A 57,671-nucleotide genomic window follows, 5' to 3' on the forward strand; every position below is an offset into this window, starting at 1 on the left:
GCACCGACCGCCGTGCTGCCATCGGCATTGACGCGCGCATTGCTGCCGATCGCGGTGTCGTTGGGGCCGTGCGCGTAGGCGCTGCCGCCGATCGCGGTACCGGTCACGTGGTTGGCCACTGCCGCGGTGCCGACTGCCGTCGAGGTTGCCGCCGGCGTGATGCTGCCGACTACCGCGGCCGTCGGGGTGCCTTGCACGCCATCGGTTGAGCCAAGGCGGTGTGTCGCCGTGTCGCCAGCTGCAGCGACACCAGGCGTCTGCGCGGCCGCGGTGGATGTCGATTGCACAGCGTCCACCGCATCGCCTGCAGCGCCCGCACCCACAGACCTCGCAGCTGCCGATGTCGTGCGCGCTGCCGACGCGCGCGATGCGGTTGCAGTCCCCGCACGCGCATCCAGCTCGGTGACCTTGCTGTCCAACGCCGTCAATGCAGCCCCCACGTTGCTGTAACTGCTACCTTGAATCACATAGGTCGGTGCAACGAACACACCTTGTGCGCCGATCGCCGCACCGCCACCGAGAAAGCTCGCCGCATTGCTGAGCGACTGGAACAGCTGGCCACCGTTGATCGCCTCCAGGCTGCCTGCGGCGATCGCACCGGCACCGACGTTGACGAGACGACGCGTTGCCGGACCGCCACGGCCGTTGCCGTTACCCACCGACACAACATTCGCCTCGCTGCTGCGTGCGCCCGCGCCCAACGCCACCGAATCGGCACCGCTGGCACCGGCGTTGGCTCCCAGCGCAACCGCGTTGCGACCGCTCTCGCGGGTGAAGGCGTTGTAGCCCATCGCCAGGCTGTTGTTGCCCAGTGCGCGCGCCTGTACCCCCAAGGCCACTGCGGCACTGCCCATTTCGCCGACGAACACGCCAACGCTGGCATCGCGCCCGATTGCAATCGCATCCGGCGCATCGGCCTTGGCATTGGTACCCAAGGCGATGTTGTCGCCGTAGATGATCGAGGTATCGGCGCCGCTGCCGATGGCAATGCTTCTGGTCGATGCGGCACGTGCGTCGTAGCCGATGGCAACCGCTTGTTCGGCCTGCGCGGACGCTGACGCGCCCAGCGACACCGTGCGTGGCCCGAATGCGCCAGCGCTATGGCCGATGGCCACCGCATCGACGTTGTCGTCGTTGCCGAAGACATTGGCGTTGTAGCCGAGCGCAATGGCGTAATCGGCCTGGCTTCGCGCACCGGCACCGATGGCGACACCGCCCACCCCTGAGCTGCCCGCATTGCGCAACGTATTGCTGATGAGCGCATAACCGCCGATGGTGACGCTGCGCTCCCCGAAGGACGCCGCACTACTGCCCACGGCCACACTGCTTTCGCCGTTACCCGACGCATCGAAACCGACCGCTGTGGCCAGCCTGCCTGCGGCGATCGCATTGAAGCCCAATGCCGACGATGCGGCGCCACGTGCCGCCGAAAAGCTGCCAAGCGCCATCGTGGTGTCTTCCAGTGCCTGGGCGCCGAAGCCGACCGCGGTGGATTGCGCGCCAACCGCCGATGCACCGGTACCGACTGCCGTGGCGAACGTCTGCATCGCAAGCGCACCGCCCCCCAGTGCCACCGCACCGCGCGCCTGTGCGGTGGTCGCACGCTCCTGTTGACCGACGATGAAGCCGTCGGCATCGAACAGCGGCACGCTGGCCACCCCGCCCAGCGCAACGGCGGATGCATCCGACGCACTGGCATTGCGGCCAACCGCCACCGCATCGCGACCGATCGCCGCGCTTCCGGAGCCGAGTGCATTCGCGCCCTCGCCCAGCGCATTGCTGGCGCTGCCCAGCGCGATGGCGCTGCTGCCTTCTGCAAATGCGGCCGGCTCGTCCGCATCGGACTTGGCCAGCGCCAGATGGCTGTCCAGACGCAGGGCAACGGCACGCACGTCATCGAGCTGCGCCACGTTCACTGCGTCGGTTGCCTCGGTGCCAGCGGCGACACTTGTGATCTGTCGGGTCAACCCCGCCTGCACATCACCCACCGACACCGTGTTGCTGCGGTTCGCATACGAATGCGCGCCCAAGGCCACCGCGCTGGCGGCCGAGCGGTTCCAGGCGTCGTCGACCAGGTTGCCCACCCGCGCGCCGTAGCCGATCGCCAGCGCATCCACGCCATACGTCTGCGCGTCCGCACCGATGGCGGTGTTGTTGCCATTGAACCAGGAGGTGGCCGCACGCGCGCCCAAGGCGATGCTGTTGTCGGTCACGCTGGCTGCGTCATAGCCGATCGCCAGCGCACCGTCGCCGGACGTCAGCGCCCCGCCACCCAGCGACACCGCACGCGGCGAAAACGAGCCGGCAGAATGCCCGATGGCGATCGCATCGGTATTACCCGGTCGATTGGGGAAGATGTTGGCGTTATAGCCGATCGCAATCGCGTAATCGGACTGACTCTGCGCCCCTGCACCGAGCGCGATGCCGCCAAGCCCGGTCGCCGCATTGATTGCGTTCTGCGTGCTTCGGCTGGCGCCGCCGATGGCGACGCTGTCGGCGCCGCTGGCAAGCGAATTGTTGCCCACTGCCACCGTGCTGATGCCGGTACCGCGTGCGCCGAAGCCCACTGCAGTGGCGAAATCGGCGCCTGCATTGGCGCTGTAGCCCAGCGCCGCACCACCAAACCCGGAGACCTGCGACAGGCCGCCGACCGCAGTGGCGCCATCCTGCGACGTGCGTGCGTGATAGCCCAGGGCCGTGCTCTGCACACCGGCGGCAATGCTGCCGGTGCCTACCGCCGTGGTGAGCGGGTCGACCGCCTTGGCACCGCCACCGATTGCGGTCGAGGCGACGCCGGTGGCCTCGGTGGTTTGCTCGCCGCTACCGACGACAAAGCCGAATTCGTCGTAGTCGTACACCGTTGCAACGCCGCCAACCGCCACCGCAGAGCTGCCGATCGCCACCGCATTGCGCCCCACTGCTGTGGCATCGCGCTCCAATGCCAGGCTGCCCGCTCCCAGCGCGCTGGCGCCATCGGCAAGCGCATTGCTTGCCGCCCCCAGCGCGATGGCATCGCGCCCGTCGACGAAGGGAGGCACGTCGGCATCGTCTTCGATCGGCATCGACGCAGTGGCCGTGGAGGTCGGCGCCACGGCACCGGCAACCAGTCCCGTCGACGCACCAGCGGTAGCCAATGACTGCGCACACAGACGTTGGCCATCGACCATGCCGCACTGCGTGGTCTGATTGGGCGTCTGCGCCATTACGTTGACCGTGATGGAACCGCCCGCCAGCACCATGCAGATGGCAGCGGCAAGGCCACCGCTTGCCTGCAGATGGCACCGCGCCCGCATGTTCGAGATAATCGGATAATGCTTCGCCTTGCCGGAGGGCGACCGCCCCTCGGCATTTTCGATATTCTTCATCAAACACTTACTCCCCATTATGGTCTGGCGTGTGAGAACCGACCACCGCACGCCCGATCGGCGTGCAGTCCCCCTGAGGTTTTATCGAGCGCAGCAGCTCTCCTTCACCGGAATTCACCCGGAAAAGAAGCGACAGTTGAGTGCGTAGCAGACGAGCGAGGTGTACTGGATACGTAACGCCAGATGAATTTATTGAAAACCCGAATAACTAAATGCGAATCGCATCACGTACACAGAAAAAATTAGCTCCGATCCCAATAACTGGTATTTTTTATAGTTACTTGAAAAAAACCTTATGATTTTTACGGAACCTTGTTACGGTTGCGCAGCTGCCCGGTATGGGCCGCGCTGCCGACCAGGCAAACGCACCGACCGCGATGCAGGGACAGGCTGACCAGAACGCGCCGGCAGTCGTCCAGAACATGTGGATTGCACGCGTCTTCGGGCGACAGCACCGATGCAGTGCGCTGTGCAATAGAGCCCGTCACACCAAGACGGCCATGCAGGCAGGTTGCGATGACGTGACCGCTCACACCACGGCACCACCGAAAAAAACGGCCGCGTGCAGCGCTGCACACGGCCGTCGGGGAGGCACGCGACGCGCACTCAGCGCACGCGGCTTCGGATCATCGACTCAACCGCACCACACCCGCGCGTTACGGAACATCCGCAGCCACGGCGAGTCCTCGCCCCAGTCGGCCGGATGCCAACTCAGGTTCGCCGTGCGCGGCGTGCGCTCGGGATGCGGCATCAGGATAGTGGCGCGACCATCGGTGCTGGTCAGCCCGGTGATACCGTCAGGCGACCCGTTCGGGTTGAGCGGGTACTGCGATGCCACGGCGCCGTTACCGTCGACGAAACGCAGCGCCACGCGTGCGGCGGCCTGGTCCACGGCAGTGTCGAACTCCGCACGGCCTTCGCCATGCGCCACTGCCACCGGAATCCGCGAGCCGGCCATGCCGCGCAGCAAGATCGACGGCGACTCCACCACCTCCAGCAAGGCGGTGCGCGCTTCGAACTGCTCGCTGCGATTGCGCAGGAAACGCGGCCAGTGCCCGGCACCGGGAATGATGTCCTTGAGCTGGCTGAGCATCTGGCAGCCGTTGCACACGCCCAGCGCGAACGTATCGCTGCGCGCGAAGAACGCGGCAAACGCATCGCGCAATGCCGCGCGCTCCAGGATCGAAGTGGCCCAGCCGCGGCCGGCTCCCAGCACATCGCCATAGCTGAAACCGCCACAGGCGGCGAAGCCGGAAAATTGCGCCAGATCCACGCGCCCTTCGATCAGGTCGCTCATGTGCACGTCGAACGCGCTGAACCCGGCACGTTCGAAGTTGTAGGCCATTTCGATCTGCCCGTTGACGCCCTGTTCGCGCAGGATCGCCACCTTGGGCCGCGCGCCGGTCGCCACGAACGGCGCGGCCACATCCTCGGACGGGTCGAACACCAACTTGGGACGCAGACCGGGCGCCTGGAAATCGCGCGCCAGCGCGCGCTCCTCGTCGGCGCTGTCGGGGTTGTCGCGCAGCGCCTGCATGGCGTGGGTCACCGACCACCAGGCATCGAACAATTCTTCCCAACGCCATTCCGCCAGTACGCGTCCCTGCCCGCTCACCCGCACGCGCGGCGCGCCGGTAGGACGCGCGATGCGCTGCGCGCATTCGGTCAGTGCGTGTCGCTCGACCAGATCGGCAAACGCGGCGCGATCTTCGCTGGCGATCTGCACCACCGCACCGAGTTCTTCATTGAACAGGCTGCGGAACGCGTCTTCGCCCCATGCATCCAGGGTGATATCCAGGCCCTGGCGCGAGGCAAAGGCCATCTCGCACAGCGCCGCAAACGCGCCGCCATCGCTGCGATCGTGATAGGCCAGCAACAGCCCGCTCTGGCGCGCATCGCGGATCAATTCGAAGAAACTGCGCAGCCGCTGCGCGTCTTCCAGGTCCGGCACTTCACCCCCGAACGCCGGCAAGGCCGCAGCGTCGGCGTACACCTGCGCCAGCACCGAGCCACCCAGACGCTGCTTGCCGCCACCCAGCCCGATCAACCACAACTCGCTCTCTTCGTCGTTGCGCAACAACGGCGTCAACTGCGTGCGCACATCGCCGACCGGCGCGAACGCACTGATGATCAACGAGACGGGTGACACGCTCTTGTGAGCGATGGGATTGGGCATTGGAGATTGGGGATTCGCAACAGCAGAGCTCTCCGCTGTTTCGCCAATCCCGAATGCCGAATCACCAATCCCAGCGTCAACCCACTGCGCCTGCATCGACAGCGAGTCCTTGCCCACCGGCACGCTCAGTTCGAGCGCCGGGCACAACTCCATGCCGATCGCGCGCACGGCGTCGTACAGCAGGGCGTCTTCGCCCGCGTGGCCGGCGGCGGCCATCCAGTTGGCCGACAGCTTGATGCTGTCCAGCGACTGCACCGGCGCGGCACACAGATTAGTGATTGCCTCGCCCACCGCCATGCGCGCGGACGCGGCGGCGTTCAACAGCGCCAGCGGGGTGCGCTCGCCGATCGACATCGCCTCGCCGGAGAATGTCTCGAACCCGGCCAGGGTGATCGCACAGTCCGCCAGCGGCAGCTGCCACGGCCCGATCATCTGCTCGCGCGCGGTCAACCCACCCACGCTGCGGTCGCCGATGGTGACCAGAAAGCTCTTGGACGCCACCGTGGGATGCGCCAGCACGCGCAATCCGGCCTCGTGCAAATCCAGCCCGGCCGTCTGCAGCACCGGCCACTGCGGCGCCGGCGGATGCACCGCATCGCGATGCATCTTCGGCGCCTTGCCGAACAGCACGTCCATCGGCAGATCGATCGGGAGCTGGGATTGGGGATTGGGGATTGGGGATTGGTTGGAAGCAGGAGCGACTCCAGCACCCGAGGAAGCGCCGTTGCGAATCCCGAATCCCAAATCTCCAATCCCGGAGTCGAAGACGCCATAGCCAACCACCAGCCGCTCCTCGGCCGTGGCCACGCCCACTGCCGCAAACGGGCAGCGTTCGCGGGCGCAGATGGCGGCGAATTCGTCCAGGCGCGCCTGCGGCACGCCCAGCACGTAGCGTTCCTGCGATTCGTTGCACCACAGTTCCAGCGGCGACAACGACGGGTCGTCGCTGAGCACGCGGCCCAGGTCGATGATGCCGCCTACGCCGGAGTCGTGCAGCAGTTCGGGGATGGCGTTGGACAGCCCGCCCGCACCCACGTCGTGGAACCAGCGGATCGGGTTGTCGATCCCCAGCGCCACGCAGCGGTCGATGACCTCCTGGCAGCGGCGCTCCATCTCCGGGTTCTCGCGCTGCACGCTGGCGAAATCCAGCGCCTCGGCGCTGTCGCCGGCCGCCACCGAACTGGCCGCACCGCCGCCCAGGCCGATCAGCATCGCCGGCCCGCCCAGCACGATCACCGCATCGCCTGGCTGTAGGCGCAGTTTTTCGACCTGGTTGCGATCGATCGCGCCCAGGCCGCCGGCCAGCATGATCGGCTTGTCGTAGGCGCGGGTCAGGCCCGGGCCTTCGGCCAGCTCGAAGCTGCGGAAATACCCCAGCAGGTTCGGCCGGCCGAATTCGTTGTTGAATGCGGCACCGCCCAGCGGGCCGTCGAGCATGATGTCCAGCGCCGGGGCCATGCGCGGGTTCAGCGCGCGCGGCGCTTCCCACGGCTGCGGCAAGGTCGGGATGCGCAGATGCGAGACGGTGAAACCGGTCAGGCCGGCCTTGGGCTTGCCGCCGCGGCCGGTGGCGCCTTCGTCGCGGATCTCGCCACCGGCACCGGTGGCCGCACCGGGAAACGGCGCGATCGCGGTCGGGTGATTATGCGTTTCCACCTTGATCGCGAATGCCGACGGCAGCACCGCTTCGCTGCGGTACTGGCCGGTGGCCGGATCCGGGCGATAGCGCGCGGCCGGCACGCCTTCCACCACCGCCGCATTGTCGCTGTAGGCCGACAAGGTGTGCTGCGGGGTCTGCTGGTGGGTGTGCTTGATCATGCGGAACAGCGAGCGTTCCTGCGGCTTGCCGTCGATGGTCCAGCTGGCGTTGAAGATCTTGTGCCGGCAGTGCTCGGAGTTGGCCTGGGCGAACATCATCAGCTCGACGTCGGCCGGGTCGCGCCCCAGCGCGGCGAAGCGCTCGCGCAGGTAGTCGATCTCGTCCTGCGCCAAGGCCAGGCCCAGGTCGCGGTTGGCCTGCTCCAGCCCATCCAGCGCCACGCGCTGCAGATGACCCGGCTCGGGCACGTTGAACAGCGCTTCGGCGGCCGCGGCCGAGCCGAGCAGCGATTGCGTCATCGGATCGTGCAGCAGCTTGGCCACGGCGGCCTGCATCGCTTCGTCGGCCGGCCAGCCGGCCAGATCGATGCGGGTGCCGCGCTCCACGCGCTGGATCGGCTGCCCGGCCCCGCGCACCAGCTCGGTGGCCTTGCTCGACCACGGCGACAGCGTACCCAGACGCGGCACCACGTAGTGCGAGCGCGCCTGTGCGTCGCGCGGCGCCGGATCGGCTTGCGCCTGCAGGATCCGCTGCAAGGTGGCCTGATCGGGCGACTGCCCGGCGTCGGCGCGGATGAAGTACACGTGCCAGGCGCCGGTGATGCGCAGCGCGGGGACGAGGGTTTGCAGGCGGGTTTCGAGCCGAGCGCGGCGGAACGGCGAAAGGGCGGAAGCGCCCTCGAGGACCATCATGTCCGGGGAACCGTGTCAGAAACGGGGCTGCAGATTGTAACGGAGCTGATGGGTCGGCGCCGGACCCGGCGTGGGTGGGCCGGCGATCTGCCAGCGGATGCGTCGCACGGACTGCCCCGATTCGGCGCATTCCGGCCCGATGCGGCAACGCGAAGGCCGATGGCGATGCCATCGGCAATGGCTGCGCACAGCTGTCGCCGGCCTGGGGAACAGCGCGCTTGCGAGGTCCGCAGCGTTGGCCAACGCCGGTCCGTCGCCGCCCCAACCCCACAGACCCGGCAGCCAGCCCGAGCGCGACTGACAAAACGACAATGCTCGCCGCCAGGCGGGCGCGGCCGGTGCTCGGTGCAGCAGTGACCACGCGTACACGCCGGCTCCTCTGCGCCCTCCATGCCCAGCTGACGACTGCCCGCGACGTTTGCCAGCCGCTCCACTCCTGAAACGCAAGAGGCCGGAATGCCTGCGCATTCCGGCCTCTTGATCGATCACGCCAACCGTCGCAGCGGCCAGCCTCCAGGCAGCATCACAACGCCGCCAGCAGATCCCTCAGCGGCTGCCGCCGGCCGTGGTGACCGCGCGCTTTTCCAGCGCTTCGCGCAGCTGCGCCGGCGGCAGGTAGCCACCGAGCTGGGTGCCGTCCGGCGCAAAGATCGCCGGGGTGCCGTTGACGCCCAGACGCTGGCCCAGCGTGTATTCCATCGACACCGGGTTCTTGCAGTCCTTGGAGTTCACCGGCTGGCCCGACTTGGCTGCGGTCAGTGCCTGCTTGCGGTCGGCCGCGCACCACACGGCGATCATTTCCTTGTGGTCCTGGCTGCCCAGGCCCATGCGCGGGAAGGCCAGGTATTCCACCGCGATGCCCTGCTTGTTGAGCTCGCCGATCTCGCTGTGCAGCTTGCGGCAGTAGCCGCATTCCACGTCGGTGAACACCGTCACGGTGTACTTGGGGTTGGCCGGTGCGAACACGATGCGGTCGGCCTTGGGCACGGTCTCCAGCTGCTTGCGCCGATACGCCAGCAGGCCCGGGCTGGCGGCGAACTGCTTGTTCTGGATGTCGAACGGCTGTGCCTGGATCAGGTAACGGCCGTCATCGCTGACGTACAGCACCTGCCCGCCGACCACCACCTCACGGAAGCCGGGGAACGGCGCGGCGCCGATGTAATCCGGCTTGAAGTCCGGATCCAGAGCCTTGAGAGCGGCGCCTACGCGCTGATCCACATTGCCGGTCGCGGCGGCGGGAGCGGCAGCGGCGGCTGGCTTGGCGCCGGCGTTGCTTGCCGCAGGCTGCGACGATTGTGCGCAGGCGGTAAGGCTGAGCGCGCCCAGCAGCGCGGCGATGGCAAGACGATACATTCACGCATCCAGTGGAATCGGGGTGGCTGGATTCTCGCACAGGGTGGATGAAGCCAGGCAGCGGCCGCGACAGTTTGTGCGTTCTCCCAGCGCGGAGGTGGGTGGCGCCACCGGTTCAGAGGCGCGGAGTGTTGCGCCTAGTGCCGCTGACTCAGCGCTTGGAGACATTGAAGCGGGATTGGCCGCGACGGGAATTCCGGTGACGGCCATCGCGCCCGGGTGCGCTCCTACGTGTGTGTGCCCTGGCGAGGGAGCCGGTCGTGACGCTGTTGCGCAGCATCAGGCATGGCATGCGACTGCCTTGGGGGGCGCCCACCTCGGGCGCGATGCGGCGAGGCAAGCGCTGGCACTACCTGGCTGATCACCAACGTGGCACAGCGCATTGCACGCGGCACGCTCTATGCTGTGGCGATGTCAGCCAGCAGTCCCGCCGAACGTCGCCAACTCACCCAACAGCTGCCGCCGGTGCAGGCGGCCGATGCCGCCGCCATCGAGCGCTTTCTGGATCGCTTGTGGGCCGAGCAGGGCGTTGCGCGGCAGACGCTGGACAGTTACCGGCGCGACCTGGAAGGGGTGGCGCGGTGGCGCGACGGTGCCGGCGGTGGATTGCTCGGCATCGATCGGTCGGTGTTGTTCGATTACCTGCGCTGGCGGACCGAGGCCAGGTATTCGCCGCGCAGCAATGCCCGGCTGTTGTCGACGTTGCGGGCCTTCTACGGCCTGTGCCTGCGCGATGGCGTGCGCAGCGATGATCCCACTGCCCTGCTTGAGGCACCCCGATTGCCGCGCTCGCTGCCCAAGGCGCTCACCGAGACCCAGATCGAGGCCTTGCTGGCGGCGCCGGATGTCCAGGCACCGCTTGGCCTGCGCGACCGCGCCATGCTCGAGTTGATGTACGCCGCCGGCCTGCGGGTCAGCGAGCTGGTGAATCTGCCGGCAGTGGGCGTCAACCTGCGCCAGGGCGTGCTGCGCGTGACCGGCAAGGGCAGCAAGGAACGCCTGGTGCCGCTGGGCGAGGAGTCGCAGCATTGGCTGGAGCGCTATCTGCATGAGGCGCGCCCGCTACTGGCCGATCACAAGGCCGTGGCCGCCGTCGACGGGCAGGTGCCGCTGTTCATCGATGCGGCACGCCAGCCGCCCAGCCGTCAGCACTTCTGGTCCTTGGTCAAGCGCTATGCGGCGGTGGCCGGCATCGACCCGGCCACGGTCAGCCCACACGGCCTGCGCCACAGTTTCGCGACCCACCTGCTCAACCACGGCGCAGACCTGCGCGCGCTGCAGATGCTGCTGGGCCACAGCTCGCTGTCGACCACCCAGATCTACACGCTGGTAGCGAGGCAGCACCTGCAGAAGCTGCACGCCAAGCATCATCCTCGCGGTTAGCGAACGTCGCGCAAGACCCATCGCGCGCGCCGCATTCACTTGCGCGCATCACACACGTAGGAGCGCGCCTGGGCGCGACGCCGTCATCGGCAAGCCCTCAGGTCAAAGGTGCCCCGAACCCGAAGCAGGACTCGGTCACACGAGACGGTGCAAGCCCGCGTTGTTTACAAAGCGCCTCGACCGCAGCGGCAACACCCCCTGCACGGCCAGCAGGGTTCCGCCCGCAGCCGCTTGGCGGACCGCGCTGCCAGCGTCGGCTGTTGCGCGTTCGAAACTGCGTTAGTGCAGCGCGGCGTTGCCGGATCGCCGGCGCCGGCTATGCTCGCGCCATGACCTCGATCGCTGCATCCGATTCCCCACGGCCGGCCGCCCTGCTGCACTGGCGGCTACTGTCGATGTGCTACGACGCCTGGCCGGTGCTGGCGCTGTGGATGCTGCTTTCGGCCGGTTTCACCCTGGGGTTCACCCTGGCCGGGCACCCGGCGCGCGAGAACATCGCACCGTTCAGTGCCTGGCAGTGGCTGCTCTGGCTATGCTGCTGGGTCGCCGCCGGGGTGTACGCCACGCTGAGTTGGCGCCGCGGCGGCCAGACCCTGGGCATGCGTCCATGGCGACTGCAGCTGGCCGGCCCGCAAGCCTCCTGGCGCGCGCTGTGGATCCGCTATGCGGTAGGCACGCTGTCGCTGGCCTTGGGCGGACTCGGATTCTGGTGGGCCTGGATCGATCGCGATCGTTTGACATGGCACGACCGCGCCAGCGGAACCAGAGTGCAGCGGATGGTCAGACCCAAGGCCTAAGCCCGGTTGACACGCCTAAGGCGCTCACCGCTGCGCCAGTGCAGCCGATGCTCGATGCGGCAAGGGCCGCTCGTATTCTTCGGTTCCGAGCGCGCCGCCCGCACCCACCTGAGGATTGCTCGCTACGTTTTCCTGGTGGCTCACACTGTCAGCCGGCGCAACGCGGCACGCGCACGGCGTGACCGACGCACAACCGGGACCCGCCCACAGCGACGCTTCAAGCCACCGGCCTGACGGTTGGAGGTGGAGCAGGCAGCGACGGACCGGACCCTGCGAGTCCAGCGAATCGAGGTCGCGTTAAAGACGCAAGGACGGCGACAGGAGAGTGAAACTCACTGTCCGCGCTCATCCGTGTTGGATGGGTCTTTCCAAGCCGGGCCATGATCTCTGAAGGTGTTCTCCAGCACGCTGCCCAACAGATACAGCGCCAGGAACATGGGCGCCACCATCAGCGTATAAGCCGTCGCCCAGGATAGCTGGACCGGCAGGCGCGTCAGGCCCAGGCCATCTGCAACCATCATCTGCACCATCACCGGCAGTTGCTTCCAGACCAGTTGGCTTTTGTCGTCGACCTGCGGGTCGTGCGCAAAGCGCTGACAGAACGCAATCAGTGCCGCATACGGCACGCACATCGCCAATCCGGTCAGGCTCAGCCGGCGCACGTCAACTACTGCGCCGCCGGAACAACCAGGCCGACACGCCCAGCATGACCATCGGCGGCAGTGCGTAGGCGATGCGGTAATCGAGCTTGAGCGCGCCTGCCATGCGGCCGAAGAACAGCTGCAGCAGCCAGAAGCCGAGGGCGAACAGGATGCCCAGGAACAGCCGCTTGCCCAGGCCGCCGCTGCGCAGCGATCCAAACGAGAACGGGATCGCCGCCATGCAGAGCGCCAACACATTGAGCGGGTAGAACCAACGGCTCCAGTACTGATCTTCGTAATCGCGCGCGTCCAGTCCGTTGCGACGACGGTACTCGATGCTCTGCTCCAGCTCGTGTGCGGAGAGGTTGCGCGGCTTGGCGAGGCCGGCCGCCAGCGCCGCCGGGCTCAGCTGCGATTGCCACGGCAGCTCGGGGAAGGTTTCGCGCTGTACCGAGCGTTCCTGGAAGGTATCGCGACGCACCTGGCGCAAGGTCCAGCGGCCGTCGCGATGCTCGGCCACCGATGCGTAGGTCAGCTGTTGCAGCCTGCCGTTGGCATCCAGGTGATACAGCCGCACATCGTGCAGGTCGAGCGCGGTGCCGCCGCCGTCGAGCAGCTTTTCTTCGCCGCTGAGCGCATTGAGGAAGGTGTCGCCTTCGCGTGCCCACAGGCCCGAATAGCGCGAGGACGCCATGCTGTTGTTGTAGCGGGCGCTGGCCTTGAGCGTATCGGCCTGGTTCTGCGCCCAGGGGCCCACGGTCTCGCCGCTGATCACCATGGAGGCGGTCAACAAGGCCATCGCCGCGACCACCGAGGCCGACATGCGCTTGCGCGAGACGCCCAGCGCGCGCAAGGCGGTCAGCTCGGAGGTGGCCGCCAGTTGGCCCAGGCCCATCAAGGCACCGATCACTGCGGCGGTCGGAAACAAGGTATAGGCGCGACGCGGCACGGTGTAGGCCACAAAGGCCACCGCGTGGCCGAAGCTGTAGCTGCCCTGGCCGATGTTCTTGGCCTCGCCGGCGAACGCATTGACCAGGTCCAGACCCAGCAGCACCGCCCAGGTCAGCAGCACGGTGAACAACACCACGCGACCGACGTACCAATCATGGACCCGCGGAGTCAGCCTCATGCGCCCGCCCTCGGCCGACGCACGCGGCCATCGCGCGCATACGCCCAGACCGCCACCGCCAGCAGCGGCAGCGTCAGCCACCACAAGCCCAGCGCAGCCGGGGTCTTGCCGTTGGCAATCCACTGGGTGCCGACGATCATCAGATTGGTGCCCACCATGTAGGCCAGGAAGGCGAGCATGATCCGGCCATAACGCTGTTGCCGCGGCGCGCTGCGCGACAGCGGCAGGGTCAGCAGGGCGAATGCCAGCGCCAGTAGCGGCGGCGCCAGGCGCTCATGCAGCTGCGCGCGCGCCGCCGGGCGCTCATCGGACAGCAGCTGGGTGGTCCACATCACTTCCGGGTCGTTGGCGTCGTGGGTGCGGGTGCGGTCGGGCAAGGCCACGTCGTTGCTGGCGAACTTCATCAAACGGTAGTCCAGGGTGTCGCCGGCGGCCGGGCCCTCGATGCGGTAGCCGTCCTCCAGGCGCAGGTAACGGTCGGTCTTGCCTTCGAAGAACATCGCGCCGCGTTCGGCAGTGACCACGTCCAGGCGGTCGTCCTTCTGCCGTTGCATGAAGACCTTGCCCAGGTTCTTGCCATCGGCCGAGATGGTGGTCAGGTACACCACCCCGCCCCCGGACAGCGGGGTGAACTTGCCCGACTCCAGGCCGGCCATCAGCACGCTGCGGTTGGCGTCTTCCAGCATGGTTTCGGCAGTGCGGCTGGCCCACGGCCCCAGCCACAGCGAGCACAGCCCGATAATCACCACCACCGGCACCACCAGCATCAGCATCGGCCGCAACATGCGTCTGGGGCCGACGCCAATGGCGGTGATGACGGCCATTTCTGAATCGCGGTACAGCCTGGCCAGGGCCAATAACAGGCCCAGCATCAGCGCCAGCGGCAGGATGATGGGCAGGTAGGCGATGAACTGCAGGCCCACCTGCGACAGCAGCAAGCGAGCGGGGATGCGGCCGTCGGCGATATTGCCGAGGATATCCACCAGCACGCCGCCGACGCTGACGACCAGCAGCACGATCAAGGTGGCCAGGAAGCTCTGGGTGAAATCGCTGAGCAGATATCGATCGAGCTTCGGCATAGGGTGGGCTTGTTTTAAACTCTCGGATTCGTTCGCGGCGTCGCCAGCCTAGTCAGGTTGGCGTAAACAGCCCGCGATTGTACGGATTTGCCTACGGAATCTGATCAATGGCCCTGCAATTCACCCTGAACCAAGACGCGCCGGCAAGCGCCGCCGTCGACTGCATCGTGGTTGGCGTGTTCGCCGACAAGACCCTGTCGCCCGCTGCGCAGGCGCTGGACAGCGCCAGCCAGGGCCGCCTGACGGCCCTGGTGGCACGCGGCGATGTGGGTGCCAAGACCGGCAACACCACCCTGGTCCACGACCTGCCCGGCGTCACCGCTCCCCGCGTGCTGGTGGTGGGGCTGGGCGAGACCGGCAAGTTCGGCGTGGCGCCCTACCTCAAGGCGATCGGCGATGCGACCCGCGCGCTGAAGACCGGCGCGGTCGGCACTGCCCTGCTGACCTTGACTGAATTGCCGGTCAAGGCGCGCGACAGCGCCTGGAACATCCGTCAGGCCATCATCGTCAGCGATCATGCGGCCTACCGCTACACCGCCACGCTGGGCAAGAAGAAGGTCGACGAGAGCGGCCTGACCACGCTGGCGATCGCCGGCGACGACGCCCGCGCGCTGGCCGTGGGCGTGGCCACCGCCGAGGGCGTGGAGTTCGCCCGCGAGCTGGGCAACCTGCCGCCGAACTACTGCACCCCGGCCTACCTGGCCGACACCGCGGCCGCCTTCGCCGGCAAGTTCCCCGGCGCCGAGGCCGAGATCCTGGACGAGACGCAGATGGAGTCGCTCGGCATGGGCTCGCTGCTGTCGGTGGCGCGTGGCTCGGCCAACCGCCCGCGGCTGATCGTGCTGAAATGGAACGGCGGCGGCGACGCGCGCCCCTACGTGCTGGTCGGCAAGGGCATCACCTTCGACACCGGCGGCGTCAACCTCAAGACGCAGGGCGGCATCGAGGAAATGAAGTACGACATGTGCGGTGGCGCCAACGTCATCGGCACCTTCGTGGCCACGGTCAAGGCCGAGCTGCCGATCAACCTGGTGGTGGTGGTGCCGGCGGTGGAAAACGCCATCGACGGCAATGCGTATCGCCCATCGGACGTGATCACCAGCATGTCCGGCAAGACCATCGAAGTGGGCAATACCGACGCCGAAGGCCGCCTGATCCTGTGCGATGCGCTGACCTACGCCGAGCGCTTCAACCCCGAGGCGCTGGTGGACGTGGCCACGCTGACCGGCGCCTGCATGGTGGCGCTCGGCCACCAGACCGCCGGCCTGATGAGCAAGCACGACGACCTGGCCAACGAGTTGCTGGCCGCCGGCGAGCACGTGTTCGACCGCGCCTGGCGCCTGCCGCTGTGGGACGAATACCAGGGCCTGCTGGATTCCACCTTCGCCGACGTCTACAACATCGGCGGCCGCTGGGGCGGCGCGATCACCGCAGGCTGCTTCCTGTCGCGCTTCACCGAGAACCAGCGCTGGGCGCATCTGGACATCGCCGGCGTGGCCAGCGACGAAGGCAAGCGCGGCATGGCCACCGGTCGCCCGGTGGGCCTGTTGACGCAGTGGTTGCTGGACCGCGCCGCAAGCGGCGCGGCGTGATTGGGGAATGGAGATTCGGGATGCGTGCAAAGTGCATGCATCCCGCCGTCCTTAGCAGTGTGCGGACGGCCATGACCTGCCGTTGCCAATCCCGAATCCCCTTCAACGAATCCCTGCCCTGATGCCCCGTGCCGACTTCTACCTGATCGCCAAACCGCGCTTCCTCGACGAACCGCTGCGGCTGGTCTGCGAGCTGGCGCGCAAGGCCAACGACGCCAACCTGCCCACCCTGATCCTGGCGCGCGACGCCGCGCAGGCCGAGGCGCTGGACGACCTGCTGTGGGCGTTCGACGACGAAGCCTACGTACCGCACCAGATCGCCGGCACCGACGAGGAAGACGAACTGGCGCCGGTGCTGATCGCTTCGCCCGAGTTCGCCGCACCCTCGCGCCCGCTGGTGATCAACCTGCGCGACGACCCGTACCTGGGCGCCTGCGACCGCGTGCTGGAAGTGGTGCCTGCCGACCCCGCCGCCCGCGAACCGCTGCGCGAACGCTGGAAGCAGTACAAGGCCCTGGGCCTGGAACTGACCAAGTACGACATGTGAGAGGGCGGGGATTGGGGATTCGTCACAGCGCGTTTGCGCGCATCCACAGGCTGCAGCCAACGACGAATCCAAAATCGCCACCCTCCGTTCCGTAGCACCATCGCTGTCATTGATGCGTGGGTTGCCAGTGCTTCTCGCCGGCCCATGACGCAACCAATCCCGAATCCCGAACAACGAATCGCCGCCCCTCTATGACCACCCTCGCCTCCAGCTACGAACCCTCTTCCTTCGAATCGCGTCTTTACGCGCAGTGGGAGGCGGCCGGTTACTTCGCGCCGTCCGGCAAGGGCGAGCCCTACACCGTGCTGCTGCCGCCCCCCAATGTCACCGGGACGCTGCATATGGGCCATGCGTTCCAGCAGACGCTGATGGATGCGCTGGTGCGCTATCACCGCATGCGCGGTTTCGACACGCTGTGGCAGGTGGGCACCGACCATGCCGGCATCGCCACCGAGATGGTGGTGTCGCGCAATCTGGCGCTGGAAGGCAACGGCGACACACGCGACTCGCTGGGGCGCGAGGGCTTCATCGCCAAGGTGTGGGAATGGAAGGCCGAATCCGGCGACACCATCGAGCGCCAGATGCGCCGGCTGGGCACGTCCAGCGACTGGTCGCGCAGCACCTTCACTATGGATCCGCAGCCGTCGGCCGCGGTCAACGAAGCCTTCGTGCGCTGGTACGAGCAGGGCCTGATCTATCGCGGCCAGCGCCTGGTCAACTGGGACCCGGTGCTGAAGACCGCGATCTCCGACCTGGAAGTGGAAAACGTCGAAGAAGACGGCTTCCTGTGGTCGATCCGCTACCCGCTGGCCGATGGCGCGACCTACGAGCACGTCGAGCACGATGCCGACGGCGTCGAGACGCTGCGCGAGATCCGCGATTATCTGGTGGTGGCCACCACGCGCCCGGAAACCATGCTGGGCGACACCGCGGTGATGGTGCATCCGGAAGACCCGCGCTACGCCACGCTGCACAAGGCCAGCATCGTGCTGCCGCTGACCGGCCGGCACGTGCCGGTCATCACCGACGATTACGTCGACCGCGCCTTCGGCACCGGCGTGGTCAAGGTCACGCCTGCGCATGACTTCAACGATTATCAGGTGGGCGTGCGGCATGACTTGCCGCTGATCAATCTGTTCACCGTCACTGCCACCATCAACGACAACGCACCGGAACGCTACCGCGGCCTGGATCGCTACGACGCCCGCAAGCTGGTGCTGTCGGAGCTGGAGGAGTTGGGCGTGTTGGTGGAAACCAAGCCGCACAAACTGCAGGTGCCGCGCGGCGACCGTACCGGTCAGGTGATCGAGCCCTACCTCACCGACCAGTGGTTCGTGAAGATGGACGCGCTGGCCAAGCGTGGTCTCGAGCTGGCGGAGAGCGGCCAGATCAAGTTCGTGCCGCCGAACTGGATCAACACCTATCGCCACTGGATGGAGAACATCCAGGACTGGTGCATCAGCCGTCAGCTGTGGTGGGGGCATCGCATTCCGGCGTGGTTCGACGAGGCAGGCAAGTGCTATGTCGGCCATGACGAAGCCGAGGTGCGCGCCAAACACGGCCTGGGTGCCGAGGTTGCGCTGCATCAGGACAGCGACGTGCTGGAAACCTGGTTCTCCTCGCAACTGTGGCCGTTCTCCACGCTGGGCTGGCCGGATGCCGATGCGATGGCCGAGCGCGGTTTCGAGCGCTATCTGCCGTCGTCGGTGCTGGTCACCGGCTTCGACATCATCTTCTTCTGGGTGGCGCGCATGATCATGGCCACCGACAGCTTCACCGGCCAGGTGCCGTTCCGCGATGTCTACATCACCGGTCTGATCCGCGATGCGCAGGGCCAGAAGATGTCCAAGTCCAAGGGCAACGTGCTCGATCCGCTGGACATCATCGACGGCATCAGCATCGAGGACCTGGTGGCCAAGCGCACCCACGGACTGATGCAACCGCGCATGGCCGAGAAGATCGAAAAGGCCACGCGCCGCGAATTTCCGGACGGCATCATCGCCCACGGCGCCGACGCGCTGCGCTTCACCATCGCCGCGCTCGCCACGCATGGCCGCGACATCAAGTTCGACCTGGGCCGCGCCGAGGGCTACAAGAATTTCTGCAACAAGCTGTGGAATGCCACGCGCTTCGTGCTGATGAATACCGAGGGCGCGCGCTTTGCCGGCGTGCCGCAACCGCGCACCGAAGCGGAGAAGTGGATTCTGGCGCGACTGGACAAGGTCACCGCGGAAACGCGTGCGCATTACGCCAATTACCGCTTCGACCTGCTGACGCAGTCGTTGTACGAATTTGCCTGGAACGCGTTCTGCGATTGGTTCGTGGAGCTGGCAAAGCCGGCGCTCAACGGTGCCGTGCAGGACAGCGACGCCGCGGTCAGCACGCGTCACACCCTGCTGTACGTGCTCGAATCCCTGCTTCGCCTGCTGCACCCGCTCACCCCGTTCGTCACCGAAGAGCTGTGGCAACAGGTCGCGCCGCGCCTGGGCATCACTGCCGCAACGATCTCCCTGCAGACATTCCCGCAGGTTGGCGACGTGGACGCCAGCAGCTATGCCAGCGCAGAGACCGATGTCGAATGGTTGAAGTCGATGGTGTCGGCATTGCGTCGCGTGCGCAGCGAGTTGAACGTGCCGCCGTCCAAGCAGGTGCAGCTACTGCTGCAGGCCGGCACCGCCGACGACCGCACGCGCGTAGCGCGCTTCGCATCGCAGCTGGCGTTCCTGCTCAAGCTCGAAACCATCGACTGGCTGGACGCCGGCCAGGACACTCCGCCGGCGGCTACCGCCATCGTGGGCGAGCTCACGCTGCTGGTGCCACTGGAAGGCCTGGTCGATATGCAGGCCGAGCGCACCCGCCTGGACAAGGAGATCAAGCGGGTGGAAAGCGAAATCGGCAAGTGCAACGGCAAACTCGGCAATGCCACCTTCGTGCAGAACGCACCGGCGGCGGTCGTCGAACAGGAGCGCGCGCGCTTGAACGACTGGACCGTGCAATTGACCGGCCTGCGGGAACAACGCGCCAAGATCTGACGCAGCGGATCGTCTCGATGCGCCGCCGCTGCACGGTCACGGACCGTACAGCGGCCACCGACTCGACGGCAGCACCTGGCCGGGCACTGGGCGTATCGCCCAGCTCGATGAAGCACGGGCTGTTTTAACGGTGCACACCGACGTCGTGACGGTCCCGTGCCCGCCCACCGTCGCGGGACCTTACGCCGCATGGATGCCGCGTAAGAGCTTGCAAGGACGGACTTGCCGCGTGTCCCGCGCTGGTGGGCGGGCAAGGACCCGGCAGCGAAGTCGCAGACCTGACGGCTGGCGCATCATCCATCCGCAGCAATCGCTTGCAGACGCCGGGATCTACGCGATGACACCCCCGCCAGGCACCACACCCAAGCAGAACGCGACAGCGCTCGCCGCGCGTTGTTTCGACGCAAGCACCGCATCGGGCATCATGCAGCGATGAAGATCTATCTCGTTGGCGGCGCAGTCCGCGATGCCTTGCTTGGCCAACCGGCCGGCGACCGCGACTGGGTGGTGGTGGGCGCCGATCAGGCGCAGATGCAGGCGCAGGGTTTCAAAGCGGTGGGCAAGGACTTTCCGGTGTTTCTGCATCCACGCAGCGGCGAGGAATATGCGTTGGCCCGCACCGAGCGCAAGTCCGGGCGCGGCTACCGCGGCTTCGTGGTGGATGCCGATCCGTCGGTGACGCTGGAAGAAGACCTGCTGCGCCGCGACTTCACCATCAACGCCATGGCGCGCGACGAAGACAGCGGCACCCTGGTGGACCCGTACGGCGGCGCCCGCGACCTGCAGGCGCGCGTGCTGCGGCATGTCGGCCCGGCCTTTGTCGAAGACCCGGTACGCGTCCTGCGTGCGGCGCGCTTCATGGCGCGGTTGGCACCGCTGGGTTTCAGCATCGCACCGGACACGGCCGCACTGATGCGCGAAATGGCGGCCAGCGGCGAACTGGACAGCCTGGTGCCCGAACGCGTGTGGCAGGAACTGCGCCGCGCGCTGACCTGCGCACAGCCGGCCGCGTTCTTGCGCACCTTGCACGATACCGGTGCGCTGCGCGTCATCCTGCCCGAGCTCGATGCGCTGTACGGCGTTCCCCAGCGCGCCGAATTTCATCCGGAAGTGGATACCGGCATCCATCAGGAGATGGTCAGCGACATGGCCGCGCGGCTGGCACCGGGCGATGCGCTGATCGGCTTTGCCGCGTTGACCCACGACCTGGGCAAGGCGCTGACTCCGCAGGAGCAATGGCCGCGCCACCTGATGCACGAACAGCGCGGCGTCGCCCCGCTGCAGGCGCTGTGCGAACGGCTCAAGGTGCCGCAGGACTATCGCCAGCTCGCCGTCACCGCCTGTCGCGAGCACCTCAACATTCACCGTCTGGCGGAACTGCGCAACCGCACGGTGCACGAGCTGCTGGTGCGCTGCGATGCATTCCGTCGACCGGAACGCATCGCGCAACTGGCACTGGTCTGCGAGGCCGACAAGCGCGGCAGGTTGGGCAGCGAAGAGGCCGCCTATCCACAAGGCGAAGAACTGAAGCGGCTACATGCCGCCGCCCTGGCGATCAACGCACGCGACCTGGCAGCCGAAGGTCTGCAAGGCCCGCAAATCGGCGAGGCATTGACCAGGGCGCGCATCGCGGCGATTGCCGACGCACGTCACCGCAACACGCACAACGATGGCGGCAGCAGCGAAGATGCTTCTGCACTTTGCTGATCGGCATTTTTAGCGCGCAACGCGCTATCGATGCGTCTCAGGGACACGTATGCGCAGCTGATGTACAGCCGTGCGGCATTGCAGTTGCACACCTGCCCGGGCCGCCGTCTCGATCAAGCAAGCATCCACGCGCTGTCGTGCCGTGCTGCCATACCCGGACAACGCGGCCTTGATGGACACCCCAGGGTGCCGACTCCAGGCGTTCTCGCCCGCCGCCCACTCCTTGGCAACGAGCGACTGCATCGCGCAGCCGCCCGGCATCCCTCACATCTTGAAATTCAGGCTCAGCATGAAGGAGCGACCGTTCTTGTAGATGTAGTACGGCTGGTTCTTGTTGCCGATGTAGCTGAAGTAGGTTTCGTCGAGCAGGTTGGTGGCTTCCAGCGCCACCCGTAGCCGCTCGGTGGCCTGATAGCCGAACGAGGCATCGACCTGGGTGAAGGCATCGGTCATCTGCTGGCCGTTGAGCCGACCGATCTGGGTGAAGTACTCCGAGCGCCAGCCCAGATTGACGCGCGCGCTCCACTTGCCCTGCTCGTAGTACGGGCTGATGTTGTAGGCGTTGCGCGAGTTGTACGGCAGGCTGTAGTCGCCGTCGGTGTTGGAATCGGAATACGTGTAATTGGCGACCACACCGAAGCCGTTGCCGAAGTTGTGCTGCAGATTGAGCGCCACGCCCTGCACCTTGGCGTCGCCGGCATTGGTCGGCACCGAGGTCTGGTATGTGCTCGACCCACCGGTGGCGTTGTTGAAGAACACGCGGTCCTGCACCGTGGTCAGGATGTAGTTGGAGATATCGCGCGAGAAGAACTCGCCGCTGAGCAGGCTGCTGTCGGAGAAGTACCACTCCACCGACGCACCGAGGTTGGTCGACTCGTAGGGGCTCAGACCGGGGTTGCCGGTGGATGCGGTCAACGTGGTGTCGTCGGTGGCCACGTACGGCGTCATGTTGGTGTAACGCGGTCGCGCGATGACCTTGGAGGCGGCAAAGCGCAACATCAGATCCTCGCGCAGGTCGTAGGCGATATTGAAGGCCGGCAACCACTTGCCGTAGCTGCTGAGAAAATTCACCGGCGTGTAGCTGCCACCTGGTGCATAGCTGAAGCCATCGGTGGAGTCGCGCGTGTGCACGTAGCGCACGCCGATGTTGCCGCGATAGCGCTCGCCGGAGAAGTTGCCCTGCAGGAACCATGCACGGTTCTGCTCCTCGATGCTGTAGTTGCCGGCGTAGCTGATCGGCAGGCCGTCATCGCCTTCCAGCCCACCGATATAGCGGCCGATGGCGCCGCGATTGATGGTGGACCAACGTTGCATGTCGGCGCTGGTGGAGAGTCCGTCCAGATAACCGGAGGGTGTGGTGCCCGGCGAAAAATCCGCCAGCGTACTGCCATCGTTTGGGGCCCAGGTGCGGCTGTACGACGACTGCCCGGTGGCATGATTGGTGAGCTTGATGCCGGTGAGGATCTGCGTGAACGGGCCCCACTCCACCGCATGATCGAAGTCCAGCTGCAGATAGCGCTCCTTGTCGTACTGCGGGCTGTGGCTGGCCGAGGCGTTGTTGAGTTGCATCGCTGCCGCATTGGTGGGGTCGGTGCTGTAGTCCATCGCGGTGCGACGCCCGTCGATGTTGTAGCTGTACCCGGCAAGATTGCGGAACTGGATGCCGTAGATGCGCTCGGCACCGCCTTGCGAGCTGGTGTAGCCCACCTGGCTCGAGGCATTCCAGCCATCGCCATGCCAGTCGGCACGCAAATGGATGCTGCCGGTGGTGACATCGCTGTTGCGCAGGTAGCCGTCCAGATAGGTGTTGGACTGGTCGCCGAAGGTACCCGACGTGGCCACGCCGTTTTCGAAGCCCAGTTCCTGCGCGTCGCCGGGATTGGAGCCCCAATAGCCGTAACGGCTCTGGTTGTAATTGTCGAAGCTCTCCTTGACGTACAGGCCGGTCAGGTTGAGCTCGAAATCGCTATCGGGCTTCCATTGCAGCGCTGCGCTGACGCCATCGCGCTTGCGCGTCTGCTGAAACAATGCGGTGTTGATCGAGGTGGGAAACACACCGGTGTTGTTGCCCACCACTGCAGGCGGAAACGCCGCGCCCGCGACGTTGTCGTAGCCAAAGATTTCCACACCGTCGCGGCGCAGCACGCGCTGGGAATGCATCACCGAGGTGAGCACGCCCAGGGTTTCGTCCTGGTTCTTCCAGCTATACAGCGCCGATGCGTTGGGCTTGCCTTCTTCAGACCGGTCGTTATAGCCGTAGCTCACCGTACCGGTCAGCGTATTGCGCTCCAGCTCCAGCGGCTTGCGCGTATGCACGATCACCGTGCCGCCGATGGACCCTTCGTCGATGCGCGCTTCCGGCGTCTTGTAGACCTCCATCAGCCCCACCACTTCCGGCGCCAGCGTGCTGTAGTTGAACGAACGGCTGTCCGGGTCGTTGGGGTCGCCGCCCCAACTGGTGGAGGCAATGGTCTGGCCATTGAGCAGCACGCGGTTGAGCGCCGGGTCGGTGCCGAGAATGCTGACCTTCTCGCCTTCGCCGAACTGGCGATCGACGGTGATGCCCGAGAGACGCGACAGCGACTCGGCGACATTGGTGTCGGGGAATTTTCCGATGTCTTCGGCGCTGATCGCATCGACGATCGCATCGGCATTGCGCTTGACGTTGAGCGCCTTGCCCAGGCTGGCCTGATAGCCCACCACCTTGATTTCGTCCAGCGTGGACACCGAAGGATTGGCTGGTGCCTGTTGCTGCGCGGGTGCCGGCTGTTCCTGCGCGAATGCCGGAAGCACCGCAGTGCTGGCAAAAGCCGCGCCCCCCAACAGCAAGCCACGTACCGCTGCGCTCAGTGACGAGCGACGCGGTGCACGCGCGTGACAAAGGACATGGCCGGACAACTCGAACACACGGGGATACGCCATTGCATGGACCTCTCAAACTGATACGTCGCAACCGGCTGGTTGCGCAAGAACGCGCGACGCGCGTGCCATACCCGTCATCCGTCCCCTGTGCCGGATGCGAGCAGCGTCCCGCATCGCCATTGCCTGGGCTTGCCGTTGCAATCGCAGCGATGCGGATCAAAGCGCCGGATCAATGCATGATCGGCGGCACCATTTGCATGATTCGGAGTGGGCTCCTGTTCGCTGACAACGTTATCAGTGAAGTTGCCCGCAGCAAGCCGCGCTGTCAACTCGACGACACAAACAGCCTGATGTATGTGGAATTCGTCGAATTCAACGCAGATAACGGGATGACGACGTGATCGCCATCGCATTCTTTTTTGATGCGCATGCAGACCACTGCGCATCAACACCTAGTGCTGGCAGGCTGCGCATGCAGATGTTGCGATGCAAAGTGTTTTGCGTGCGTGCGCAGATGGAGTGCGCATGCGCAGATAACGCGCTTGTGAGGCAGGCAGGTGCGCGTATGCAATCGCGCCTCGCCGCCTCAAGGACGTCGGCGCACGCCATTGCAACACGACGACGGTAGCGTTCCAACCACCAACAGCGACTCGCCGCGCGGCGAAGATCCACGCGGCGACAATCACGCTTACTCGCGCTGTCCGGCCACCCAGGTGCCCAGCACCTGCACATCCGCATCCACCAGCACCAGGTCGGCCTGGTAGCCGGGTGCGATACGGCCCAGGCGTTCGCCCAGGCCGATGCATTGCGCGGGGTAGGTCGAGGCCATGCGTGCGGCTTCGGCCAGATCCACGCCCAGCCATTGCACGCTGTTGCGGACTGCGGTGGCCATGTCCAGGGCCGAGCCGGCGAGTGCGCCGTCGGCATTGCGCACCACGCCGTCCACGGCGGTGATGGTTTCGCCATACAGATCGAAGCTGGGGCTGTCGGCGCCGACCATCGGCATGGCGTCGGTGACCAGCAGCACCTTGCCGCGCGGTTTGGCCGCCAACGCCACGCGCAGGCTGGCCGGGTGCACGTGCACGCCATCGACGATGACACCGCACCACACCTGCGGGTCTTCCAGCGCGGCGCCCACGGCGTTGGGCTCGCGCCCTGCCAGCTGCGACATCGCGTTGTAGACGTGGGTAAATCCGCTCACGCCGGCAGCGATGCCGTCGCGTGCCTGCTCGTAGGTCGCGGCGGTGTGGCCGGCGAACACGATCGCACCACCGGCCACGAACGCGCGGATGTCATCCAGCGGCACGCGCTCGGGCGCAAGCGTGATCAAGGTGACGCCGTTGTCCAGCGAGGTGTCGACGGCAATCTCGTGCGCGTCCGGCAGACGGAACTTGCGCGCGTCGTGGGTGCCCTTGCGTGCGGGGCTCAAGTACGGGCCTTCCAGATGGATGCCGAGCACGCCGGGGACGCCTTGCGCGATGGCCGCACGGGTGGCATCGATGGCTTCGGCCATCACCTGCGCGGTGTCGCTGATCAGCGTCGGCAGCATGCCGGTCGTGCCGAAGCGGCGATGCGCCGCGGCAATCGTGGCCAGCGCCTGCGGGTCGCGCGCATTGTTGAACAGCACCCCGCCGCCGCCATTGACCTGGATGTCGATGAAGCCGGGCAGCAAGGTCGCACCGCCCAGATCCAAGCGCGTGGCGGCCTGCGCAACGCGTACGTCGTCGGCCGGCACGATCGCCTGGATCTGCGCACCGTCCAGCAGCACGGCCAGGCCATCCTGCAGGCCGTCATCGGTGAGTACGCGCGCATTGCACAATGCCTGAGTGCAGGAAGCATCCATGTTCAAACGGTTTCCGTGACCTTGTTCAAGTGCGGCGGTAAATCGGGATTGTTGCCACGCTGCAGCGCCAGCGCATTGATCGCGCGGTAGAAGCTCTGCACGGTCAGCAGCGGCGCACACGCCGGATGCGCGGCATCGGCAAGCGGCAGATCGCCATCGGGTGCGGCCAGCCACACCTGCGCGCCGCGCGCGCGGAATTCTTCGGCCAGTGCGCGGGTGCCGGCACCGGTTTCGTCGGGCTGCGCAAAGACCAGCACCGGAAAGCCCGGGCCGACCAATGCCATCGGCCCGTGTTTGACCTCGGCCGAGCTGTAGGCCTCGGCATGCAGGCCGCAGGTTTCCTTGAATTTCAAGGCCGCTTCCTGCGCCGCACCCAGGCCCAGCCCGCGGCCAAGCACGAACAGGTTGTGCGCGGGCGTCAAACCGGTGGTCAGCGCGGACCAGTCGGCCTGCCAGGCGCTGCGCAACTGTTGCGGCAACGCGTCCACTGCAGCGAGCAGTGCGGGGTCGTTCTTCCACACCGCACCCAGGTGCAGCACCGCGGCGAGCGAGGCGAGGTAACTCTTGGTGGCGGCAACGCTTTTTTCCGGGCCGGCGCCGAGCGGAATCACCACCTCGGCCAGCTGCGCCAGCGGCGAATCTTCCACATTGACCAGAGCCACCACGCGCGCACCGGCGAGTTTGGCGGCCTCGGCATTACGCAGCAGATCCGGACTCTTGCCCGATTGCGAAATTACGATGTACAGCGCGCCACGCAGTTGCAGCGGCGCTGCGTACACCGAGCCCACCGATGGCGATGCTGAGGCGGTGACGATGCCCAGCTGGGTCTCGAACAGGTACTTGGCATAGGTCGCTGCGTGATCGGAGCTGCCGCGCGCGCAGGTCACCACGAACGGCGGCGGGTTGTCGCGCAACGATTGCGCAAGCGCAGCGATGGTGTCGGCATTGCGCGCGAATTGCGCGGCGACCACATCGGCGGTCTGCGCGGCTTCGCGGAACATCAAGGTCTGCGTTTCGGTGGGGAGGCTCATCGGGGCTCAGGCGGATTCGGGAGGGAGGGGTTTGCCGGTGGACGCGGGCGCCGGCGCAGTGGAGCCGCGTACCACCAGTTGCGGTACGAAGCCGCGGTTCTGCAATTGCGCGGGCTGGTCGTCGTAGGCATCGCTGCGCAGCTGGCTGATCAACAAGCGTGCGGCGTGCCGCGCGATGTCGTCGGTGGCCTGCTTGGCGGTGGTCAATGCCGGCCACGACTGCCGCGAAAACGGGCTGTCTTCGAAGCCGGCGATCGACAACTGATACGGCACGTTCATGCCGGTGGACTTGGCCGCAGCCAGCACGCCGGCGGCGATTTCATCGTTGCTGCCGAAGATGGCCGTGGGCGGCTCGCGCAGCGACAGCAACCGACGCGCGCCACGGAAGCCATCGTCGAAGGTGTAGTCGCCGGGAATCACCAGGTGCTTGTCCAGCGCAATGCCATAGTCCTTCAACGCCGCTTCGTAGCCGGCATAGCGCTCGCCGCTGGAGCGATGCTGCGGGCCGCCCCACAGGAAGCCGATGCGTTGATGGCCGAGCTGGATCAGATGCTCGGTGATTTCATACGCGGCATCGCGGTCGTCGATATACACGCATGGGCCGTCGCCGGGATCGTCGGTGGACGCGATGATGCGCACGCTCTTGATCCCGCGCGCGGCCAGGCCGGCGAGCAGTTCGGGGCGTTCGGACATCGGCGCGGTCAATACCACCCCGGCCAGCCGCGAGCGCTGCACCCATTCGGCGAGTTCTTCGGCCAGCAATGGCGAGGTGGAATCGCAGGGATGGATCTGCAGGCCGAAGCCGGTTTCGCGGCAGGCGGCCAATACGCCGTTCTGGATGCCGATGATGTGATACGGATTGGGGTTGTCGTAGACCAGGCCGATCACGAACGGCGTGCCGCTACGCAGATTGCGTGCGGACGGATCGGGTTCGTAGTCGAGATCGGCGATGGCGCGCAGCACGCGCGCACGCGTGGCCTGCATCACCGAGGGCTCGTTGTTGATCACACGCGACACGGTCTTCAACGAGACCTTGGCGCGCTCGGCGACGTCTTTGATGGTGGGCCTGCGCATGGAAGTGCCTTGGTCGTCGGAACGCATCATGCCGCGTCGCTCACTTGGCCTGGGCCGGCAGGCCCAGGCGATGACCGCGCAGCGAATAGAACAGGATGTACAGATAGCACGGCACCATCAGCGCAGCGAACACGACCTGGAAGTCGTAGTGCTGTTTGAGAATGGCAAACAGCTGCGGAATGATCGCGCCGCCGGCAATCCCCATCACCAGCAAGGCCGAACCGATCTCGGTGAAGCGGCCGAGGCCGCGAATGGCCAGCGGAAAGATCGCCGGCCACATCATCGCGTTGGCGAAGCCCAGCGCGGCGACGAAGCCCACCGACACGTAGCCGTGGGTCAGCAACGCACCCAGCGAGAACAGCACGCCCAGCACTGCCGACACGCTCAGGTAACGCGCCTGCGAAATGACGGTCGGGATCAACGCCAGGCCCGCGAGGTAGCCCAGCAGCATCGCGCCCAACGTGTAGGAGGTGAACAGCTTGGTGCTGTCCAGCGGCAGGTTGAAGCCATGCCCGTAGGTGCCGATGGCATCGCCGGCCATCACCTCCACGCCCACATACACGAACAGGCACAACACGCCCAGCCACAGATGCGGGAACTGGAAGATGCTGGATTTCTGCACGCCGGCAGCGCCGGGGGTTGCGTTGGCCTCGGAGGCCTTGAGTTCGGGCAATGGCGAGAACAGGACGCCGATGGCCAGCAACAGCAGCACGCCGGACATCACCAGATACGGTGCATGGATCTTGGCGGCAAAGGCAGTGAGCAGGGTTTCCTTGGTCGCCGCATCGGCACTGGCGACCTGCGCGGACAGGTCGCCAATGCCGTGCAGCACCAGCGAGCCGATCAGGATCGGCGCCAGGATGCCGGCGATCTTGTTGCAGATGCCCATCAGGGCGATGCGGCGTGCGGCGCTTTCGATCGGCCCCAGGATGCTGATGTACGGGTTGATCGCGGTCTGCAGCAGCGCCAGGCCACTGCCGATCACGAACAGCCCGCCCAATGCGCCCGGATACCAGCGCTGGGTGGCGAACTGGCCGAATCCGGCCGCGCCCACGGCCATCACCACCAGACTCAACGCCAGGCCCTTCTTCATGCCGGTGCGCTTGAGAATCCACGACGCCGGCAGCGCCAGAAAGAAGTACGACAGGTAGAACACCATCAGCACCAGAAACGCGTTGACCTCGTTGAGGTCGAACGCCAGCCGCACGAAGGTGATCAGCGGCCCGTTGATCCAGGTGAAAAAGCCGATGATGAAAAACAGCACGCCGACGATGGCGATCGAGACAACGGGATTTGCGGGCCTGGCGGTAGTCATGGATCGGCTGGCTCTGAGGTTGTCGTAGGGAATGCCGTTGGGGTCAGCGGCGCAGTTCGGCGACGAAGTCGTAGAAGTCGTTATGGCAATAGGTGTCGGTCAATTCGATCGCGCTGCCGTCGCGGGTGTAGCCCACGCGCACCACATGCAGGATCGCCTCGCCGGTCTTCATGCGTAGATGTTCGGCCAGACGCGCCGGCAGGTTGATCGCGCGGAAGTACTGCAATGCGCGCACCACCGGCGTGCCCTGCGCATCCAGATAGCTGTACAGCGAATCGCCCACCTGCTGCGGGTCGGCCACGATGCGTTGCGGCAGCACCGCATGCTCGTAGGCCATCACACGGTCGTCGGCGCTGCGCAGGCGGGTCAGCGAAGCCACCGCCGCATCCGGCGACAGGCCCAGCCGCAGGATTTCTTCGCCATGCGCCGGGCGCAGGCGCCGCTCCAGCCAGCGCGTACCCGGCTCGTAGCCCTTGATGCGCAGCGTTTCGCTGAAACTGGTCAGACCACTGAGCTGGTGCTGGATCTGCGTGGTGACGAAGGTGCCGGCACCCTGCCGACGCGAGACCAGGCCTTGTTCGACCAGCACATCGACCGCCTGGCGCAGCGTGACCCGCGAGATCTGCAGGCGCTCGCACAGCTGGCGCTCGGCCGGCAGCGCTTCGCCGGCCTTCCACTGACCGCCACGAATGGCGTCGGTGAGCTTGCCGGCCAGCTGCAGGTACAGCGGGGTTGGCGCGGACGCGTCCAGGTGCAGGTCGTCCAGTCGCTTGTCGGCGTCCGCCTTGGCCTTGGCCATTCGTTAGTCCCGCCTGCCCGAATTCGATAGGTCCAATATAGTACCAATCCACGGCAACGTACCAGCCCTGCGCTGCGCCGGCCCGCCTGGACCGGTCGGGCCGGCGCTGGCGAGGCCTGCCGGCGCGCCCGGCGATTGGCCGGTGAATATCGGCGCGGCGGGCAATGGTCTGCGTTGCACGGGGTGCCGTATCGGCAGCAGCCTCGGCAAGGCGTGGTGGCGACCGGCCGATGGGTGGCCAGGTAGATCAGACCAATTTGCCGGCACTGGAGGTCTGGGCCAGGCCGCCAGCGGGCAGCTGAAACCGCTGCGCCATGCAACCTGCCCGCTCTCTGCGCCAGCAGTGATCTGCGCTACAGCTGCCCGTGATCGACGCGCACCAGCCAACGCTCCGGCGTCTGGACGAAGCCGAGCAGTTGCAGGCCCAACTGCAGCGCGGTGTCGTTGCCGGGCTCGACCTGGGTGCGCCACTGCCAGCGGCCATCGCGCTGCAGCCGCAGCTCGGCGCCGAGGTCGACGCCGTCGGGCAGGCCGCCATCGGGCGCGAGCGCCAGCACCACGGCATCGTCCACGCAGCGCGGGCTGCCGCGCAGACGCAACGGCAGCAGTCCGGCGGCTTCGCCACCTGCGTTGGGCAGCACCTGCAGGGCGACATCGCCGCCGGCCTGGGAACATCGTGTGGCGTCGAACACTGCATGCACATCGCGCAGATCGATCGACAGGTCCAGCAAGGCTACCCCGCCCGGTTTGCGCAGCAACAGGCGACCGTTGGCCTGCTGCACACCGTCTCGGGCGCCTTGCAATGCCACCAGCTGCGCGGTAGCCGAGCGCAGCTGCACCTGGCGCTGCCCGCGCAACAAGGGCAGCGGGCGCAGACGCACGCCGACATCGCCCACGTCCATGGTGGTCCAGGTCACGCCACGCAAGGTGCCGTTCCAGATCGAGCCCTGTGCTTCCAGCGCGGTGAACGGCAGCGTGTCCATCGGCAGCACCAGTCGCAGCGGCAAGGTGGCGAGCACGCCGACGACCAGCAGCGCGCTGCCCAGCACCAACCAACGCACTGCCCTCATGGCGCGATGCCCGAAAACGTGCAGCGCACCTGCAGCTGCCCGTCGTGGCGGGGGATCTCAAGCGCCGAGGGCGTCAGGCCGTGACGCTGGCGCAGCTGTTCCAGCCAGGCGAACAGGACGGGGCTGGTCACGGTGTCGATCTGCACTGCAAGCGTTCCGGTCGGACTGCGCTGTTGGCGGGTGATGGTGATCGTGGCATCGCGTGCGCTTTGCGCGATGCGCGCCAGCGGGATGGCGGCCACTGTACCGGCGTGTGACGTGCGCGCGACGAGCAGCGCCTCTGCGGCCTGGTCATACCGTGCCTGTGCGCTGCTGCGCCAGTGCCGCAGCGGCACCAGCAGCGCGTACCAGCCGATGAAGGCAGCGATGGCGACAACCATGACCGACACCATGATGCGTTCGCGCGGTGCGCGACCCTGCCACCACACCGGCATCCCTTGCAACATGTTCATCGCGGCGGCTCCAGTTCCAGCGAAGTGGCGAGTCTGTCATCGCGGGGCTGGCCCGCGCCTGCGCGCAGCTGCCAGCCGGCGCGGCCGAGCTGGGCCGTGAAGTGCTCCAGTTGCGCGGCGTCGCTGTGCAGCAAGGTGACGCGCAGCGGACCTTGTGGCTGGTAAGCGAGCGCATCCAGTTCCGCACCCGGTACCGCTTGGACTGCGGCGAACACGGCGGCCAGTTGCGTTGCGAATGCGTTCTGCGCGGCACCGGCCTGACGTGTCTTGTCAGCGCCGGGGGCGATGCCATGCGTACCCATCAGTTGCGCGCTGCGCCGCTGCAGGAGCTGCGCGCCGATGTCGTAACGCAGGCTCTGCGCCACCATCACAAGCGCAGGCGAGAGCACCAGCAGCGCAAGCAACCACGCAAGCGTGCGTGGCCGCAGGCCCGCCCGCTGCGGCGTTGACGCGGCAAAGCCTTGCTGACGCAGATTGATCGGCGCGGTGGCGGCATGCCGCGCAAACTGCGCGATGGCGTGCAGTGGATCCGGCTCCGGCGGCAGCGCCGTTGCAATCGGAAGCGATGCGACCAGCACCTGCGCAAGCTGCGGCTCCAGGCTGCAGGCGATGCGCGTGCCACGCAACAACCAGCGTCCATCCCAGTGCAGCAGCGTCGGCGGCTGATCCGGCGGCGCGTCGGCCAGCAGCAGACAGTCGGGCACGACCGCATCGGGGACGACACCCAGGGCTGCCGCACGGTCGAGCCACTGCCGCATCACCGAGCCATCCACTGCGGCCACCAGCCGCATGCCATCGCTCTCTGCCTGGTCGGCGATCACCACATGCAGCGCCTGTGCATCGCCTGCCAGATGCTCGGCCAGCTGCAGCCGCGCCGCAGCCAGCGATTGCGCAATACTGCGCCCGGGCAAGGCCATCCAGCGCAGATGCACATCCACGCCGGGCACCACCAGCACCGTCTGCGTTGTTGGCGCGAGTCGCGCGTTCAACGCATCCTGCGCCAACACGTGGCCGTGTGCATCCACGCGCACGGTGGTGGGCTGCGTTGTGGCATCGGCCGGCAACAACAGCAGGATGCTACTCATTCGTCGGGGCTCCATTGACGTGCCACCAACCGCACGCGGCCGGCAGGGTCCTGTTGCAGCAATGCCTCCAGCAGAACCTGCGCACCGGCATGGTCGACCTGGCTGTAGAGGGAAAAATAGGACGTGCGCAATTCGATCTGCTGAAACACCGCGTCGGGTAACTGCGCCTGCAGGAATGCGGGGTGCTTCCAGAACACCGCTGCATCGCGCCAACCGCCGACCGGCCGCGCGGCGATGATGCGACGTGCGGCCGGCAACTCCACGGCGCCTTCGGTCACGGCCACCAGCACCGGTGCATCGTCGGGGCGCAGCGTGTTGACGTTGATCGGCGACAGCCGCCCTTCGGGCAGTGCACAGACATATGGCTGGAGCTGCTCCACAAGCGCTGGCGTGTAACCGACGATGGCGCGCAGCTCGCTGACGCCAGCCAACAAGGTCGCGCCGGTGCGTAGCGGCACCGCCGCTTGCAGATAGCGGTCGTCTTCGGCCCCCTGCGCGCCAGGCTGTGCGTCGCTATCGAGCCAGTCCACCAGTGCATCGGTGAGCGCCTGCGCCTGTTGCGGGGCGATACCCAGCACGTCCAGCAAGGCCAGGTATTGGTTGACGCCATCGTCGCTGCGTTGCCATTGCTCGGGTGCGCCCATCACCACGCTATTGAGGTTGAAGCAGCCGCCGCGATCGCGCAGCCGCACGCTCACCAGTCCATCGTCCAGCGGGAAGCTGATCGGTTGGTCGTTCCAGCTGCCCTCCAGCGTGGTGCGCATCGGGTCGCGCCTGGCCAAGGCCTGCAAGCGTTGCCGCGCCACCGTTTCGCTGCCCAGCGCATACCACTGCGCCTGCGTCATCGCCTCTGCGTTGCCGCTGCGGCGTAAGCCAAAGCGCAGGTCGTTCAAGACCGCAACCATCAGCAGCGTCATCACCGCCACCAGCAACAACACGGTCAGCAATGCGACGCCGCGTTGTTGCGCAGGGGCACGCAGCGCGCTCATGCGCGCCCCTCCGGCAGCAGGAACAACTGACGGACGTGGCCCCATTGCTCCAGATCCAGCTCCAGCGACAGCGCATCCGGCAGCGCCTCCAGCCCGCCGCTCCAGCCATCGCTCCACTGCGCGCGATAGTGAAACGCCACCTCGGCCGAACGCACACCGCGCAGCAGCACCTGCGGCGCCCCGGCCACCGCGCCATCCAGCGCCGGCCGCGCACTGCGCTCCAGACGTCCGTCGACGATGCGGTACTCGACGTATTGCAGCGACGCACGCGGCGCCCGATCCGGATTGCTCCAGCCACGCCGCACAAAGCCGAACAACGGCCCTCGGGTTCCGGGCGCACCTGCAACGAACGCGGTGCGCGCAGCGCTGCCATCGCTGTTGCGTGTGCGCCGTACCGCGGCCTGTTGCAGATCGCTGCGCAGCAGGCCATGGACCAGTTGCAGTTCGCGCACCTGCTGCAGGCGCACACGCACCGCATCGCGCTGATCGATACTTTGCCGCATCACCACCACCGCGGCGCTGGCCACCAGCGCAAAGACCGCCAGCGCCACCAGCAGTTCGATCAGGGTAAAGCCCTGCATGCGCTGCGGGCGGCTCATTGCACACTCCGCAATGTGCTCAGGCTGGCAATCTGCTGTGCCTGTCCTGCGGCGCGCACACGCACCTCGATCCGCACCATGCCAGCGCTTGCCGGCACCGCCTGGCGTTTCCAGTCCCAACGACGGCCACCCAGCGTGTCCTGGCCTTGTGCAGGCGCCACTGCGGCGTTGGCCGGCGCCAGCATCGCCTCGATCGCCTGATTTTCCGCAACCAATGCGGCAAGCGTGCGTTCTTCCAGCACCACTGCCGTGCGCGTGCTCTCGCCCGACAGATTCAACAACCCGACCACCGCCATGCCGAAGATGGCCAATGCGACCATCAGCTCAAGCAGCGAAAATCCGGCGCAGGCGCGCTGGTTACCGAGCCGGCGCATCGACCCGCACCACACCGGCCGCATCCACCATCACCTGCAGCTGTTGCTGCCCGTCACCCAGCGCGATGCGTTGCGGCGTGGCCGCACCGGTCGGGTCGAAGCGGACGCTCAGCTGTGTACCGCCGCCCGGCACCTGCGCCTGCACGCCCGCAGGCCAGCGCGTGGCGGCGAACGGCGTCTGATCCAGCGCAACCCAGCGTTGCTGCGCCTGGCGACGAAACGCATAGCCGCCCGCATCGATGGTGACTTCAACCATGCGCAGGCTCAGGATCGCCTCGTCGCGCGCATTGGCCAGCGCACTGGCCAGCATGTCGGCCTGATCGTGCAGATCCTGCCGCGTGTCCGGCAAGGTCATCACCACCAGGGTGCTGGCAAGTGCGGTGATCACCAGCACCGCCAGCAGCTCGAGCAAGGTGAAGCCGCGCATGCGTACGCGATAGCTGCATATCGCCATCCGCTGCGCGCTGGCTGATGCAGTCAGCACGGCGGCACCTCAGCGCCAGTTGCCGATGTCGGCATTGTCGGCATCGCCGCCTTCGGCGCCGTCGGCACCGAAGGAATAGACGTCGAAGCCACCGGTTCGGCCCGGGCGGCGGTAGTGATACGCGTGGCCCCATGGATCTTCAGTCAACCGGCGGATATAGCCGCCCTGCCGATAGCGCTCGGGCCGGGCCAGGCCGCCCGGCGGGCTGAGCAAGGCCTGCAAGCCCTGCTCGGTGGTCGGATAGGTGAGGTTGTCCAGGCGATAGGTTTCCAGCGCCTGTTCCAGCACCGCAACATCCGCGCGCGCCTTTTCGACCATGGCGCGGTCCTGGCTGGGCATCACGTTGATCATCACCACGGTGGCCAGCAGGCCGATGATGACGATCACCACCATCAACTCGACCAGGGTGAAACCGCGCACGCCACTGCGCGAGACAGGCGAGCCGGCAAGTGCACGAAACTGGGTGGACTGCATGGGGATCTCCGGAGAAAGCGGCCGCGCTCAGCCAAGCGCGAGGGTGTTGAATTGCAGGATGGGCAACAGGATCGACAGCACGATCACCGCCACCACGCCGCCGAGCAGCACGATGATGGCCGGCTCCAGCAGGCTCATCGCCGCGGTGGTGAAGGACTCGAACTCGCGCTCCAGGTAATCGGCGGCGCGTTCCAGCATCGGCGCCAGGCGCCCGCTGTTTTCGCCGCTGGAGGCCATATACAGCAGCGTCGGCGGAAACACGCCGGCGCGCTTCATCGCCGCAGCCAGGCTCCCGCCCTCGCGGATCGCGGTGACCATGCTGTCGGTGGCCAGGCGCAAGGCGCGGTTGTCGACGGTGCGCGCGGCGATCATCAGGCCTTCCATCAGCGGCAGGCCGCTGTTGACCATGATCGCCAGCGTGCGCGCCATGCGTGCGGCGTGCAGGTCGCGGATCAACCGGCCGAGCAAGGGCGCACGCAGGATGGCGCGATCCGCAGCCAGCCGCAGTGGCGGGCGTTTGAGCAGACGCACCGCTGCGATGACCGCAATCACCAGCGCAACCAGTAGCGGGATGCCGGCATGCAGCAGGACGTTGGACACGCCGATCACCGCGCGCGTCAGCCATGGCAAGGCGCGGCCCATCGAATCGAACTGGTCCACCACCTTGGGGACGACGAAGGTCATCAACACGATCACCACCGCACCGGCCGTCAGCGCCAACGCGGCCGGGTAGACCAAGGTGGACTGCAGCTTGCTGCGCACCTGCGCCTGCAGCTCGAGCAGATCGGCCAGCCGCTCCAGCACCTGCGGCAAGGCACCGGCGCTTTCGCCTGCGGCGACCATGGCGCGATACAGCGACGGAAATGCATTGCCCTGGCGTGCCATCGCATCGGACAGGCGGAAGCCCTCGACCACCAGCCCATGTGTCTGGCTGGTGACGCGGCGCACGCCACGACGCTCCGATTGCGTGGCGATGGTGCGCAAGGCTTCTTCCAATGGCGCGGTTTCCACCAGCGTGGAAAGCTGACGCGTGAACAACACCAGATCCTTGCCGCTGAAGCGTGCCGCACGCACCGCGGTGGCAGCAGCGGCAGCGGCATCGACCCGCACCGGCACCCACTGACGCTGTTCCAGCTGCGCACGCGCGCTGTGCAGGTTGTCGGCGCTGATCACGCCCTGGCGGCTGCGTCCGTGCAGATCGAGCACGGTGTAATCAAACCGCGGCATGCGCATCGTCCTGCTGGCGGGTGACGCGCAAGGCTTCTTCCAGCGTGGTGCGCCCTTGCAGCACGGCGGCGCGTGCCGCATCGCTCAACCGCGGCGCGCGTGCGAAGGCCACTGCCGCAAGCGCATCCTCGTCGGCGTTGTCGCCGATCAGGCGGCGCATCGCATCGTCCACCGCAATGGCTTCGTAAATGCCCACGCGCCCGGCATAACCGCTGTGATGGCACACCGCACAGCCGACCGCGGCGTACACCGTCGTGCCGCCATCGTCACCGACCGCAAGCAGCTGCCGTGCGGCTGCGTCCGGTGGCCGCGGCGCGCGGCACTGCGGGCACAGCCGCCGCACCAGCCGCTGCGCCAGAATCAGCCGCAGGCTCGACGCCAGCAGAAAGGGTTCGATCCCCATATCGCGCAGGCGCGTGACCGCGCCCACCGCATCGTTGGTGTGCACGGTGGACAGCACCAGATGGCCGGTGAGACTGGCCTGCACCGCAATCTGCGCGGTCTCGGCATCGCGGATCTCACCGATCATCACCACGTCCGGGTCCTGGCGGAGGATGGCGCGCAGACCGGCGGCAAAGGTCATGCCCACGCGCGCGTTGACCTGGGTCTGGCCGACGCCGTCGATGGCGTATTCCACCGGGTCTTCGACGGTGAGGATATTGCGCGAGCCATCGTTGAGCAGGCTCAACGCAGCGTACAAGGTGGTGGTCTTGCCCGAGCCGGTGGGGCCGGTCACCAGCACGATTCCATTGGGTACCTGCAATGCGCGCTGCACGGTGTGCATCACTGCCGCGGGCATGCCCAGCTGCGTCAACGACAAGGTGCCCTGCTCCTTGTCCAGGATACGCAGCACCACCCGCTCGCTGTTGCGCGTGGGCAAGGTGGCCACGCGCACGTCCAACGCTTTGGCCCCCATCACCAGCGACACGCGGCCGTCCTGCGGGACGCGTTTTTCGGCGATGTCCAGCCGTGCCATCACCTTGACCCGCGACACCAGCAGCGGCGCGATGCGCCCGGGCAAGGTGGCCGCTTCGCGCATCACCCCATCCACGCGCAGGCGCACGCGCAAGCGCGATTCGTAGGATTCCAGATGCACATCGGAGGCGCCCAGGCGCGCGGCTTCGGCGATGATGCCGTTGATCAGGCGGATGATCGGCGCATCGTCCTGGCTGTCGAGCAGATCGGCGGCAGGAATATCGTCGATCAACGAATCCAGGCTGCCGTGCAGGTCCAGCGCTTCGACCTGCACGCCCTGCTCCAGCCCGGCATCGGCGTAGATCTCCGACACATGCCGGTCGAACACCGACGGCGCCAGCGTGCGCACCTGCAACGGCATGCCCAGCGCCCGACGCAACTCGATCAAGGCCTGCACAGCGGCGCCCTCGCGCAGGCCGATCTGGGCGACCTCGTCGGCGCCAAGCAACACCACGCCATGGCGTTTGGCGAATGCATAGGAAATACTGGCGCGCGCAGTGCTCATGGCATCAGCGCTGCACGGGACGTGCGCCGGGCGCAGGCGTTGTTGCCGGTGCAGGCACGGCCGACGACGGTCCGGCCGGCAACTGCGGCGGCTGCGCGCGCAGGTAATCGCGCACCAGGGCATCGAGCGCGGCTTCCGGGTCGCCGTCGGCCAGCTGGCGGTCGCGCAGATAGGTGTAGCGCGGCGCGGTCATGCGCTGCGCGTCGGCCGCGTCGCGGATGATGGTCGGGCGGATGAACACCATCAGGTTGGTCTTGTCGCGGTTGCGCGACTTGTGCCGGAACAGTGCGCCCAGGCCCGGCACATCGCCCAGCAACGGCACCTTTTCCACGGTCTGGCGGTCGTTCTGATCGAGCAGGCCGCCGAGCGCGACGATGGCGCCGTTTTCCACCACCACGCGCGTTTCGATCTGACGCTTGTTGAACACCAGCTCCGACGATTGCGCGCTCACCGGCCCGGCAATCGCCGAGACTTCCTGCTTGATCGCAAGCGTAATGCCGCCGGCGGTATTGATCTGCGGGCGCACTTCCAGCTCCACGCCAACGTCCTGGCGCTGGATGGTACGGAACGGGTTGTCGTTGGCCGCGCCAAGCACCTCGCCGGTGGTGATCGGCACTTCCTGGCCCACCAGGATGCGCGCCTGCTCGTTGTCCAGCGTCATGATCGATGGCGTGGACAGCAGATTGGAGCCGGTATCGCTCTTGACCGCATCGATGATCATGCCGAACACCGCATCGTTGCTTTGCCCGGCCAGACCGATCAAGCCGCCACTCAGCCCCAGCAACGATTGCGCAGCCACATTGCGCGCCTGTTCCAGCACCGAATCGTCATCGTCGTTGCCGCTGCGCGTTCCTGCCGCCGCGGCGGCTAGCGGCACGATGCCCGGCGATGCACCGCTGTATTGCGTGGCGATCAACGGCACGGTGCCGTTGCGGCCAGCCAGCAGCAGCTGCACGCCCAGGCGCTTGGCTGCCGTGTCGGAAATCTCCACCACGATCGCTTCCACCAGCACCTGCTCGCGATGCACATCCAGCTGGCGGATCACATCCATCAAGGCGCGTTGGGTTTCCGGGTCGGCATTGATGATCAAGGCATTGGAACCGGGGTAGCGCACGATCACCGGGCGCTTGCCGGCGGCCGGCGCAATCACCTGGGTCTGTGCGGTGCCCGCGGCTGCCGCCACATCCACGGCATTGGAACGCGTGTCCTGCCCGGCTCGCGCCTCATTGCCCGGGGTCTGCCCGACCAGCTGCTGCAAGACCGGCAGCAGCTGCTCGGCGCTGGCGTGTTGCAGCCGCACCACGCTGACATCGCCGCGGCGCTCGGCGCGTCCGTCCAGATCCACCGCGGTGCGTACCACGCGCTGCACCAGCGCCGGGTCGCCGCGCACGATCAACGAATTGCTGCTGTCCACCGGCAACACCGACAGCACCGCACTGCGTTCGCCGGCCTGGCCAAACAGCGAGGTCAATGTGCGTGCCAGCTCCTGCGCGGAACTATTGCGCAAGGTCACCGTGTCGATGGCCGCGCGGTCGGTATCGATCTGCGTCACCAGCCCGCGAATGCGGCGCAGGTTGTCGGCGTAGTCGGCTATCAACAGGCTATTGCCCTGCGGCATCGCCATGATCACGCCGCCACGCCCGATCAGCGGCTTGAGGATCTCTGCCGCACTGCGCGCATCCACGCGCTGCAGCGTGAACACCTGCGTGGCAAACCCCAGATTGCCGCTGGCGGCACTGCCCGGCTGTTGCGCGGCGGTCTCGTCGGGAATGATGCGATAGGTCGACGGACCACTGGACACCGCCATCAAGCCGTTGGCACGCAGCACCGCCAGCAGCATGCCGAGCAGGTCGGCTTCGGACATCGCCTGCGCGCGCGCCACGTTGACCGTGCCCTGCACGCGGGTGTCCACGATGAAGGTGATGCCGGTGGCGCGCGAGACATCCTGGATGAAGGCGCGCAGGTCCACGTCCTGCAGCCGCACTGCCGGCGCATCGGCGGCCCGCAGCGAAACGACCGGCGTGACGGCGCACACGCACAGCAACGTGGCCGACAACAGCCATAAGGGGCGAGCAGCAATCATTGCGGGCGCTTCAAGGTCATGGTGTGGATCTGGCCATCGCGGCGGTAGGTCAGCGTGGCCGCCTGGCCATCGCGCAGTTCGTCCTGCAACTCGTGCAGGTGTTCGGCATCGAGCGTGCGGCCGTTGATCTGGGTCAGCACATCGCCTGCTGCCAGGCCTGCCTGACGCAACAGCGCGCCATCGCCGCGCGGCATGATGGTGAAGCCGCTGCCGTCCGCGCTTGCACGCAGCCCGGCGCTGCTCAACAGGTGTTGCGGGTCGACGGCGGTTGCGCCTGCAGCTGCCGTTGCGTTGCCCACGTTGGACATCACGCCGGAGACGGAACCTGCTGCCGCCGTGTCCGCTGGCGGTGGCGCTGTCGCAAGCGTCTGCGGTGCGGCATCGAGCAGTGCCAGGCGGCGCACGCCGCTGCCGGTTCGCAGCAGCACATGGTCGGCGGCGACCGCTTGCAACACCACACCTGGCACCACCGTATCGCCGACGCGGTAGGCGCCTTGACGACCATCGCCAGCACTCAGGTAGGCCGCTGCCTGGGCAACATCCGCACGCACACCATGCAACACGAGACCTTCGCTGGTGCTGTCGGCAACGCTGCGATAGAACACGTCGCGGCGTAATGCAGACCAGTCCGATGCCGTGCCTGTGGCCGGCTGTGCGTGACCAAGCGGACCGACCGGTGTGATCAGCAACCACAGCAGGCGCAGCCCTTGCAGTGCCAGCAACCCGACCAGCGCACAGCCCAGTGCCGTGCGTGCGGCATGCGACGACATGACGGTAGTCAACGAGGGCAAGGCGCGGTGCAAAGCAGACATCCGGCTGAAGGATTGCGATCGGATGACAGAATGCGGCAGCAATGTGTCAGTTCGAAGAAATCGATGACACCAGACGACACAAACCGACATGCGGCAAAACGCAAACGCCCGCCATGGCAAGCACAGCGGGCGTTTGCGATCCGACCGACGCCGGGTGGATCAGAAACGCGCTGTCACACTGATGTCATAGCTGATGCCGGGTTGGTAGGTGTACAGATCGACCCGGCTGCTGCCCTCGCGCTGGAACTCCTGGTATTTGGTCTTGAGCAGATTCCGTGCGGCGAAGTTCACCGAGAGCGTATCGCCCGACCACACCAGGCCCTTCTTGATCACCAGATCCAGCGACGTTCCAGGCTTGTCGATGTAATCCGGCTGACCCGGGCGACCACGCGCAGAAATACGCTCGCCGACGTAGTTGGCGATCAAGGTCGCCTGGCTGTGCGTGCTCTCGCTTTCCACACCGATCTGCAGGTTGGCGATATCGTCCGATTGTCCCTGCAACGCCGAGCCGTCGCGAATGAACAGGTTGGCCTGCACCGGTGCGCTGAAGCCGAACGGCTGCACGCTATCGCCGGCACTGGCGCTCACCTCGGAGGTGGTGCGCGTGTAGTTGCCGGACACGAACAGGCGCTTGTCGCCCCACCAATCGGCCGCGACCGGCACGTCCAGATACTTCTTGGCTTCCAGCTCGATGCCGTACAACGTGGCCTTGGGGGCGTTGATGAAGCTCTGCACGATGCCGCCACCGGGCGCGTCGTTGACGATGGCTTCGATCGGCTTGTCGATGTTCTTGTAGAACGCGCCCACGGTGACGTACTGGCCCGGCTCGAAGAACCATTCGTAGCGTGCATCCAGATTGACCAGTTCGCTGTCGATCAGGAACGGGTTGCCGAAGAACTGGCGGTCGATATCCGGGTCCAGATACTGCTGTGGTGCCATCTCGCGGAATTGCGGCCGCGCGATCGTCTTGGACGCACCGAAGCGCAGCTGCTGGTTGTCGGCAAAGTTCCAGGTCACCGTGGCCGATGGCAGCGCATAGCTGTTCTGCAACGGTGCCACGCTGTCCTGGCGTGCGCCGCTGAAGATGTCGTACGGATGCACCGCCTGGGTGGCGTCTTCATAACGTACGCCGACGGTGGCGCGCAGGGTCGGCACGATCTCGCCCTCTGCCTGCAGGTACGCCGCCTTGACCTTCAGCGTCGCGTCGTACGCGGCCGCACCGAAACTGCCGGTGGTCTCGCGCAGCCGCAGCAGATCGTTGCTGAGGTTGTAGTCGGAGATCAGGTAATCCACGCGCTGATACTGGTTCAGGAATGGCAACGGGCCGTCCAGCGCCAGGAAGCGGAACTCGCGGCTCCACGCGGTCCGGTCGTTGTCCAGATACGCCAACCCGCCCTTGACGGTGAGGTCGTGCTCGATCGGCAGCCGCCAGGTCACGTCCACGCCACCGCTGGCGACGCTGTCGTCGACCTTGCTGAAGCGCGTGTAGTTCTGCACCCGCGAGGCATCGTGCGCCCAGTAGCCATCGAGCAATTCGTAACGGATGCCGGTTTCGTACGGCACATCGCGGCTGGCATTGGCCACCGCCGCGCGCCACTCGATCTTGAGATCGTCGTATTCGCCGAACGCATGCGAGCCGAGCAGCTGATTGTTGATCAACTGCCGCGCATACCACTCGGTGTTGTCGTCACGCACATCGAATCCGGCCAGCTCGTCGCGGCCGGCGCGGCTGCGCGCCACCTTGAGGGTGTCATGCACATACAAGGTGGTCCAGCCGATGGTGTGGCGGCCATATTCCCAACCCAGGCCCAGCATGCCGTTGGTGCGCACGTTGTTGCGCGTGGTCGCAAAGTCGTAATTGGAATTGAACTCCACGCCATCACCGACAAAGATGCCGTCCTGCTGCTTGCCGGTACGTGTGCGCCATTCGTTGTCATAGCTGGCCACCGCAAGAATGCCCAGCTTGGCCTCGCCGATGTCCATGCTGTAGCCGGCGCTGCCGCCGACATTGACGTCCGGATCGATGCTGTCCTTTTCCTGCAGCACATACAGGTTGGCGTTGTTCATGCTGCGGCCGATGCGGCGAATGTCATCGCGCGAAAAATTGCCCAGGTCCACGCGCCGCCCGGTACGGATGGCATCGCGCAACGCGGCAGGCTGCTTGCGCGCACCGTTGTCATAGCCCCACTCGTCATCGCCGGATCCGTAGTAGGTCAACCCCTTCTCGCCGGTACTGACGCTATTGGCGCCGCCGCCCACGGTGAGCGACAGGAACGGTTTGTCCGGCACCGTCATCGATTGCAGATCGATCACGCCGCCGCCGAATTCGCCCGGATAATCGGCCGAATAGGTTTTTTGCACGGTCACGCTTTGCAGCACGTCGCTGGGAAACAGATCCAGCGGCACCACGCGCTGCATCGGCTCGGGGCTCGGCAGCGGCGATCCATTGAACAACGCCGACGAGTAGCGCTCGCCCAGGCCGCGTACATAGACGTACTTGCCGCGCGACAGGCTCAGGCCGGTGACACGCGTCAGCGCCACCGCGGCGCTGCTGTCGCCGGTGCGCTCCATGTCCTCGCGGGTGACGAACGAGGCCACTTCGGAGGTCTGCAGCATCGGCTCGGGAATGTACTCGCCGCGCACCACGACCTGGTCGAGTTGCTTGGGCGCAATGGCGGCAGCACTGGAACTGCCACTGCCGCCGGCGGCATCGCTGCCGGTCGACTGCGCCATGGCGGCGCCGGACAGCAGCAAGGTGGAAATGGAAAGAGACAGGCCCGTCCGCGAAAGACGGGCAACAGCGAAGGTTCGCATCGTGGGAGCCCTGACAACAGAAAGATGAAGCTGGACGCATCGCACGGCGGCGCGCTGGCCGCCGTGCGATGCCGTGCCTCAGCAGGGGCGATCGGCGGTCAGTCCGCAGGTCCAGCCCTGCCACCAGGTGTCGTTGGCATCACGCACGCCACCGATGTAATTCACCTGCTGGAAGAAACTGCTCACCCCGTTCAGGCCCTGGAACGCCGGCACTGCGGTTTCGTTGGCGCCATTGATGAAGGTGTTCTGCAAGGTCGACACGCCGTTGGCGACATTGTTGGTACCGGCGGCGAACTGGCTGGCCGCACGCGGGTCGCTGCCGAACGCCGTCGGGCAGGCGAAAAACACCGAGTGGAACGTGCCCGTGGTATCGGTATCGGCCATGTTCAAGCACACCAGGCCATCGCCGGTGCCGCCGGCAGGACGGGTGAACACCGAGTTGTAGAACGCGGCTTGGGTGCCCTGATTGAGCATGATCGCCGCACCGGCGCGCGCATTGCCCACGTAGGTGAAGTTGGCCACCTTCGGGCGCGAATACGGCTGGCGACGCAGGCTGCTCCACTCGTTCATGCGGTCACCGCCGCCGGCGCGCTGCACCACGATGCCGAACTGCAATCCGCCACTCCAACCGGCGTCGGTATCCAGCGAATCGTCGTCGGCGCCGGTGATGACCAGGTGGCTGCCGTTGACCGTGCCACCGAACCACTCGATGCCGTCGTCGGAACTGTTGTGGATCTGCACGTAGTCCAGCCGCGTGCCGCTGCCCACACCGGCCAGGGTGATGCCCTGCAGCTCGTTGTTGGGCGAGATTTCGAAGCCCGAATACATCACGCGCAAATAGCGCATCGAACCGCTGTTGTCGGTGGCGCTATTGCCGCCATAGAACGCGTTGGTGCCTTCGACCTGCGCCTGGCACTGCGGCGTACCGGACACGGTGGTGCCCGGGCAATTGTTGATCGCCGCACGGCCCAGCACCACGATGCCGCCCCACAGGCCGATGGTGTTCGCGTTGACCTGGCCTTCCAGCGCCTGACGCGCGGTAAACACGATCGGCGCACTGGCGCTGCCTTCGGCGAAGATCTGCGAACCGCGATTGACCACGATGTAGTCGCTGCCCGACGAACCGTACAGGGTCGTGCCCGGCTCGATGGTCAGCACGCCCTGCGCGCTGCCGGCCGCCGGCGCGGTGGCGTCGCCGCCGCGGTCGGTACCGACGTTGACGCGGCCGCTGATCGAATACGCGGTACCGGCGCGCGCGGGCACCACCAGGTTGCCGGTGATGGTCTCCGGCAACTGGCAGGCGCGCAGCGTGTTGTTGGCGATGGTGCCGACATTGGAAAAACCGCTCGGGCAATCCGCGGCCGGGCCGGTCGGCGTGGGTGTCGGAGCCGGCGTTGGTGCAGGCGTGGGCGCCGGGGTCGGTGCCGGTGCGGGCGGAAACGCGCCTTCGCCAGGCGAGGCGACGCGATCGGCACCGCCACCGCAGGCGGACAACGCCAATGCGGTGCCAAAGGTCATGAGAAGTGTCTTGCTGCTATTGCGAACGGACATGCGGCTGATCTCCAGGTCAAAGGGTCCGGTATGAAGAGGAGTCGTCAAGAATTGGTAGCGTTCCGCTCACTGCAGTGGCGAGCACGTTCAAGATCCCCGTCACCTTTATAGGTGCCGTCTGTTGCATTTGTCTTACCACGACACATTTGACACATGTCTGCCACACATTGGCATGCACTGTAGCGGGATGACATCGACCGATATCCCCACCGCCCTGGCCGACTGGATCGTGGCGCAGGCGTTGGCCGGCCAACCGCCCGAGCAGGCGCTACAACCGCTGCTGGATCGTGGCTGGGAGGAGCAGGACGCCATCGATGCAGTCGAAGCGCTGGTGCGTGCGCACATCCAGCAGCACGCGCAGACACATGGACTGCCGATGCCGGTTCGCGTGCCGGCGCTGCTGCACGACAGCGATGCATCGCTGCTGGATCTGGGCGATCGTCAGGTGTGCGTGTTGATGCGCATGCGCTTGCCGCGCGTGATGGTGCTGGGTGGTTTTCTGTCCGATGCCGAATGCGATGCATTGATCGCACTCGCGCAGCCACGCCTTGCGCGCTCGCGCACCGTGGACAACGCCAACGGCGCGCAGGTGGTGCATGCCGCGCGCACCAGCGACAGCATGTGTCTGCAACTCGGGCAGGATGCGCTCTGCCAACGCATCGAAGCGCGTATCGCCCGCCTGCTCGACTGGCCGGTAGATCACGGCGAAGGCTTGCAGGTTTTGCGCTACGGCACCGGCGCCGAATATCAGCCGCACTACGATTACTTCGACCCCGACGCAGCGGGCACGCCGATGTTGCTGCAGGCCGGCGGGCAACGCGTCGCCTCGATGGTGATGTACCTCAACACACCCGAGCGCGGCGGGGCCACGCGCTTTCCCGATGTGCATCTGGACATTGCCGCGATCAAGGGCAATGCGGTGTTTTTCAGCTACGACCGCCCGCACCCGATGACACGTAGCCTGCATGCCGGCGCCCCGGTCCTGGCCGGCGAAAAGTGGGTGGCGACCAAATGGCTGCGCGAACGCGCAGCCCGCATGCCCGACTGAGCGGGCAAACGCGCCCAGCAAGGCGCGTGCTCGACGCTCCAAGCGCCTGCCCATAGGACGTACAGAACACGCGTCCCCGCCGACGTCCGCAAGCCGCCAGAGATGCGCGTCACATATGTTATAATATTTCATTCGCTGACACATGGGGTGATCAGCTCTTTCGCATCGGTGTCGTTCGATCCATGAAGATCCAGATTCTCGTGGCGGCAGTTGCTGCCGTCCTGTTTGCCGCCCAGGCACGTGCGCAGTCGTCCGATTCGGCGCTGACGCTCGGCAAGGTCGATGTCCACCAGCATGGCGAAGGCCAACTCACCGCGCATCAGGTACTGACCTCGGTGGACGTGCTGGGTGCCGACCAGATCGAGGACAAGAACGTGTCCTATAGCTGGGAGCTGCTCGGGCAGATGCCCGGCATCCAGCTCACCGAAACCCGGCAAGGCGCCGAATCGGGCAAGGTCAGCTTTCGTGCCTTCAACGGCGAGGGTTACCTCAATGCGATCAAGACGCTGATCGACGGCATTCCCAGCAACGTCAACAGTGGCAACCAGCGCTTCATCGACATGCTGTTCCCGCTGGACATCAGCTACATCGAGGTGGTGCGCGGCACCAATGATCCGCGCTACGGCTTGCACAACATCGGCGGCAACATCAATTTCGGCACGCGTCAGGGCGGCAATTACACCGAAGCGCGCCTGACCTATGGCAGCTTCAACACCCGCGATGGGCAGCTGGCCGTGGGCCGCGAACGCGACGGGTTTGCGCAGAACTATTTCGTCGGCGTGCAGGCCTCCGATGGCTACCGCGACCACGACACCTCCAGCAAATATTCGTTGGGCGGCAAGTGGTTCTACGGCAACCTCGACGACGGCATGCGCATCGGCCTGACCGCACGCGTCTATCACAATCAGGCCGACGAACCCGGTTTCATGACCGCAGCGGAAATGCAGGCAGACCGTCGCAGCTCGGACCTGCGCAACCGCAACGACGGCGACGATCGCGACATGCGCCAGTTCGGCGTCCATCTGGATCTGAAGCTGGCAGAAGGACTGTTCTTTGGCACCAAGCTTTACTACAACCGCTATCTGGACGACCGCCAGGTGACCTTCAGCGACCTGCCCACCGGCAATGCGCCACGCCAGCGCCGCATCTGGGACGAGACCCAGGTCGGCATGCTCAACACGCTGACCTGGCGCAGCAACGACATGCTCACCCTGGAAGGCGGCGTCAACTACGAGCATCAGGACAACGCCTACCGACGCGAGCGCTTCAGCTACGCCGAGCCCACCAATTTCAACGCCCCCCCGGCACGCATCCAGAACGACGACCGCCATACCTTCGACAACTGGGGCGCCTACGTGCAGGCGATCTATCAGCCGATCGAGGCGCTGAAGATCGTGCCGGCCTACCGCGTGGACCGCTTCGATGGCCACACCCAACTGCCGGGCGGCATTCGCGCACCGCTGCAGCGCTACGGCACCATCGAGCAACCCAAACTGAGCCTGGTCTACGCCTTCACCCCGACCACCAACGTCTATGCCAACTGGGGCCGCAGCTTCCAGGTACTGACCGGCTCCACTGCGCCGGCTTACCTCACCGCCGGGCAGCCAGACGTGCGCCCATCCACCAACACCGGCATGGAACTGGGCATGAAATTCAGCCCGTTCCAGGGGAGCCAGGCGCGCATCGCGGTGTGGCAACAGGACGCTGCCAACGAAGTCTCCAACATGCCCGCCACCGGTACCACCGTCACCCTGGGCAAGACACGCAGGCGCGGCGTGGATGCGCAGATCAATGCGCAGCTGGGCGACAGGTGGACGCTGTGGGCATCGCATGCGTACCAGGAAGCGAAGATCGAACGCGACGACCGCGATGCCAGCGTGTCGCTGGCCGGCCGCGAAGTGGCCGCTACACCGCGTTACATCAGCAACATCGGCGTCGAGTACCGCCCGACCGCTGCGCTGCGCCTCGGCATGCAGGGCCGCGCGCAAGGCGATTACTATCTGGAAGAGCGCAACGTGGCCGGCAAGTACGGCGGCTTCGCCACCCTGGATCTCACCGCCAGATACACCCTCACTCCCGCCTGGAGCGTGGATCTGCAGGTCCGCAACGCCACCGGCCGCGAGTATGCCTACGTGTGGTACGACAGTTTTTTCTGGACGCAGGCGCAGCCGATGTTTTCGCCAGCGGCAGGGCGCCAGCTCTATCTTGGCTTGAACATGAAACTGTAACTCGCCCATCCAAAGGCTGGGACTGACGCTTCATCCGACGATGTGCGCATGGCTGCCAATCGATGCAGCGGCCATGCGCAGGATCTGGGACGTCGGGCACCGCAGTCGGCTGCCACAACGACGCGGTGCTCGCTGCCGACGCGCCAGTACGCCATCGCAGGCACATCGCCGAGGGAACGAGCATGCCTGGCGCACGCATGCGTTCTTGCACGCATGCGCTGCGCGCGCAACTCAACGCCGCGCAAACAGGTGCTGATCGATCCGCAACATCACAAAACGCAACGGCGTCCATGCCAGGCACAAGCCGGCAGCGATGCCCAGCGTGTCGGCCAGCGCATCGTAGGGGTCGGCGCTTCGATTGGTCGTCAGTGCGCCTTGCGCGATCTCGATGCCGATGCCTAGAGCCACCAGACCGATGGCTGCGGCGATCTGCGCGCGGCGCGTGGCAAACAACTGCACCGCACCCCAGCACAACAGCGCGAAGGTCAAAAAATGCTCGGCCTTGTCGCTGTTATCCGGCAGCTCCGGAATCTCCGGCGGCGGCCCCAGGCAGACCGCAATCACCACCACGATCGCAGCGATCCATAACCCCACCCACACCCGCGGCCGATGAAACGGGCGCAGCGTCTGCGTTACAGCCGCCATGTGAGATCGCCGGCCAGAAATGCAGGCGCAATGTCCACATCGCGCGCGAAGCCCATCACCTGAAAGCGCTCGCCCATCTCGCTGGGCAAGGTCAGCCGCTTGATCTGCTCGCGCAGGCGCATGCGTCCCACTTCATCGGTGCGCGTATCGGCCTGCGCCAGCAAGCCATCCAGGCCGTTGCCCAACAGGAAACTCGCCTGCGTGCAGTAACCGGCCAGTTCGAAGCCGGCACCGGTGCCCGCCTCCGCAAGCGCGGTGAAATCCACCGACGCCGTCAGGTCCTGCAGACCGGGCCAGCGATACAGGTCTTCATGCATGCGATGGCGATAGAACGCACGCAAGGTGCCGTCCTCGCGCTGCGCGCGATAGAACTCGCCGCGCGGATATCCGTAGTCGACAAACACCATCGCACCGCGTCTCAGACCGCCGGCCACCGCCTGGATCCAGTACGGCAGCTGCGGCAGCAGCTCGGAGCGGTAGCCATCGGCGAATGGCTGCTCCAGATAGCGCTCCAGATGCCGTACTGCCGCGCTCAACAACGCATCGGCCGGCTGCTCGCCACGCGCAAACTGCTGCTGCGCATCGAGCACCACGGTTTCTTCGTAGACCTCGCCCTCACGTATCGCAAAGCGGGGCGTGGGCAGCGCATCGATCACCTCGTTGGCGAACAGCACGCCGTCCCAATCGTCCGGGAACGGGCCATCCAGCCATTCGACCAGATCGAACACCGGCGGGATCAGGCTGCGCCCCAGGCGCTCGCGCTGACGCTCGCGCAGGTCTGCGCTGGGTTCGAGAATCGCGTAGCGCTCGGGCAACGCGTCCAGCTCCAGCAACCGCTTGAGCGTGACTTCGGCAAATGCGCCGCTGCCACCGCCCACTTCCAGCATGCGCGCCTGCGGCCCAAGCTGCTGCAATACCGGCGCCAGCGCACCGGACACGGTGGCCGCAAACAACGGGCCCAGTTCGGGCGCGGTGACGAAGTCGCCGGCCTCGCCGAACTTGCTCGACCCGGCGCTGTAGTACCCAAGACCCGGCGCATACAACGCCAGCTCCATGAAGCGCGAAAACGGAATCGCACCGCCAGCGGCCTGGATCTCGGCGCGCACATGCGCAGCCAGTCGGTCGCTGTGCGCCAGCGCGTCCGAATCGGGGGTGGGAAGGTCGGCGTGCATGCGGGCACCGGTTGCGGGGACAATGCACAGGATAGCCGAGCCCTTGCAACGCCGAGCGAGTACGCCATGACAGACAGTTCCAAGGTGGTGTTGATCACCGGCGCAGGCCGGCGCATCGGCGCACAGATCGCCACCACCCTGCACGCCGCCGGCTACCGGGTTGCCCTGCATGCACATCAGTCCGCCGACGCGCTCGGCGCGCGCGTGGCCGAGCTGTGCGCGCAACGCGCAGGCAGCGCGCAGGCCTTGCACGCGGACCTGCGCCTGCCGGAGGCACCTGCGCAACTGGTGGACGAGTGCATCGACGCGTTCGGCCGCCTGGATGGCGTGGTCAACAACGCCTCGGCGTTCTATCCCACGGCACTTGGTCACGCCACACCGGCGCAGTGGGACGAATTGTTCGCGGTCAATGCGCGCGCGCCGTTTTTCATCGCGCAGGCCGCTGCCGCGCAGTTGCGCCAGCACCGCGGCGCCATCGTCAATCTCACCGACCTGCATGCGCAGCAGCCGATGCGCAACCATCCGCTCTACGGCGCCTCCAAGAGCGCGCTGGAGATGCTGACCCGCTCGCTGGCGCTGGAGCTGGCACCGCAGGTGCGCGTCAATGCCGTCGCGCCCGGCGCCATCCTGTGGCCGGAGCAAGGCAAGTCCGCCGATGCCAGGCAGGCGCTGCTCGCCCGCACGCCGTTGGCGCGCATCGGCACGCCGGAAGAGATCGCCGAGGCGGTGCGCTGGTTGCTGGACGACGCCAGCTTCATCACCGGCCAGACCCTGCATGTGGACGGCGGCCGTCAACTCAGCTGAGAGCCGCCGACAGCACGACTGCGCTCACCCCTGGCGGGCGCAGCCAGTGCTCGGTGCGGCACCTAGCGTGCGTACACTGCGGTTCTCGGTGCGCCGCCCGCACTCGGCTGGCGACTGCTCGCCAGGTTCTGGCCGCACGAGTGCGCGCGTTGCGTGAGGTGCATCGTCAGCGGTTGGCAGACCGATGCACCCCCATCGATCCGCGCCGCTGTGCCGTCAGTGCCGCACCGCAGCCTGGGCTACTGCGCAGCACCCAGCGCAGGCGCATCCAGTTCCACCGTCGCGAACGCACTGCCGTATTGCGGATGCGCCTGCCACAGCGCGACCAAGGTCCGTCCGCTCAGCGGGTCGACGAAGTCCGGCGCGATATCGGCCAGCGGCTTGAGCACGAAGGCGTGCTTGAGCTCGGGGCGCGGGATACGCAGGTGGCCCGGCCCTTCGACGATGCAATCGCCGAAGAACACCACGTCCACATCCAGGGTACGGTCGCTGAAACGCGGCCCGCTGCGATCGCGGCCATGCGCATCTTCCAGCGCATGCAACCAGTGGTCGAGCGCATCCAACTCCAGGTCGGTCTGCAAGGCCACGGCGTTGTTGACGAAGTCCGGCCCATCGAAGCCCACTGCCCGCGTGCGGTACGCCGGGGAGACGTCGAGCTGGCCAAAGCGCGCGCGCAAGGCGGCGACGGCCAAGCGCAGGTAATGAGTCGGCTGGACGTTGCTGCCGAGGCTGAGAAGCACGGTGGTCATGCGGTATTCGCGCATGCGGCCGGCATCAGCGTCAACTGTTGGCGCGCGCCACCGGCCTACCGGCGCAAGCGCAGCGCGCGTGCGTGGCTCAGGCCACTTCCAGCGCATGCGCTACCGCGCGAAACACACGGCGCATTTCCAGCGGTTTGCGCAACACGTGCACCGGGATGTCGGGCGGGAAATGCGCACGCTGCAACGGCGCGCCGACATCTTCCAGCACGATCGCCGGTCCCTGGTAGCCCAGCTCCTGCATGCTCAGCAACACGCTCACCGCCGACAGCAGGATGATGTCGCTGTCGATGATCACCAGATCCGGCATCGCGTGCTGCTGCACCAGTTGCAGCGCAGCGGCGCCATCGGTGGCCAGTTGCGGCTGGTAACCCTGGCTGGACAGGGCATTGCCCAGCAGCGACAGCCGCGTGGCCTCGCCGTCCACCAACAGGACGCGCTGCCCACGGCCCAGCGCCAGCGGCGGCTCGCTATCGGCGATCACCGTCGCTGCCGCACGCATCGGCACGATCATGTCGAAGCGCGTGCCCTCGCCCAGTCGACTGTCGACCTGGATGCTGCCACCGTAGCTTTCCACGATGCGCTTGCACGAAATCAGGCCCAGCCCGGTGCCATCGGCCTTGGTGGTGAAGAAGGGACTGAACAGGCGCGCACGCGTTTCATCGGTCATGCCCACGCCGGTGTCGGCCACGCTCATGCGCACGCGCGTGGCATCGAAGCGATCGGCCGACAGCACCAGGGTGCCGCCGCCCGGCATCGCCTGGATCGCGTTCAAGCCCAGGTTGAGCAGGCATTGCTGCAATTCGGTGTAGTTGGCTTCGATGGTCAGATCCGAGGCGATCGTGTCCATCTGCAATCGCACGCCATCGGGCAGACTGCTCCGCAGCAGCATCTGCACCGCCTGGAACAGGTTGGCGATGGACACCTGTTCGCGCGGCTTGTTGGACCCCCGCACGAACGACAGCATCGACTCGGCCATCTCGTGCCCGCGGCGGCCGCATTCGGCCACCACGTTGGCCAGCTGGCGCAGCTGCGGGTCGTCGGTACGCCCGGCCAGCAGGTCGGGCACGATCAGCAACGGTTGCAGGATGTTGCGCAGGTCATGGCTCAGCCCGGCCGCCAGCATCGCCAGGCTTTCCAGCCGTTGCGCACGCATCAGCTCGCTCTCCACGCGCTGGCGCTCGAGCTCTGCACGCGCCTCGCGGATGGCGCGCATCACCGCGCTCGGCAACCGCGTGGGGTTGTGCTTGATGATGTAGTCGTTGGCGCCGTCCTGCAGCGCCTTGACCGCCGTCTCCTCACCCATGGTGCCGGAGACGAAGATGAAGGGAGTGGCGCCATTCTGACGCACCAGGCGCAGCGCCTGATGGCCCGAAAACCCGGGCATGCTCAGGTCCGACAGCACGATGTCCGGCGCAAACGCCTCCAGCGCGCTGCGCAGCGACGGCTCGCTGTCCACGCGCTCGAACGCCGCGTCGATGCCGGCGTCGAGCAACTGATCGGACAACAGCTCGGCATCTTCCGGCGAATCTTCCACCAGAAGGATCTTCAGCTGCTCCAGTTTGCCACCCTCATGCGGCATGGGTCAGTCCAGCTCCGGTGCCTGATTGATCACCGCCCAGAACGTGCCGAGCGTCTTGACCGCGGTAAAGAACTGATCGACATCCACCGGCTTGACCACATAGGCGTTGACGCCCAGGTCCCAGCTGCGTGCAAGGTCGCTCTCTTCGCGCGAGGACGACAGGATCACCACCGGAAGGCGCTTGAGTGCCTCGTCGCTGCGCACCTGCTTGAGCACTTCCAGGCCATCCAGGCGCGGCATCTTGATGTCCAGCAGCAGCACCGCCGGCAGGCCTTCCTCGCGGTTGGCATAGGCGCCGCGACGCAGCAGGTAATCCATGACTTCAACGCCGTCTTCGACGTGCACGATGGGGTTGGCCAGACGCGCGTCGCGCAGGGCGTCGACCGCCATCTCCGCATCGGCCGGGCTGTCTTCTGCCAGAAGAATGGTACGGATGGCGGTCATACAGTGAACTCTTGGTTGGGCGCTTCATGCGCAGGGGGAAGCTCGAAATAAAACGTGGCGCCTTCGTCGACGACACCTTCAGCCCAGATACGGCCACCGTGACGCGTCAACACGCGCCGCACGCTGGCCAGACCGATGCCGGTGCCGGCGTATTCGCTGGCCTTGTGCAGGCGCTGGAACACGCCGAACAACTTGGCGCTGTACTCCATGTCGAAGCCCGCGCCGTTGTCGCGCACGCTGAACTGATGGCCGCCGTCGGCCATCGGCGTGTAGGTCACCTCGACCCTGGCCACCTCGCGCTTGGCGCTGTACTTGACCGCATTGCCCAGCAGGTTCATCCATAGCTGGCGCATCATGTTTTCGTCGGCCACCAAGACCGGCAGCGGCGCGATCTGCCAGTCCACACGGTGGCCGGTATTTTCGCTCTGCACGTTGGCATCCAGGATCGCACGCGTCTCGGCCACCAGCGACTGCATGTCCACTGCCTGCAATCGCAGCGCGCTGCGGCCCAGGCGCGAATACACCAGCAGGTCGTCGATGAGCGAGGCCATGCGCCGCGCCGAGGAGCTGATCACCTCCATGTAGTGACGCGATTTTTCGTCGGCCGCATCGCCCAGATGGCGCGCCAGCTTGTCCGAAAAACCGGCCACATGCCGCAGCGGCGCGCGCAGGTCGTGCGACACCGAATAGCTGAAGGCTTCCAGCTCGCGATTGACCTCCGACACCTGCTCCACCTTGCCCTCCATCTGCCGGTTGAGCTCCTGGATGCGCAGCTGCGAGGCCTTCTGCAGGCTGATGTCGCTGACCGTCATCAGCACCACGTCTTCGTCGACGGTATCCGGCAATGGCATGCGGCGGGCATTGATCAGCATCGTGCGCAGCACGCCATCGGCGCCGCGCTGCTCATGCTCGAAGTCCCACAGTTCGCGCCCGCGCAGCAACACGTCGGCCAGGCGCTGGTGGATCTGCTGGTCGTGCCAGACTCCGTCGCCCACATCTTCCAGCGCCATCAATTCGTTGCCGCGCTCCTCCAGGCCGTACAACTCGGCAAAGGCAGGGTTATGCAGCACGATGCGTTGATTGGCATCCAGCAACACGATCGGCTCGCGCACGGTCTGCAGCACCGAACTGGCACGGCCGTTGGCGCGCAGGTATTCCTGCTCGGCGGCAAGACGGCGGCGGATCTGCCGCTGCAGCAGCCAGATGACGGTCGCCAGCAACAGCATCTGCACCGCCAGCGCGGCCCAGCTCAGCACCGCGTAGTGCAGGCGCTCGGTGTCTGCACGCCCGTTGCGCACCGCCAGCAACCGCCCCTCGGCACCTTGCAGCTCGTCGATCAGCACACGGATCGGGTTGTTCACCGTCATCTCGTTGATCAACGCACGGATCTGCGCCGGTTCGGTGGTCACCGCAATCCGCTCGGCCAGCAGCAGGCGGCGCTCGATGGTGCTCTGGATGCGCCCCATGCGCACCTGCTGCGGCGGGTTGTCCTTGGTCAGGCTGATCAACCGCTGCACCGCCGCGATCGACTCGCGCCGGCCACGCCGCATGCGCTCCAGCAAGGCGGGGCGCTCCACGCCATGCGAGCGCATCAACGCGGCCGATTCGGTATCGCGCATGGCCGCCTCCAGCCGTTGCGCGGTCTCCTGCACTTCCTGGCTATGCGACACCCACACTGCGGCCTGATTGGCGTTGCGCGCCATCTGCTGCAGCAGCAACGACGGCACCACCACAATCAGGCACACGGCAACCGCCAACGAAGGCAGGCGCCAGCGATCCCATTTGTCTGCTTGGACCGTTGTCTGCATTGCTAGGTCTGTATCCGCTCGCTGCACGTGCTCAGGACGAGTCGGCATTGTCTCCGATCACGCCCCAAGCGAGATTAATGGTTCAGCCATGCCGCGATCGTCGTGACATAGCTGAATGGGCATATCATAAGTGCAGCAAAGGTGAAAATGGCGCGAGAAGGCCGCCGTCTGTCGGCGTCGTGGCCGGCGATGGGCCCCGCGCGAGCCCGATGGTCCTGGCAAATCGGCCCGCCCCCGTGCAGCCAGGTGCCTCCTACGCAATCAAGCATCTACATCCCAGTTGCTCCAGACCGCTCTTTGCGCGCGCCACATATGCGCTCACACAGTGCGACCGCGCGCCGCTAGATACGTGCTACGAAACGCTCCCCGCCAGTAGCTCGGCATCCTTGCGCATCAGCAGATGGCACGCGGTCGTCTTCAACGATCCGAATCGACCCCATCATCAGACACCAACCCAAGGCATCGCTACACGTTGAGCGCCACGTCGATGGATGTCAGTCACCGACAAACAGATAGCCGCACGACGACAAGCGGCGTCGGTGATCAGAGAGAACGTAGCAAGCAAATAGTGGGCATCACCTCGAATCAGCACCTGCCAGCAATACACAGCACGCCATCTGCCGGAGCTGGTCGCGCAAGCGCCGGCGAGAACGCGCCAATAAAAAAGGCGCACTCCGTAGAGTGCGCCTCGTGCTCGGGTCAGCCGCCTCGCCGCAGCTGACCCGGCATTCGCAGCAGCTGCGCTTACTTCTTCGCAGCGACGACCTTCAGGCCGGTCGACTTGACGCTCTTCACGCCTTCGATGCCCTTGGCGACAGCCACGGCCTTGTCATGCTCGGCCTGGGTTGCCACCGAGCCCGTCAACATCACGATGCCGTTCTTGGTCTCGACCTTCACGTCGGTACCCGACACGTTGTCGGTGGCCAGCAGATCGGCCTTGACCTTGGTGGTGATCCAGGTGTCGGTGACCGGCTTCTTGGATTCGTTCATGCCGGCGGCATGGTCTTTGTGCGCGCCCATGTCCTGCGGTGCGGCGAATGCCTGCGAAGCAACCAGGGTCAGGCCGAGCGACAACGTCAGCGCCAACAGCTTACGTGCATGCATCATGGTTTTCATTCGAATCGCTCCTGTTGAATGTGGCTGCAGCTTGCGGTGGCGGTCGTCGAGTACACGTGACCGCTGCATGCAGAGGTTGTGAACCTCACGCACACGGGTGTGTGCAATACCATGCAGACTCTCTCGTTCGTTGCGATGAACCGTTTTCAATGGCTAAACCGTTCAATCTGGCTGTCGTCGGCTACGGCTATGTCGGCCACACCTTCCATGCGCCGCTGATCGCCAGCACGCCAGGGCTGCGCCTGCACAGCGTGGTCTCGTCCAAACCGCAGCAGGCGCAAGCCGATTTCCCCGAGGTCAGCGTCGTTGCCGACCTCGACAGTGCGCTGGCCGACT

At 66.2% G+C, this 57,671-nt stretch carries 44 protein-coding genes and 2 other RNA genes (1 of these 46 running past the window's edge); 13 read left to right on the top strand and 33 right to left on the bottom strand.

The window, feature by feature from the left end:
- A partial coding sequence (locus tag Y887_RS11985; protein WP_425476740.1) for a hypothetical protein occupies positions 1-3,365 on the bottom strand: 3,365 nt, incomplete at its 3' end.
- A 634-nt stretch (positions 3,366-3,999) separates the two neighbouring features.
- Positions 4,000-8,052, bottom strand: coding sequence for a phosphoribosylformylglycinamidine synthase (gene purL, locus Y887_RS11990; protein WP_046964550.1), 4,053 nt, complete (start codon positions 8,050-8,052; stop codon positions 4,000-4,002).
- A 353-nt stretch (positions 8,053-8,405) separates the two neighbouring features.
- On the opposite strand from purL, the gene Y887_RS19105 reads away from it, so the two are divergent.
- Positions 8,406-8,479: non-coding RNA, sX9 sRNA (locus tag Y887_RS19105), on the top strand.
- Between the two features lie 119 nt (positions 8,480-8,598).
- On the opposite strand, the gene Y887_RS11995 is transcribed toward Y887_RS19105, so the two are convergent.
- A complete protein-coding gene (locus Y887_RS11995; RefSeq protein ID WP_046964551.1) occupies positions 8,599-9,405 on the bottom strand; it encodes a DsbC family protein in 807 nt (268 codons plus the stop codon).
- Between the two features lie 411 nt (positions 9,406-9,816).
- Between Y887_RS11995 and xerD the strand changes: the two genes are divergently transcribed.
- The 3 genes from xerD to Y887_RS19110 all read left to right on the top strand — a co-directional run bounded on the left by xerD (position 9,817) and on the right by Y887_RS19110 (position 11,739).
- Positions 9,817-10,788 carry a site-specific tyrosine recombinase XerD gene (gene xerD, locus Y887_RS12000; protein ID WP_046964591.1) on the top strand — a complete coding sequence of 324 codons (972 nt, stop codon included), beginning with the start codon at positions 9,817-9,819 and terminating at the stop codon, positions 10,786-10,788.
- A 329-nt stretch (positions 10,789-11,117) separates the two neighbouring features.
- Positions 11,118-11,585, top strand: coding sequence for an RDD family protein (locus Y887_RS12005; RefSeq protein WP_046964552.1), 468 nt, complete (start codon positions 11,118-11,120; stop codon positions 11,583-11,585).
- Positions 11,586-11,646: 61 nt separating this feature from the next.
- Positions 11,647-11,739, top strand: a non-coding RNA gene (locus Y887_RS19110) — sX9 sRNA.
- Between the two features lie 178 nt (positions 11,740-11,917).
- Here the strand turns inward: Y887_RS19110 and Y887_RS12010 are convergent.
- From Y887_RS12010 to lptF, 3 genes are read right to left on the bottom strand one after another with little or no spacing between them, the layout of a single operon-like run.
- A complete protein-coding gene (locus tag Y887_RS12010; RefSeq protein ID WP_052764996.1) occupies positions 11,918-12,247 on the bottom strand; it encodes a hypothetical protein in 330 nt (109 codons plus the stop codon).
- 1 nt (position 12,248) lies between these two features.
- Entirely contained in the window at positions 12,249-13,355 is a 1,107-nt protein-coding gene (gene lptG / locus Y887_RS12015) for an LPS export ABC transporter permease LptG (RefSeq protein ID WP_046964553.1), read from the bottom strand.
- Positions 13,352-14,434, bottom strand: a complete 1,083-nt coding sequence (gene lptF, locus Y887_RS12020; RefSeq protein WP_046964554.1) for an LPS export ABC transporter permease LptF — start codon at positions 14,432-14,434, stop codon at positions 13,352-13,354. The genes lptG and lptF overlap by 4 nt, the downstream gene beginning before the upstream one ends.
- A gap of 107 nt (positions 14,435-14,541) precedes the next feature.
- Between lptF and Y887_RS12025 the strand changes: the two genes are divergently transcribed.
- The 4 genes from Y887_RS12025 (at position 14,542) to Y887_RS12040 (ending at position 21,312) form a co-directional block, all read left to right on the top strand.
- On the top strand, positions 14,542-16,026 hold the full coding sequence (locus tag Y887_RS12025; protein ID WP_046964555.1) for a leucyl aminopeptidase: 1,485 nt from the start codon (positions 14,542-14,544) through the stop codon (positions 16,024-16,026).
- Positions 16,027-16,147: 121 nt separating this feature from the next.
- Positions 16,148-16,573, top strand: a complete 426-nt coding sequence (locus Y887_RS12030; protein WP_046964556.1) for a DNA polymerase III subunit chi — start codon at positions 16,148-16,150, stop codon at positions 16,571-16,573.
- Between the two features lie 191 nt (positions 16,574-16,764).
- Positions 16,765-19,605 (top strand): valine--tRNA ligase, encoded by a 2,841-nt coding sequence (locus Y887_RS12035; protein WP_046964557.1) that lies wholly within the window; start codon positions 16,765-16,767, stop codon positions 19,603-19,605.
- Positions 19,606-20,037: 432 nt separating this feature from the next.
- Positions 20,038-21,312: a multifunctional CCA addition/repair protein gene (locus Y887_RS12040; protein ID WP_046964558.1), complete on the top strand. Its 1,275-nt coding sequence runs from the start codon at positions 20,038-20,040 to the stop codon at positions 21,310-21,312.
- Between the two features lie 264 nt (positions 21,313-21,576).
- Here Y887_RS12040 and Y887_RS12050 read toward each other — a convergent pair whose 3' ends face one another.
- Positions 21,577-24,234, bottom strand: a complete 2,658-nt coding sequence (locus Y887_RS12050; protein ID WP_046964560.1) for a TonB-dependent receptor — start codon at positions 24,232-24,234, stop codon at positions 21,577-21,579.
- A gap of 176 nt (positions 24,235-24,410) precedes the next feature.
- Between Y887_RS12050 and Y887_RS12055 the strand changes: the two genes are divergently transcribed.
- Complete coding sequence (locus Y887_RS12055; RefSeq protein WP_157004326.1) at positions 24,411-24,575, top strand: hypothetical protein; 165 nt, start codon at positions 24,411-24,413, stop codon at positions 24,573-24,575.
- 287 nt (positions 24,576-24,862) lie between these two features.
- Here Y887_RS12055 and nagA read toward each other — a convergent pair whose 3' ends face one another.
- From nagA to Y887_RS12150, 19 genes are all read right to left on the bottom strand, one after another.
- Entirely contained in the window at positions 24,863-26,017 is a 1,155-nt protein-coding gene (nagA, locus tag Y887_RS12060) for an N-acetylglucosamine-6-phosphate deacetylase (RefSeq protein ID WP_046964562.1), read from the bottom strand.
- A gap of 2 nt (positions 26,018-26,019) precedes the next feature.
- A complete protein-coding gene (locus tag Y887_RS12065; protein ID WP_046964563.1) occupies positions 26,020-27,048 on the bottom strand; it encodes an SIS domain-containing protein in 1,029 nt (342 codons plus the stop codon).
- Between the two features lie 6 nt (positions 27,049-27,054).
- Complete coding sequence (locus tag Y887_RS12070) at positions 27,055-28,122, bottom strand: LacI family DNA-binding transcriptional regulator (RefSeq protein WP_046964593.1); 1,068 nt, start codon at positions 28,120-28,122, stop codon at positions 27,055-27,057.
- A 40-nt stretch (positions 28,123-28,162) separates the two neighbouring features.
- Positions 28,163-29,437 (bottom strand): sugar MFS transporter, encoded by a 1,275-nt coding sequence (locus Y887_RS12075; RefSeq protein ID WP_046964564.1) that lies wholly within the window; start codon positions 29,435-29,437, stop codon positions 28,163-28,165.
- Positions 29,438-29,480: 43 nt separating this feature from the next.
- Positions 29,481-30,203 carry a GntR family transcriptional regulator gene (locus Y887_RS12080; RefSeq protein WP_181113212.1) on the bottom strand — a complete coding sequence of 241 codons (723 nt, stop codon included), beginning with the start codon at positions 30,201-30,203 and terminating at the stop codon, positions 29,481-29,483.
- A gap of 386 nt (positions 30,204-30,589) precedes the next feature.
- Positions 30,590-31,306: a type II secretion system protein N gene (gspN, locus tag Y887_RS12085; RefSeq protein WP_046964566.1), complete on the bottom strand. Its 717-nt coding sequence runs from the start codon at positions 31,304-31,306 to the stop codon at positions 30,590-30,592.
- Positions 31,303-31,758 carry a type II secretion system protein M gene (locus Y887_RS12090; RefSeq protein WP_046964567.1) on the bottom strand — a complete coding sequence of 152 codons (456 nt, stop codon included), beginning with the start codon at positions 31,756-31,758 and terminating at the stop codon, positions 31,303-31,305. The genes gspN and Y887_RS12090 overlap by 4 nt, the downstream gene beginning before the upstream one ends.
- Positions 31,755-32,843: a type II secretion system protein GspL gene (gene gspL / locus Y887_RS12095; protein ID WP_046964568.1), complete on the bottom strand. Its 1,089-nt coding sequence runs from the start codon at positions 32,841-32,843 to the stop codon at positions 31,755-31,757. The genes Y887_RS12090 and gspL overlap by 4 nt, the downstream gene beginning before the upstream one ends.
- Positions 32,840-33,832 (bottom strand): type II secretion system minor pseudopilin GspK, encoded by a 993-nt coding sequence (gene gspK / locus Y887_RS12100; RefSeq protein ID WP_046964569.1) that lies wholly within the window; start codon positions 33,830-33,832, stop codon positions 32,840-32,842. Before gspK ends, gspL begins: the two co-directional genes overlap by 4 nt.
- On the bottom strand, positions 33,829-34,431 hold the full coding sequence (gene gspJ / locus Y887_RS12105) for a type II secretion system minor pseudopilin GspJ (RefSeq protein WP_046964570.1): 603 nt from the start codon (positions 34,429-34,431) through the stop codon (positions 33,829-33,831). Before gspJ ends, gspK begins: the two co-directional genes overlap by 4 nt.
- On the bottom strand, positions 34,428-34,805 hold the full coding sequence (gene gspI / locus Y887_RS12110; RefSeq protein WP_046964571.1) for a type II secretion system minor pseudopilin GspI: 378 nt from the start codon (positions 34,803-34,805) through the stop codon (positions 34,428-34,430). The genes gspJ and gspI overlap by 4 nt, the downstream gene beginning before the upstream one ends.
- Positions 34,789-35,232, bottom strand: coding sequence for a GspH/FimT family pseudopilin (locus Y887_RS12115; RefSeq protein ID WP_104612197.1), 444 nt, complete (start codon positions 35,230-35,232; stop codon positions 34,789-34,791). The genes gspI and Y887_RS12115 overlap by 17 nt, the downstream gene beginning before the upstream one ends.
- Positions 35,233-35,298: 66 nt before the next feature.
- Positions 35,299-35,763: a type II secretion system major pseudopilin GspG gene (gspG, locus tag Y887_RS12120; protein WP_046964573.1), complete on the bottom strand. Its 465-nt coding sequence runs from the start codon at positions 35,761-35,763 to the stop codon at positions 35,299-35,301.
- A gap of 27 nt (positions 35,764-35,790) precedes the next feature.
- Positions 35,791-36,990, bottom strand: a complete 1,200-nt coding sequence (gene gspF / locus Y887_RS12125) for a type II secretion system inner membrane protein GspF (protein WP_046964594.1) — start codon at positions 36,988-36,990, stop codon at positions 35,791-35,793.
- Positions 36,977-38,470, bottom strand: a complete 1,494-nt coding sequence (gene gspE, locus Y887_RS12130) for a type II secretion system ATPase GspE (RefSeq protein WP_046964574.1) — start codon at positions 38,468-38,470, stop codon at positions 36,977-36,979. The genes gspF and gspE overlap by 14 nt, the downstream gene beginning before the upstream one ends.
- 4 nt (positions 38,471-38,474) lie before the next feature.
- Positions 38,475-40,553, bottom strand: coding sequence for a type II secretion system secretin GspD (gspD, locus tag Y887_RS12135; protein WP_046964575.1), 2,079 nt, complete (start codon positions 40,551-40,553; stop codon positions 38,475-38,477).
- Positions 40,550-41,365: a type II secretion system protein N gene (locus Y887_RS12140; RefSeq protein ID WP_046964576.1), complete on the bottom strand. Its 816-nt coding sequence runs from the start codon at positions 41,363-41,365 to the stop codon at positions 40,550-40,552. The genes gspD and Y887_RS12140 overlap by 4 nt, the downstream gene beginning before the upstream one ends.
- A 159-nt stretch (positions 41,366-41,524) precedes the next feature.
- Positions 41,525-44,179, bottom strand: coding sequence for a TonB-dependent receptor domain-containing protein (locus Y887_RS12145; RefSeq protein WP_046964577.1), 2,655 nt, complete (start codon positions 44,177-44,179; stop codon positions 41,525-41,527).
- Positions 44,180-44,257: 78 nt separating this feature from the next.
- The gene (locus Y887_RS12150) at positions 44,258-45,730 is read right to left on the bottom strand and encodes a beta-helix domain-containing protein (protein WP_046964578.1); all 1,473 of its coding nucleotides are present in this window, start codon (positions 45,728-45,730) and stop codon (positions 44,258-44,260) included.
- Positions 45,731-45,917: 187 nt separating this feature from the next.
- On the opposite strand from Y887_RS12150, the gene Y887_RS12155 reads away from it, so the two are divergent.
- Both Y887_RS12155 and Y887_RS12160 read left to right on the top strand, forming a co-directional pair.
- Positions 45,918-46,778, top strand: coding sequence for a 2OG-Fe(II) oxygenase (locus Y887_RS12155; RefSeq protein ID WP_046964579.1), 861 nt, complete (start codon positions 45,918-45,920; stop codon positions 46,776-46,778).
- Between the two features lie 182 nt (positions 46,779-46,960).
- Entirely contained in the window at positions 46,961-49,006 is a 2,046-nt protein-coding gene (locus Y887_RS12160) for a TonB-dependent receptor (RefSeq protein WP_046964580.1), read from the top strand.
- Positions 49,007-49,237: 231 nt separating this feature from the next.
- On the opposite strand, the gene Y887_RS12165 is transcribed toward Y887_RS12160, so the two are convergent.
- Both Y887_RS12165 and Y887_RS12170 read right to left on the bottom strand, forming a co-directional pair.
- Entirely contained in the window at positions 49,238-49,651 is a 414-nt protein-coding gene (locus Y887_RS12165; RefSeq protein WP_046964581.1) for a VanZ family protein, read from the bottom strand.
- Positions 49,639-50,823 carry a class I SAM-dependent methyltransferase gene (locus tag Y887_RS12170; protein WP_046964582.1) on the bottom strand — a complete coding sequence of 395 codons (1,185 nt, stop codon included), beginning with the start codon at positions 50,821-50,823 and terminating at the stop codon, positions 49,639-49,641. Before Y887_RS12170 ends, Y887_RS12165 begins: the two co-directional genes overlap by 13 nt.
- A gap of 66 nt (positions 50,824-50,889) precedes the next feature.
- Here Y887_RS12170 and Y887_RS12175 point away from each other — a divergent pair, with 66 nt between their 5' ends.
- A complete protein-coding gene (locus Y887_RS12175; protein WP_046964583.1) occupies positions 50,890-51,627 on the top strand; it encodes a pteridine reductase in 738 nt (245 codons plus the stop codon).
- 239 nt (positions 51,628-51,866) lie between these two features.
- Here Y887_RS12175 and folK read toward each other — a convergent pair whose 3' ends face one another.
- From folK to Y887_RS12200, 5 genes are all read right to left on the bottom strand, one after another.
- Positions 51,867-52,376 carry a 2-amino-4-hydroxy-6-hydroxymethyldihydropteridine diphosphokinase gene (gene folK / locus Y887_RS12180; protein WP_046964584.1) on the bottom strand — a complete coding sequence of 170 codons (510 nt, stop codon included), beginning with the start codon at positions 52,374-52,376 and terminating at the stop codon, positions 51,867-51,869.
- Between the two features lie 88 nt (positions 52,377-52,464).
- A complete protein-coding gene (locus Y887_RS12185; RefSeq protein WP_046964585.1) occupies positions 52,465-53,967 on the bottom strand; it encodes an ATP-binding response regulator in 1,503 nt (500 codons plus the stop codon).
- Positions 53,968-53,970: 3 nt separating this feature from the next.
- Positions 53,971-54,411, bottom strand: coding sequence for a response regulator (locus tag Y887_RS12190; RefSeq protein WP_046964586.1), 441 nt, complete (start codon positions 54,409-54,411; stop codon positions 53,971-53,973).
- Positions 54,408-56,219: a sensor histidine kinase gene (locus Y887_RS12195; protein ID WP_046964587.1), complete on the bottom strand. Its 1,812-nt coding sequence runs from the start codon at positions 56,217-56,219 to the stop codon at positions 54,408-54,410. The genes Y887_RS12190 and Y887_RS12195 overlap by 4 nt, the downstream gene beginning before the upstream one ends.
- A 744-nt stretch (positions 56,220-56,963) precedes the next feature.
- The gene (locus Y887_RS12200) at positions 56,964-57,335 is read right to left on the bottom strand and encodes a BON domain-containing protein (RefSeq protein WP_046964588.1); all 372 of its coding nucleotides are present in this window, start codon (positions 57,333-57,335) and stop codon (positions 56,964-56,966) included.
- Positions 57,336-57,484: 149 nt separating this feature from the next.
- Here Y887_RS12200 and Y887_RS12205 point away from each other — a divergent pair, with 149 nt between their 5' ends.
- Positions 57,485-57,671: the start of an oxidoreductase gene (locus Y887_RS12205; protein ID WP_046964589.1), read on the top strand. 872 nt of this gene lie beyond the right edge of the window; only the first 187 of its 1,059 coding nucleotides appear in the window; it begins with the start codon at positions 57,485-57,487; its stop codon lies off the right edge, out of view.

It is taken from the genome of Xanthomonas pisi DSM 18956 (genome assembly GCF_001010415.1).
Taxonomy (GTDB): Bacteria; Pseudomonadota; Gammaproteobacteria; order Xanthomonadales; family Xanthomonadaceae; genus Xanthomonas; species Xanthomonas pisi.

Bases quoted from the DNA above. Each gene is read 5' to 3' on its own strand.
- Y887_RS12185 (WP_046964585.1), bottom strand. From the start codon at position 53,967: ATGCCGCATGAGGGTGGCAAACTGGAGCAGCTGAAGATCCTTCTGGTG.
- Y887_RS12190 (WP_046964586.1), bottom strand. From the start codon at position 54,411: ATGACCGCCATCCGTACCATTCTTCTGGCAGAAGACAGCCCGGCCGAT.
- Y887_RS12195 (WP_046964587.1), bottom strand. From the start codon at position 56,219: ATGCAGACAACGGTCCAAGCAGACAAATGGGATCGCTGGCGCCTGCCT.
- purL (WP_046964550.1), bottom strand. From the start codon at position 8,052: ATGATGGTCCTCGAGGGCGCTTCCGCCCTTTCGCCGTTCCGCCGCGCT.
- nagA (WP_046964562.1), bottom strand. From the start codon at position 26,017: ATGGATGCTTCCTGCACTCAGGCATTGTGCAATGCGCGCGTACTCACC.
- Y887_RS12025 (WP_046964555.1), top strand. From the start codon at position 14,542: ATGGCCCTGCAATTCACCCTGAACCAAGACGCGCCGGCAAGCGCCGCC.
- Y887_RS12040 (WP_046964558.1), top strand. From the start codon at position 20,038: ATGAAGATCTATCTCGTTGGCGGCGCAGTCCGCGATGCCTTGCTTGGC.
- gspG (WP_046964573.1), bottom strand. From the start codon at position 35,763: ATGCAGTCCACCCAGTTTCGTGCACTTGCCGGCTCGCCTGTCTCGCGC.
- gspJ (WP_046964570.1), bottom strand. From the start codon at position 34,431: ATGAGCCGCCCGCAGCGCATGCAGGGCTTTACCCTGATCGAACTGCTG.
- lptG (WP_046964553.1), bottom strand. From the start codon at position 13,355: ATGAGGCTGACTCCGCGGGTCCATGATTGGTACGTCGGTCGCGTGGTG.
- Y887_RS12175 (WP_046964583.1), top strand. From the start codon at position 50,890: ATGACAGACAGTTCCAAGGTGGTGTTGATCACCGGCGCAGGCCGGCGC.
- gspI (WP_046964571.1), bottom strand. From the start codon at position 34,805: ATGCGCCGGCTCGGTAACCAGCGCGCCTGCGCCGGATTTTCGCTGCTT.
- Y887_RS12160 (WP_046964580.1), top strand. From the start codon at position 46,961: ATGAAGATCCAGATTCTCGTGGCGGCAGTTGCTGCCGTCCTGTTTGCC.
- Y887_RS12140 (WP_046964576.1), bottom strand. From the start codon at position 41,365: ATGTCTGCTTTGCACCGCGCCTTGCCCTCGTTGACTACCGTCATGTCG.
- Y887_RS12050 (WP_046964560.1), bottom strand. From the start codon at position 24,234: ATGGCGTATCCCCGTGTGTTCGAGTTGTCCGGCCATGTCCTTTGTCAC.
- gspF (WP_046964594.1), bottom strand. From the start codon at position 36,990: ATGCCGCGGTTTGATTACACCGTGCTCGATCTGCACGGACGCAGCCGC.
- Y887_RS12170 (WP_046964582.1), bottom strand. From the start codon at position 50,823: ATGCACGCCGACCTTCCCACCCCCGATTCGGACGCGCTGGCGCACAGC.
- Y887_RS12055 (WP_157004326.1), top strand. From the start codon at position 24,411: ATGATCGGCGGCACCATTTGCATGATTCGGAGTGGGCTCCTGTTCGCT.
- Y887_RS12005 (WP_046964552.1), top strand. From the start codon at position 11,118: ATGACCTCGATCGCTGCATCCGATTCCCCACGGCCGGCCGCCCTGCTG.
- folK (WP_046964584.1), bottom strand. From the start codon at position 52,376: ATGACCACCGTGCTTCTCAGCCTCGGCAGCAACGTCCAGCCGACTCAT.
- Y887_RS12155 (WP_046964579.1), top strand. From the start codon at position 45,918: ATGACATCGACCGATATCCCCACCGCCCTGGCCGACTGGATCGTGGCG.
- Y887_RS12035 (WP_046964557.1), top strand. From the start codon at position 16,765: ATGACCACCCTCGCCTCCAGCTACGAACCCTCTTCCTTCGAATCGCGT.
- Y887_RS12030 (WP_046964556.1), top strand. From the start codon at position 16,148: ATGCCCCGTGCCGACTTCTACCTGATCGCCAAACCGCGCTTCCTCGAC.
- Y887_RS12090 (WP_046964567.1), bottom strand. From the start codon at position 31,758: ATGAACATGTTGCAAGGGATGCCGGTGTGGTGGCAGGGTCGCGCACCG.
- gspL (WP_046964568.1), bottom strand. From the start codon at position 32,843: ATGAGTAGCATCCTGCTGTTGTTGCCGGCCGATGCCACAACGCAGCCC.
- Y887_RS12115 (WP_104612197.1), bottom strand. From the start codon at position 35,232: ATGCGCGGCTTCACCTTGCTCGAGCTGCTGGCGGTGCTGGTGATCACC.
- Y887_RS12145 (WP_046964577.1), bottom strand. From the start codon at position 44,179: ATGCGAACCTTCGCTGTTGCCCGTCTTTCGCGGACGGGCCTGTCTCTT.
- lptF (WP_046964554.1), bottom strand. From the start codon at position 14,434: ATGCCGAAGCTCGATCGATATCTGCTCAGCGATTTCACCCAGAGCTTC.
- gspK (WP_046964569.1), bottom strand. From the start codon at position 33,832: ATGAGCGCGCTGCGTGCCCCTGCGCAACAACGCGGCGTCGCATTGCTG.
- gspN (WP_046964566.1), bottom strand. From the start codon at position 31,306: ATGAGGGCAGTGCGTTGGTTGGTGCTGGGCAGCGCGCTGCTGGTCGTC.
- Y887_RS12065 (WP_046964563.1), bottom strand. From the start codon at position 27,048: ATGAGCCTCCCCACCGAAACGCAGACCTTGATGTTCCGCGAAGCCGCG.
- Y887_RS12070 (WP_046964593.1), bottom strand. From the start codon at position 28,122: ATGCGCAGGCCCACCATCAAAGACGTCGCCGAGCGCGCCAAGGTCTCG.
- gspD (WP_046964575.1), bottom strand. From the start codon at position 40,553: ATGATTGCTGCTCGCCCCTTATGGCTGTTGTCGGCCACGTTGCTGTGC.
- gspE (WP_046964574.1), bottom strand. From the start codon at position 38,470: ATGAGCACTGCGCGCGCCAGTATTTCCTATGCATTCGCCAAACGCCAT.
- Y887_RS12150 (WP_046964578.1), bottom strand. From the start codon at position 45,730: ATGTCCGTTCGCAATAGCAGCAAGACACTTCTCATGACCTTTGGCACC.
- Y887_RS11995 (WP_046964551.1), bottom strand. From the start codon at position 9,405: ATGTATCGTCTTGCCATCGCCGCGCTGCTGGGCGCGCTCAGCCTTACC.
- xerD (WP_046964591.1), top strand. From the start codon at position 9,817: ATGTCAGCCAGCAGTCCCGCCGAACGTCGCCAACTCACCCAACAGCTG.
- Y887_RS12075 (WP_046964564.1), bottom strand. From the start codon at position 29,437: ATGACTACCGCCAGGCCCGCAAATCCCGTTGTCTCGATCGCCATCGTC.
- Y887_RS12165 (WP_046964581.1), bottom strand. From the start codon at position 49,651: ATGGCGGCTGTAACGCAGACGCTGCGCCCGTTTCATCGGCCGCGGGTG.
- Y887_RS12200 (WP_046964588.1), bottom strand. From the start codon at position 57,335: ATGAAAACCATGATGCATGCACGTAAGCTGTTGGCGCTGACGTTGTCG.